Genomic DNA, 54,150 nt, shown 5'->3' with positions numbered 1-54,150 from the left:
CCGGGGCAACGAGGGCAGCGAAGAACAGAAGACCCCGGAGAAGACGCCCGAGGCGAAGCCCGCCCCGACCACGCCCGCACCGTCAACAACTCCGGCCTCTCCGGCGCACACCCCGTCTGCGCCCTCTCCGTCCGACCGTGAACCGGAGGCACCCGTGCCGCCCGCCAAGACCACCCCCGCCCCATCCCCTTCCTCTTCCTCTTCCTCGCCTGCCGTTCCGGGACAGAGTCCGAGCGAGACGCCCCCGGCGGCCGCCTCGTCGCTGGACCTTCAGACCGTGGCAGGCACCGGGGCGCTGCTGGCCGGGTCGGTGGTCAGCGCGCTCGCGCTGCGGCGCCTGCTGCAACGCCGGCGGCGCAAGCCCGGCCAGACCACCCCCACCGCCGAGACCGGACACGCGGAACAGTTCCTGGGCGCGGTCGCCGCGCAGGCCAGCCCCCAGCTCCTCGACCACGCGCTGCGGGCCCTCGCGCACCGGGCCCAGGCCGAGGGGCACGATGTGCCGGTACTGCGGGCTGCGTCGGTGACCGCCCGCACCGTCAGCGTCCTGCCGGATGACCTCTCGGCCGCACCGGCCTGGCCGTTCACCAAGAACGGTGAGGAGGACGGGGGATGGTGGCAGCTGCCCGCTTCCCGGGAACTGCCCGAGGAGACGCGAGAGGCTCGCCCGCCGCTGCCCGGACTGGTCACGGTGGGCTCCCGGCCGGACAGCAGCCTGCTCCTGCTGAACCTCCCGGCCGTGCGCCACCTGCTGCTCGACGGCACCCGGGAGAACGTGGAACAGGTCGCGCTCTCGCTCGCGCTGGAGCTCAGTCAGAGCCCGTGGGCCACCACGGCGGAAATCGTCACCGTCGGCTTCGGCAAGGAACTGTGCCAGCTGCTGCCCGCCGGCCAGATCATGTGCGTCGACACCCTCGCCCAGGCCACCCGCGATCTCGCCGAGCGGGCCATCGAGAACCACCTGGACGCGGAAGAGCACGACGGCGAGGAGCCCCTGCCCCAAAGGCCGTGGATCCTGCTGGCTCCCGGCCTGGTGGAGGACGAGGAGGTGTGGGCGCTGGCCGACGCGCTCGACAAGGCCCAGGGCGTGCCCGCCTGCGTCGTGCTTCCGGCGGCGGTTCGCTCGCACTTCCCCGACGCGGACATCCTCAACGCCGGCCTGGATGACAGCACCCTCCAAACCCTGCCCTGCATCGACGACCAGGTCCGCCTCCAGCACATGGACCCCGACGTGTACGCAGAGGTCCTGCACGCCCTCACCGCCGGGCTCCAGCCGCCGCAGGGACCGGAAGAGCCGTGGACGAACGTCCCGCAAGAGCCCGTGCCCCTGACACCACAGGCTCATGCCCGTCGCGCCGCCCAGCACCAGACGCCCCGCCCGGTCTCCCTCCTGGGGCCGGGGCTGGAGGAGGAGTCCCCTTCAGCCCCGGCCAGCTCGGGGGCTTTCCACGCATTGCTGGCCGCCGTCCACACCACCACCACGGCAACCGGGGCGGCCGCAGTACCCGCGCAGGCCTCTCCCACTCCGCCCGCCCCGGCCACCACAGACCCCGCCCCGGCCGGGGAGAAGAACCCGGTGCCGCCGATGCTGCGGGTGCTGGGCGACATCGAGGTGACCGGCATCAGTGACCGCGGGCACGGCCCGAAGCTGGCCCGGCTGACCGCGCTGCTGCACCTGCGCCCGAACCGGGACACCCTGAGCATCCGCGAGGCCATGGACCCGATGAGCCCCTGGAGCGCCGAAACCCTGCACACCCGCTGCTACGACCTGCGCACCCGCCTCGGCCAGGCCCCGGACGACACCCCCTACCTCCCCCGCCGCACGAAGGGCGGCACCTACACCCTGCACCCCGACCTCAGCTGCGACTGGCACGCCTTCCTGCGCCTGGCCCAGCGCGGACTCACCACCAAAACCGTCGAGCCACTCGACGAAGCCCTGGCCCTGGTGCGCGGCCGCCCCTTCGGTACGAACGCCCCGACCTGGGCCATAGGGCTGCGCCAGGACATGATCATCCGCATCATCGACGTCGCCCACACCAGCGCCTACCTCCACACCCACGCCCAGGACTGGGACAACGCCCGCCACGCCATCACCGTCGGGCTGGACGTCGATGAGAGCGCCGAGCTCCTCTACCGCGACCTGCTCCGCCTGGACGACGCCTGCAACAACCGCACCGGGATCCACACCACCGTCGAGACGATCCGGCGGATCAACGAGGAGCTGGACGTCAGCATGGAACCCGAAACCGAACACCTCATCACCCAACTCCTCGCCCCGGACACCGCCACGTCCTCTGCGTAGCGCGCCCAGCGTCCCAGCCCTGTCCGTGGCCATGGTGAGGAATCCCCGGCGGCCGCCCGTGGCCATGGTGAGGAAGAGGGGTGGGCACTCGCGGCCATGGTGAGGGATCCCCGACGGCCCCTCGTGGCCATGGTGAGGAAAGAAGGGGTGGCCATCAGCGGCCACATCGGGTGGCCACCGGCCAGTGACCGCGACCTCACCATGGCGGTCATCGCTGGCCACCGGTACCTCACCACGGCCAGTGGCCACCCATGCCGCCATTCGCGACCTGCCCGCAGCGGGACCCGATACCTCACCACAACACTCCCCGCTTCCTCACCATGGACCGAACTTGGCCTTGAGGGGCATCGGGGCGGCCCCCGTAAGCGGGCTGGACGCCGCCCGTGGTGAGGAACGGCCAAACGGTCATGGTGAGCAATCCCCGGCCACGGATCAACGGTCCCTCACCACGAGCGCGCACCTGTGACCGGACAACGATCACGGACGTTCCACGGCCGCATCCATGCGATCGGCCACCGGCCCGAGCGTGGGGAATGGCCGCGCTCGTGGCCATCGCGCGCCGTGCTCTGACCGCATCTGGCCGCCGGTCACTCACCCTGGCCACCGGCCAGTGGCCACTCGGAGCGCGCTGGCCACGAACACACATGCCCCTTCTGTGCGGACAGAAGGACGTCGCCGGTTTCGGCACGAACGGGCACCATCGGCACGCGGCGGCGGGGCGTGCGGCCGGTGGTCAGTCGGTGCTGCGGGTGCTCACGGTCAGGTGCCCGCCGACGAGCCGGCCGCGGCGGACGGCTTGGTGATAGGCGGTGAAGGGCGGGGTGTCGGCGTAGATCACCGCCCGGTCGAGGCGGCCGACCAGCACGGTCACCGCTCCTTCGTGCCACACGAGGTCCGACCAGGCGGCAGGTGCGGTCATCTGCCCGTCGCGCAGGAGCGGTTGGTGGGGGGTGTGGACGTCCAGGGCGGTGCCGGGGCCGAAGCCCACGTGCCAGCCGGGGCTGTCCGGTGCCTGCCGGCCCAGCCCGGACAGGCGGTGCAACCCCTGCCCCAGGAGCCACTCCACGACCGGGTCGATGTGGGGTGCGGCGGTGAGGTGGATGTCTTCTTCGTAGGCGAGCAGGAGCAGCGGCCGCATCCCGGTGCTGCTGGGGGCGGCGACGGCGCGCGGGATGAGGTCCGTGGTGGCGGCGATGTCGAGGGCGCCGGATGGGTAGGTGCGGATGTGGGAGGTGGCGCAGTGGTGGTGGGCGACGCCGAGGTGGGCGAGGCCGTGGTCGGTGCGCAGGACGGCGACGGCCTTGTCCTGGCGCGCATCTCCCGGGATGCCGCACTCGACGCAGTCGTACCCGGTGATCTGGTCCTGGAAGACCGCCGCTTTCTCCACGCCGATCGCGTCGATGATCTCCGGGCCGATGACCAGGTGGGTGACGGTCACGCAGTTCCTTCCCGTGTCTTCTGGCACTGTGGCCCCGAGCATAGGGGCAAGGCACGGCCGTCCGTCGCGGCAACCGACGTCAAGAGGCAGGTGCAGGCGGGGACTTGAGACGGCGTCGCGCAGGGCCGCCTCGGGCTGTCCAGACGACGGACAACAAGGTGATACGCCGGGTGACGGGGTTGCACACCACGGCCAAGGTGCTCCGCGTTCCGTCGGCCGCGGCCGCTTCGGTGTCGTGCTGGAACGCGGCGGGAGGGTCCTCGCCCGCGGCGGTCTTCGCTCTCCCCTTGGCGGCGCGATCACGAGGCGTAGCGCTGGCCTGTGTATTGCTTGTGCCGCCAAAGAATCATGACCCCACCCCCTTGCACGAACTTTCATGCAAGGGGTACTTTTCATTTGCACGAACTTTCGTGCAGCGGCTGAGGGGGAAACCCGTGCTCAGTACGATCATCGCCATCGCTGGAACACTGCTCGGGGCCATCGTGGCCGGGGTGATCCAGCGTGTGAACACCGCCAGGGCCCACCAGGAGTCGCAGGCCGTCCAGCTGCGGCGCGACAAGCTGACCGCTGTCACCGAATTCGCCGCCGCGCTCGACGCCCACCGCGCCGCGATGTTCAAGCGCGGCGAGGCAGCCCTGGCGGGGGCCGCCGAAGCGCGGGTCGAGGAGCTCGGGGCTCGGGTCCAGGAGACCCGGGCCGGGGTGAGCCGCCCGCTGGTGACCCTGCAGGTCCTCATCTCCGACCCGGCCGTCCGGGGCACCGCCGACGTCCTCGTCGAGGCGACGCTCCGCCTCCGCGAGGCAGAGACCGCCGAGGAACTGACCGCCTTCCGGCTCGGTGCCGCACGTGCCCACGAGCGCTTCGTGGCCGCCGCCGGCGCCTACTTCAAGACCGCCTGACCATCGCTTTCCGCGACCATCTCGAAGGAGACCGATCCGTATGACCGTCAGCTACCGCTCCGGAGACCAGCCCGGCGGCCTGGACATCGTCATCAGCCTCACCCCCGCGCAGGCCAAGGCCCTGGGCACCGACGCCGCCAAACTCTCGGACTGGACCGACACCGCCCTGTGGGCGATCGCCCTCATGCGCTCGCACCAGAAGCCCGACGGCACCCCCTACGTCCCCGGGCTGAACGACTACCGGGAGGCGATCAACGACCTGGCCCTCCACCTCATCCCCGCGCTGGAAGGTGTGCGGGACGCGGCGGTGCGCGCGCACACCGACCTCGGGGCCACCATCCAGGAGCTCGCCAACGCGATGGACGTCTCGCGCTCGACCGCGCAGTCGAGGCGCGAGGTGGTGGCCCGCAAGGTTCCCGACGGCTGGGAGAAGTGGGCCTCCAACCGGGAGCCCCACCCCGAGCCGGACGAGGCCGGGTCCGCCCCGGACGGCGCCAACTGACCCGGATCCCAAGCGGGGCGGCCGTCCACTTGCCGGCGTACGGCCGCCCCTTCCTCCCGCCCGACCCTGAAGTCCTGACAGGAGACCCCCATCATGACCGACACCACCCGCATTCCGACCCGGGCCGTCGTCGAACGCCTCGCCCTCTTCGCCACCCTCCTCGCCGCCTTCGGCGAGGTCCACCCCTTCTGCGACCACTGGGCGCAGGGGTCCACCACCGCGAAGTGCAAGCGCCTGTACGGCGACCACCTCGTCACCGCGGACGGCACCCCCGTCGACCCGGACGGCCTGCGCCCCACCGCCCGCACGATGACCGCCAGCGCGCGCGGCCGCCGTGCCGTCGCCGTGCACGTCGCCTCCTACGGAGCCATCCAGACCGGTACGACCGTCGCCCTCACCCGCGCCTTCGGATACCGCGTCCCGGCGGCCGCGGTCCTGGCCGGCGCGGCCATCAATCTCACGACCCACGCCGCCATCGACCGCGGCGCGTTCTTCCTCTGGCTCGCCGACAAGACCGGGCAGCGCGGCTACATCAACCACTGCCAGGCCGTACGCCTTGGCAAGAACGGCGAACCGAGCTCCGAGCTCAACGGGCCGGGCACGGCGTGGATCGAACTCGACGCCGCTCTCCACCGGATCATCGGCGTCGGCGCCGCAGCAGTGACCACCTGGCTCGCCACCCGCAGCCGCCGCTGCGAGTAAATCTCAGATCGGGGACCGAGCTGTCCCCCTGTACACGTCACCGACACACACCACCGGCCCCGGCAAGCTTCCGCAAGGGATCAGGAAGGCGGAGGTGCCGGGACCCGTCTTCCGCTGCTGCCGATGAGCCGCAGCGGAAGACGGTGGGCCGCAGCGGAAGACGGTGGGCCGCCCGCCGCAACGGGCGGCCCGGTTGGCTGCCGCACGCCCCATGCAGGCAGCCCTTGCTCCGGCCCCGGTCAGATGCGTAACTCGCAGACACCAGTGGCCGGTTCTCCCCCGCCGTACGGGAACCAGCGCACGGTGGGAGAGGGGCGGCCGTCGCCGTTGAGCAGCGGCCGCCGGATTCCTCGCCCGGAACCATGGGGCGGGGAATCCGTGGAGCAGGCCGCCCTCACCTGCCAGGGGGACGGCCCTGTGCGTACCGGCCCCGGCGCCCTGCACAGACGCCGGCTTACTGGCCGGTTCCCGCTGCGGCCCAGGAGGAGGGCTGCAGCGGGGACGCCGCCCGCCGGCCTGATGGAGAGGCCCGGCAGGCCAGACCGCCACCGGCTGCTTCCCCCTGAGTGCGCGACGGGGAGCCGGTCACGGCCACTCCCCGCGCGAACGGGGAGGTGGTGCCCCTCCCCGGGGCAGAGCGTGGTGGTGCACCTCGGGGAGGGAGTTGCGGGCGGGACGCCCTCCCGTCAGCCTCTGCAAACGCGGCCGAGAAGGGGTCCCTCTCTCCGCCCAGGAGCAGGCGCGCCCCTGCGGAAAGGGCTGGTGGGTTACGGGTCTTGCGGCACGGCGGCCGTGTAGGTGCGGATGACGTCGGCCCGGTACCCGTAGTGGAGGCCGCAGGCAGTGTCGTCGTCACCTGGCGGCGGCCGGTCTCCCCACTCGACGCTGTGGCAGGTGTCCGGGCTGTGGGACCAGCGCACGCGCACGTCGGGGAATCCGGGCTGCCCGAGGAGGGCGCGCACGGCGTCCAGGGCGTCGGCGACGGTGGCCACGGACAGGAATCCGCCCTGCCGGGGGCCGCCCGCAGGAACCGCCAGGAGCGGTACGCCGCGCAGGAGGACGGGACGGGCCCGGTTGAGGAGCTGGGGGGCGGCGATCCGGTCGCGATAGTACGCCCAGTCGACGGCCTCGGTCGGGTGCGTCATCTGTCCTCCCCTCGCTGGTGGAGATTGGCGGTCGCGGTCACGGCTCTTCCTCCCACGAGTCCAAATCGGTTTCTTCTCGCGCCTTTTGGCGCTCGGCTCGGCGCACTGGAATGCTCTCCCCGGCCAGGATGAGGAACGATGCCCCGAACGCGAGGCCCAGGGTGACGACCATCTGGGTCGCGCTCACAAGGGGGCTCCCTCGGTAGTCCATGTGCGGGTGCCGGTCACCTGATGCGATGCGGGCAGGCACCCGCGTCTGCACGACGCCCATCCGGGGGGGCTCCCCGGTCCTGAACGGCAACGGACGGAGGCGGCGCGCCTTTCGTACCGGCCCGCCGACGATGGGAGGCTCAGGGGGACGTGCCCGGGTCCGAGTCGTTCGGGTCCGGGTGACGCTGGGCATCGAGGATGTCCAGCAACATCAGCACGCGCCGGGCAAGGCGTTGAGCGTGCGCGAAATCCTGGCGGTGCTGGTGGCGCGCGAGATCCCCCTGGTTTCGGTAGGGCACCCGGCGCCCGTCGTCGAGCGGCCGGGTGTCGTCGATGGCCACACGGTGCTTGTCCACCCACCCGTCCGACACGGGCGAGGCGGCGATCTCCCCGACCATGATCCGGTGGGCGCTCTCCATGTCGGCGAGGTGGCTGTTGATCACCGGCCAGTCCGGCAGGATCCGCGCACCGGACACGAGGGCGGCCCGGACGCGGATCTCTACCAGGTCCGGTGTCCCGTCGACAGCGAGCGAGCTGGGGTCCTTCTCTTCGGTCTTCGTCACGACTCATCCTTCACAGCAGCAAGACTGTTTTCCAGGTAGGAGGATCAGGTCGGCATCCTGATCGGTCCGGGTCTCGGCGTTGTCGAGTTTCAGGATTCCCGTCAACGCCGTGCCGGGTCATCAGGTCCGCGAGCCGGGCGCGGGCGTCACTGCTCATGCGCCCAGCCTCCCCGGAGCAGCGTGCAGAGAGTCTTCCGCTGCCCGTACGGGCAGCAGCGCCCACACGCTCTTGCCGTCCGTGCCGAGCGGCATCCAGCCCCAGTCGGTGCTCAGCGCGTGGACCAGGTGCAGACCGCGTCCGCTCTCCGCGTCTCCGACGCTGCGTACGGGCGCGGGCGGGCAGCTGCTGGTGTCGCGGACCTCCACCAGGAGGAGACCGCTCCCGTGGGTGAGGACCAACTCGGCTGCCTGGCCGAAAGTGTGCTGTACGGCGTTGGTCATCAGCTCGGACACCACGAGCAGGGCCGTGTCGACGGCCCGGGGAATCCTCCATGCGGCCAGCATCCGTGCCGCCGCCTCCCGGGCCCTGCGCACGCTTTCGGGTACGGCAGGAAACGCCATCGCCGCCTGCCCGCGGGCCGCTACCCCAGGGCGCTCCCGGGGTTGTTCCGTGCACTCCGGGCTGCTTGCTCCGCACATCACTTCCGCGACCGTGTCCGGGGGCTGCTCCTCGATGCCGGTGACCGGCCCGTCGTCGCCGCAGGCTTCCCGCAGTGCGGCGTGCAGGACAGCGGCGTCGCTGTGCACACGGCCGGGGCGCGGGGAGTGCAGCCAGTACGGCCCGGGCCCGCTTTCCTTCCCCGCGTCCGGCAGCACGAGGGCGTGGGGTGCGTCCAGGACGGTGGTGTGCGGCAGCTCCCAGCCGGTGGCGGCGCCGGACGGTACGAGGAAGTACAGGTGACGTCGGGCGGAGTCGACGGCGATGCCGCCTTCCTTCCCGCGCAGGTGATGAAGAGCGCGTAAGCCGAGGTAGCGCGGGACCCGTACGGCATCCGAGAGGAGGCCGGAGGGCCCCGGACACGGCGAAGTGCCTGACGGGGAAGGAAAGTTGCTGGTCATAGGGTTTCCCGCTCGTGGGCGTCGTGGGTGCCCCGCACGCTACGGGGCAGGCCGGGACCCAACCCGAGCTGAGAGTCCGGGTTGCCGCACAGTGCGGGTGCTAGAGCAGGCTGAGACGTTCGGCGAGCGCGGTCGCCTTGCGCCGGTAGGCGGGCCGGGACCGCTCCACCAGGGAGAGGACGAGCTCGCGGGCCAGCGGGGAGCGTTCCAGGTCCTCGGGGGCAAGCTCTTCGAGCTCCAGGAGGTGGACCAGGACGGCCGCGTCCTCGCGACGCAGGTCGTAGCAGCGGGCGACTTCGAGAATGAACGTGAACTGCCGCTCCCTCGAAGGGAGCTGGGCGGTATCGACCTGGTCGGCCAGGCGCAGCGCCTCGGTGGCGTCCCCGGCGAGCATCTCCACCGACACCGCGTGGAGCTCCAGGTTGGTGGGCCCGAACACGGTCCACTGCACGTTGCCCTCCCCCACCTGTTCGGCCAGCGGCCGCACCCGGCGGTCGAGGTGTTCGCGGGCTGCCCAGGCCCGCCGTGTGCGGGCCTGCGCGACCACCGCGACCAGCTCCAGCGCCCCCTGGACGGCGAGGGCCTCGGGAGTGCTGAGCGCGTGGTGCAGGTCCTCGGCAGCGGACCGGGCGACATCGGCGGCAGCGTGCTCGTCACCGGCCGTGGAGAGCAGGACGTGCCCCAGGTTCCACTGGGCGGTGGCGATCCGCAGCGGATCGTCAGCGTCCTCCGCCGCGCGCAGCGCCCGGTCGGCGACCATCAGCGACAGGTCCAGGCGTCCGGCCCGCCTGCAGTAGGAGCGCAGCAGCCCGTACAGGTCCGCCGCGGTGCGCAGGGTGTCCCGGCGGGCGGCGGGGTCGGCGCTGCGGCGGTGGGCGCGGACGGCGTCTTCGACATCGCCGATGAGCGCGGGCAGGACGGCCTCGGTCGCGGTGAACCGCGTGGGCGAGGTCTGCCAGGTCCGCCACAGATCGTCCACCCGGGTCCGCAGCCCGACGTGCGGCGCCGTCCCGGAGGGGGCGGCGGGGTACTGGCCGAGCAGGGCCCGTACGACATGGTCGGCGGCGGTGTCCGGCGGCTGCGGCTGCGGGACGGCCGCCTCGTCCAGCAGCACCGCGACGGAGACCTCCAGTTCGGCGGCCAGCCGCAGCAGCACGTCGTACGACGGCTTCTTGAGACCGCGCTCGATCTGCGAGAGGTAGTCCTCGGTGATCCCGCACAGACCGGCCACCACCGCCTGGGTACGGCCACGGCGCTCACGGTGATGCCTCACGCGCGCCCCGAGGGGAGCTGCGGGCAGGTCCATCCCGACCTCCTCCAAAGAGGGTGCCTCCAGCGTATGCACCGCTAGGGAGCGGGCAGGCGGGAATACCCCAACGTGTGACACGGTGGCCCCCGTTGAGGGCGAGAGACGGGGAGGGGCAGTCATATGCAGGTGGTGCTGTGGGACATCGACCACACCCTGATCGCCACGAACGGCGTCGGCGGCGAGATCTTCGGCGAGTGCTTCCAGCAGATCACCGGGCACCCGATGCGCGAGCAGGCCACCGTCGACGGGATGACCGAACCGGTCATCTTCCGTAAGACCGCCACCCTGCACAACCTTCCCAGCACCCGGGCGATGTTCGAGGACTTCGCCGCCTGCTCCGCCGAACGCCACCGGCTGCGCGCCGACGAACTGCGCACCCGCGGCTGCGCGCTGCCCGGCGCGGCGGAAGCGCTCGCGCAGATCGCCGAGGTGGCAGGGGTGGTGCAGACCGTGGTCACCGGCAACATCCGGCCGGTCGCCGAAATCAAACTGGGCGTCTTCGGCCTCGACACCCACATCCGCTTCGCCCTGGGCGGGTACGGCGAGGACGACGACGACCGGGCCGCCCTCGTACGCACCGCGATGACCCGCACCAGCCAAGCCCTGCACACCACAGTCGTACCCGAGGACGTCCTGCTGATCGGCGACACACCCGCCGACGTCGCGGCCGGCCATGCCAACCACGTCCAGGTCCTGGCCGTCGCCTCGGGCCGCACAACCGCCGCCGACCTCGCCGAAGCCGGGGCCCACGCGGTGATCAACGACCTCACCGACCCCCTGCTCCTGGAACTCCTGACCAGGCGGAGGCATCCGTAGACTGCCCGTCCGGCAGCAACTGCCTTCTCCTTGAACGTGGTTGGGCGCGTCGCGCCTCTGCCAGAATGCACGGGTGCACTCCCCGGCCCCCGACCTCTGGCACCGCTACGGTCACGCCCAGGCAGCCACCAACCGGGCCGTCCCGGACGTCTTCTCCTGGACCTGGAGCCCGGGCAGCGGCCCCGGCGCTGAAGTCCTCGGCAGCCTCGCCGGGCTCCTGGCCGGCGACCTCGGAACCGGGCCCGCCCGGAACGCCGCACACCTCGCCGACCGCCACCCGGTGACCCGGGTCGACGCCATCGACGCCTCCCCCGCACAACACGCCCTCGCCACCGTCCTGTTCGCCCACCTGGCCCCCCGACTGCGCCTCGTGCACGCCGACGCCCAGGAACACCTGCGCGCCCATCCCCGCACCTACGACGTGCTCTACAGCGTCTTCGGCGCCCTCGACTTCACCGACCCACGCGCGCTGCTCCCGGCCGTCGCCTCTGCGCTCCGCCCCGGGGGACGGCTCTTCTTCTCCACCCTCGGCCACTACCTCGGCCTCGGAGCCGACCTCCAGGTCCCCGAGCTGTCCGTTGCTGACCCACGGCATCAGGAAGTAGATCCACGCGCCGTCGCCGGCCCCGGCGCAGGCGTCCGCGCCGAGGACTTCGGCCCACAGCTCGATCGCGAAGCCCGAGTTGCACTGGACCGAGCAGTCGTCGTAGCCGATGGGCTTGCCGTCGAAGCCGTAGACGACGGGGTTGCCCGTGGTGATCTCGATGAACTCAGGGCTCACGGAGAAGATGTTCAGCTCGACGTCGAAGCCGCGGAAGCTGGGGCAGCCGCGCCTGAATCCGCAGATGCGGCCGTTGGCTGCCTTGTACTCGACGTCCTCGCCATCGTCCGTGTTGGGGTTCATGCTGAGGCTGGCGAAGCAGTCGAAAACGAACCCGTTGTCCTCAACGCAGACGGGACGGCCGCAGCCGTCGACCCGGGTGACGCGGATGGTGTCGGCGTTCGCGATCAGGGGGCAGGGCATGGCGGGGACCTCCGTACGACTCAGGAGGCCCGGCCCACAACCAGCGGCGTCGCCATCAGCATAGCCGCGCGTGGATACCCCTGTCGGGAAGCGGAATCCACCCATCAATATCGTTCGAGCACCAGCTCAGATGCCTCTACGAGCCTGCCCTCCGGGGCATTAGCCCCGGAGGGCACCCGCACGCGCGGCTACGGAGCAGACGCTTCCGGGGAACCCAGCCCACGGCACGTCCCGCCTGCCGCGCGGAATCCTCTTAGGTGCAAATCTGCCAGTGGTTCGCGTACGTCAAGCAGGCAACCGCCCCTCTGTCTGGGACGTTGCCAGCCGAAATCCCTACCCCAGTCCCGCCGCGGACCCAGCCAGTCTCTTTGATGTCTATTTCCCCGTGCGAGTTCGGGATTGGGGCCTGGACTCGGACCATGTAGTCGACGTTGGCCGGTGTGTAGCCGTTCACCCAGCTGCCGTACGAGTAGGTCTGGTGCTTGGCAACCCACGGACCCTGATACCACTTGTTACCGGTGTAAACGATGGTGCACTCTGCGTCTCCTCCTTTCCACACTTCCGCAGGACAGGTCCCTCGTTTCTCCGCGGTGGCACCGGCGACACCGGTTTCAAATGCACTTGCCTCGCTCACCCCCAACGAGACCGAGGTCAGAACCGCCAGCCCGGCGACAAGCGCCCCAGCAGTACGTCTCAGCATGGCCATCCCCCACTTGCCCTTGGTTTCATGTGTTGATGCAGGGGGCATTGTGGTGCCGGATCTCGCCGCGTCTCTACACCGAGCACGGTTCTGTCTATTTCCCACACACGCTGGCTGGATTACATCGCAAGGCATCGCTCTTGCGCTCCCATGGAAGCTCACAACTACGCATGCGCTTGGCGGCCGTGAGCATCCCGCCCGCGCTCGGTCGCGAAGTCGCGCGTGCACTGGTCGCACGGGAACGTCGTCAGCTCGTCGGGTTCCGGTGCGGCGGTCAGGCCCGCCGGTGTTGCTACGCCCAGCAGCTCCTCCACCTGGCCATTGTCAGAGTCCTCCTGCGGGGAGACGTACAAGTGGCCGTCGACGAGGGAGCCGATCAGGATGTCCTCCGGGGCCTTGGTGAACAGCTCGGCCGGTACGGCGAAGGTGTTGGGGCCCACGGTGTCCAGCTTGGGGTTCTGGGCGACCGCCCAACGGGCGAAGGCCCTGCGCCGCTCGGGGGCGGGCTCAACTTGGATCAGGTCAGTCACAGCAATTCGCCACCTTGATCTGGACCGCGCACACCGTGCAGGTCGTGCCGACGACGTAGGTCCGCTCGACGAGCACGCGCCGGTCGTTCGTGCGGTAGTTGACGGACGCCCCGGCCCTGGTCGGGGATGGTCATCAGGGGGCCGCGCCGGATGACGAGCGGGCCGGTGATGTAGAGCCAGGCGGTACCGGGCTCAGCGTCGGCGCCATTCCTCTCCGGCGAATACGCGGTAGAGAAACTTCCGCTCGACTCCCAGGTTCTTCGCGATGGCAGTGACCTGCCGCCCTTTCTGGAGATGAGGCTGCGCGTCGCGCACGACGTCGCCCAGCTTGGCGAGCGCCACGGCGGACCGGATGTCTGCCGCCGCACGGTGCAGGTGGGCCTGGGCGATCTCGTCTTCGATGTTGCTGCCGGTGTAGACGGGGCTTTGGGCCATCTCATCGAGACGGTCGGCGAGCGCCAGGTGAGCGGCGTTCCAATCGTCATGCTCGCTGTAGTGCGGTTGGCCGGCCTGGATCCAAGCCGCGGTCCAGCAGCTACCGTCGTTGTTGACGGCAACGCCGGCCTGGTTGTGGTCGTTCCACAGGATCCGAGTCGTGGCGGCTTCGAGGATCGCCTCGGCGACGGCGAGGTGGAGTGAGAATCGGCCCTCCGCCATGAGGGGGTGCGCGGTGGCCACGGGCGGCTCGGACCAGGTGATGGCTAGCCAGTCGTCGACGTGGTCGCGCAGCTCGAAGGTGACGCCGTTCCACTTCAGGGATTCCACTACGCGGGTGTCGTCGAGGTCCGTGATCTTGTTCGGGTCCAGCACTTGCGCATCGGCGATGGGCACGGAGGGCTCCTCCAAGTCAGTGTGGGTACTACAGTACCCACAACCTCGTGAAGTGTCTACCTAGGTACCCATTCCGCTGCAAGTGGCAGGTTAAATGATCGGGGTTACTGCGTGATGCCCCCGAAGACGAGCGGCTCGGCGTAGGTGCCGCCGCTGATGCTGTTGCTGGTGTCGCCCGACCACGGGGTCGCTGGAGCTGGGAGTGGTGTTCTGATCGTTCTGCTGGCCTGATTGCTCTGCTGGTTGCTGGTGTTGTCCGGCACGGTGTGCCCCTCAGACTCCGCCGGGTCCAGCACCCGCAAGGCTGGCGGCGGTCACGATCCCCCGCATCGTCCTACCTGCGAACCTTCGCCGCCCCGATCCCGCCGACGGCTCCGCTCGCACCGCAAGCCGCCCAAAAGCTGCCGCTTCGCCCGGTGTCCGACGGCAATTCCGCCATCATCCGGCGCTACCACTTTGTGGTGTCTATTCTGGTGTCATGTCAATCACCACGATGACGCTCCGCGTCCCCGACGACCTGGCCCCCGCCATCAAGCAGGCCGCACGGGCCGCCGGACTGAGCGTGAACGCCTACGTCGTACGCGCCGCCCGCCGCGCCGCAACCCTGGACGCAGCCCAGCAGCTCGCCGACCTCGGTCTCGGCCAGGACCTCGCAGGCGAAGGCGACACCCTGTGACCTCGGAGATCAAACGCGGGGAAATCTGGGCCCTGCCCGACGGGCGCGACGTCCTGGTCGTCTCCCTCACCGGCCTGGACGAGGCGTACGGAGCGGTCCTTGCGATCGTCCTCCACCCGCCCGGCCGCTACCCCGACACCGCCATGTCCGTCGTCATCGACACCCCGCTCCCCTGCACAGCCGTCGCAGTGAACCTGCAACAGCTCCGCACCGCACGCTTCACCGGCGCCACCCGGCACGGCACCATCACCCCCGCCCTGATGTCCCGCGTCGACCAGGCACTCCGCGCCGTCCTCGACCTCTGAACCCCCACCACGCGTGTGCCTCGGACCTGTCGATACCTTCTGCGGATGGTAAGAGGCCACGGCGTACCTACCGTCGACGACGACTCGTGCAAGGTGTGTGACCGGATCATCGGTCTGGATGGTGCGGGATCAAGGAGCAAGGTCTGCGAGGAGTGCTATCCCGCATATCGGCAGTACCGGGCCAAGGGGCTGACCGTGCCTCAGGTCAACGCGATCCTGCGCGTCCAGAACGACCGCTGCCCCATTTGTGACGAGAACCCCGGGGACGACGCGCACTTCGGTCGGTCCTGGTGGCACATCGACCATGACCACGCTTGCCAGCTCTGCACGGCGGGCTGCCGGGCGTGCGTACGCGGCATGCTGTGCGCACCGTGCAACTCCTTCTTGGTCGCCCGGTACGAGAACCTCGACGAGGATCGGCGCACCTGGCCGGTCATGAACGACTACCTGGCCAACCCGCCCGCGCGCAGCGCCGATGCACGCCGCATCCGACCGCTTGAGGACACCGGCTTCATCCGGGCCAGGAACAACGGACCCAGCATCACCTTCAATCTCGTGAGCGAACGTCTCGATCAGTCCAGTGCGAGACCCATCAACCCAGTCGAAAGGAAAGGGCCTTGAGCACCGCTGCTGGGAAGGAGGGCATCGCGAATACCCGGGCGACGTGAACGGTGAGCTGCCCACCCTCTCCCTGACCGTCGACGCCGAAGGGTTTGCCCCGACGCGGCGCCGTCGCCCCCGCCCTGATGTCCCGCGTCGAGCAGGTACTCCGCGCCGTCCTCGACCTCTGATCCTCTACTCGTCTGCAGGACCGGCCCCGGGGCGCAGGTCCCACCACAGGCGCTCCAGTTCCGCGTCATGGAAAAGCCCGACCCAGCCTGAGTCGGGGGCGGCATAGCGGGCCAAGAACTTGTGCAGCAGAACCGGGTCACTCGACAGAGTGGTGTGCAGCACGATATTCGCCGACGGCTCCGCTGATCGGTCCCACCACGGAGGTGCGTCACCGTCGTCGGACATGGGCGTCGGATAGTGCTCCACGGCCCGTACCGGCAGGAACGGGCCGTGCCCGGTGAACTCGGGACCGACGTGGCGCTCGCGCGGTCCCACGCGCAGCGACGTGATGGCAAACAGCTCGCCCACGCTGGGTACGCCCGCCGCCTGGAACCCATGGTCCCGGTAGAGCACGCCGCGCATGTTCCGCGACAACTCGCCTACGTCGCCGACCTTTTCGTAGAACTCAATGCGTACGCCGAGAATCACCATGTGGACGATCGTGGCACGTCATCAGGTCCGTACGGGCTGAGACGAGAAGATCGGCCGACATCCACTGGTGCCCCTGGGCTCCAACCCGAAAGGCGTTCGAATTGCACCCGGACACGCCTCCTCCGGCGACGCCGCGGGGACCCACGAGAACGGCTCCGGGGCACGAAGATGCCGAAGGGCGCCACCTTCCCTTGGGTGGCTTGGGGTACGACGGGCCGCGGTGTTCTACGGCGGTTCTGTGGGACGTGCTGCGGGTGACGTGCGGAAGGCGGGGCCCCGGTGAAGGCGGGCTCCGAGGTGGGGGACACTCCAGAGGTGAGCAGCACCAGACCGCGTCGGCCCTTGGGAGCCGGACAGCAGATCCCCGACCCCGAACCGAAGGACCCCCGGGCGCGCACCGTCGCCGAACGCGCCGCCGACGAGGAATGGACAGTGAGCCCCGAGCGGTCCCGCCCCGCAACAAGGGGACGTCGCCCGCTGGGGACAGGCCCGGTCGGTGACGGCCGCTAGACGACCGGGGGCAGGATCGGGCTCAGACCTCGCGCAGGGCCCGGACCTCGACGGCCGCACCCAGGAGCAGCTGGTCAACGGGCTGAACACGGCGCAGGACCTCCGTGGGCAGTCCCTTGGCAGTCCGGCGTACCGATGTGACCTCATTGGCGATCCCCTCACACAGGTCGGCGAGGGAGACCAGCAGGATCGCCAGACGGCCGACGGAACGAAGGTCGGCGCGCGAGACGGCATGACGCAGACGGTCCTCCGCGTTGACGAGTCGGTCGGCACGCTCGAAGCCGGTGAAGTCGGTGATGCGGGCCCCGGGGGCCGGTAGGTCCGGTTCGGTCAGTCCGGAGACCAGCGCCACTTCCCGCTCGACGTCGCTGATCCGGTGGTGCTGCCCGTACCAACTGCGCACCCGGACGGTGAACTCCTGCACCCACATCTGCGTCTCGTCCCAGTCCAAAGGGCACCGTTCCCGTACGCGGTGCATGAGCGAATCGACGGCTTCGCGGTACCGGAGTCCGTCGGGGGAGTCGGCGACGGAGGGATGGCGCAGTGCTGCGGAGCTGTACATCAGCAGGCTGGCCAGCCTGTTGCGGCCGACCTCGGCGATGTCGGGACCGGCCGCTGAGACAGCCCCGTTATAGATCTCCTCGGCAGGCAGATCGGGGTCTGCGTCCAGGACCAGGCCCGCCACGATCCGCTCCAGGGCGTTCGGCCGCCAGTTCGCGAGGTCCAGGTCGGTGTCGAGCGAGACCAGTTCGTCGAGGGCAATGTCGGTAGCGGTGCGTGCCATGACGGCATGCTACGACCGGGAAGTCACCTACGGGACAAGGGACTTGGAGGCGTTACGTACGGGAAGGAAGACCCTTCCTATGACCAGGCGTGCCGTCGTCGGAAGGCGGCGCAAGCCGACACCGGGCGAGGACTTCCTGTGTTGACGGGGCGGTCCGAGCGTCAGCCACGCTCACGGCCCCGCCTCTTCTTCTCCCGTTTGCGGTCGGCCTTCGCGATCTTGTTGCGAGCTGGCGGGTCCTGGGGCCAGGGCTCGTCGAACACCCCGTCAACCGCCGCCGCCCCCTTGGGGTCGCGGACCAGGCGGACGGCCGGGTGCAGAGGGGAGACACAGGCCCGCAGATCACCGGAGAACTCGCGGAAGACGGCGGCCTGGTGCGCGGAGTCGAGGAAGGAGAGGGACTGGTCGGTCGGCCATTGGGGAGCCATCGTCCACGGGCTCGATGTCCGCGTCGTCCAGCGCGGACAGCTCCTCGTTGCGCCCGGCGACCGCGAACTTCAGCGAGTTGAGCGCCTTGTCGCGCAGCCGGGTCAGCTCCGAGATCACCAGGGGGCGCCCCTTCCCGGCACCCGGCTGGGGCGCCCGCTCGCGTGGTGCGTTCGCCATCTTCCGCAGGTCGGCCGGGGTGAGCGGGGAGGCCTTCCCACGGCCGCGCTTCTGCCGCTCCTTGTCCAGCTTCAGCGGCTTGAGGGCCTCGGTGGCCGCCGCCCGGGCCGTCTTGGGCACCTCGTAGCCGTACCGGCGGGCCTCGGAGGCCACCCCGGTCACCCGCCGCTCGATGCTGTTGGGGGCGGCCTTCTTGACCTCGTCCAGCCACCTCACGAACGCCACGTACGTGCCGACCGTGACAGAGCTGAGCGGCAGGCGGACACCGGTCTGCTCGGCGAGCCAGTCGTGGAACTCCTCCCACAGCTCCCAGTCCCGCGCGTACCCGGTCCTCGTTTTACGGGGACGCTTGTCGTACAGGTCCTCGGCCGCCTTCGTGTCCAGCGCGGCCAGCACAGCCGCCACCGGATCAAGTGCCGCGACCTCGCCGTTGCCGGGGGCGGTGGTGTCCACGAGCTCGGCGTCGTCTGCACGCGGTCCGGCTGTCCGGGCAGGACGAAGGCGACGTTCATCGGCATGAGGTGGTGGTCCTTTCGGTGACGATGGTGCGGGCGAGCTGAGCCAGGTTGTCGAAGTCGGCGTCGGTGAGGGGGCCGCCGTCGGGGCGGGCGCAGTCGGTCGCGATGACCGTCCGGGTCACTGTGATGCCGAACAGGGTGCCCTGGTCGGGGTGGATCTCCGTCGGCTCCGGTGCGGCGGGGGTGGTCGTCATCGGGTCCTGTCCTCCGGGTCGGTGGGGCGGGCGGTGCCCGCCGTACGGTTCTCCGCCCGGCTGCGCTGGGCGGGCTCGGTGCGCGGGGCGTGCTCGTACCAGGCGAAGGGCCGGATCGTGTCGGCGGCCGCCAGCACACGGGTGGCCGCACCGACGGCGGAGCCGGGCTCGACGGTGGCGCCTTCCAGGGAGGCCAGCATCCGGGCCCCGTGGGTCTCGCAGCCGGTGACGGCACTGCCGTGGTCGTCCACGAGGGTGACCGCGTCCTGCGCTCCCGCGCACTCCACCGGGTCCTCGGGGTGGGCGGCCGAACAGCGGTCGGCGGACGACTGCGGCTCCTCGGCACGGGAGGCGGGGGATTCCGCGGGCGTGGTGTCTGTCATGAGGGTCCGTGTCCTTCGGTGGGGTGGGAGCGGGACTGCACGACGGTCAGACAGACCGTGACGACCGCGACCAGTACCCTGGCGATAGCCAGTGGGGCGGCGACCATCTCGGCAAGCTGACCCACCCGGCCAGCGCCGCGAGGTCGGCGGTCGCCGTGAACACCCGGGCCTTCAACTTGGGCGGGACGCCGTCCTGGACGCGGCGGGCAACTTCGGCGAGCTGGGCGACGATCGCGGGGGAGGTGCCCAGGTGTCCCCACTGGTCGACGGCCCGGAACGCGGGACCCGTCTCCCCGAGCCCGCCCTCCTCGGCGGCGCCCTTGTAGGCGAGCCAGTTCAGCACCGGGCAGGTCTCGGGGTGCTCGCCGTAGGCGACTTCGACGTCGCGGGCCGGACGGCCCTTCACCTCCGGGACGTGGACCTCCAGCCCAGCATCGACGAGCACGATGTCGGGCAGGTCCAGGACACTGACCTCCGCAGCCCGTCCGGCGATGCTGAACGCGATAAGGCTCAGAGCCCGGTTGCGGTAGACCGCGAGGTCGGGCAGCACGTACGCCTTCCACCTGCGCTGAGGCCCTTCGGCGCGCGGCATCTCCGCGCTGGCGGTGACCATCGCACGCAGATGGGCGGGGGTGGCCGGGACGGCTTGTCCTCGCCCGCGGGCGAGGCGTTCACGGTCCGCCTTCAGCCGCTTCAGAGCCTCGCGGGCCGCCTTCGTCGCCTCCTTGGGTACCTCAATGCCGTACGGCGGACGGCGGGCCGTGACCGTCACCCCGGTGATCCGCCGGTCGAAGCTGGCGGGGGCGGCCTCCTTCACCTGGTCCAGCCACGTCACGAAGGAGACCAGCGTCCCCTTCGTGACGGCCGTCAACGGCAGCGTGGTGCCGGTGCGTTCGGCGAGCCAGCGTGGAACTCGGTCCACAGTGCCCAGTCGCGGGCGTAGGAGACCTGGTTCTTGCGCGGCCGCGCCTTCTCCAGATGTTCCTCCGCCCCCTGTTCCAGGGCGGCGAGCACGGCGGCCGCGGCGGGGGCGTACACCGTCACGTTCCCGCCGGCACCGGGTGCGGTCTCGACCAGCTCGGCGTTGACCACCTCCACGGCCTCCAGCGCGGTCCCGCACGTCTCGGCGCTCACTCGGACGTCTCCTCCACCCGGTTGGCGAGCTCGCCGACGAAGCCCTCTTCGCGTTCTTGTGCGGCAGAGATCATGTCCCTCCTGCCCCGTTCGTACATGGCGCTGGCCAGGTTCTCGACAGCTTCTAGGAGCCGTTCCCGGCCCTCCTCCGGACGCTCGGACTCAGACACGATGCACTGATAGGGCTGATAGTGCGGGATCTCCCGGCGGAAAAATTCTTCGCTGTCATCGGCAGGCGCGGGCGCATCCTCTGCCCGGCCGGTGGGCTTGCCAGCCCGCGCCGCGCGCTGCTCCTCCTCGCGGGCGGTCCTGAGCGCTTTCCGAAACACCTTCGGTGAGATGCCAAGAGATTCTCGGAACTCTGCCGCAGCGGCAGGTGTGGATGCATCCGCACCGAGGACCCGTACTCCCCTCCCCCGGATTTGGGTGAAGCGCTGGAGCTGCTTCCGGGCGCGGGCGACGTCCTGGGTCGCCTCCTCCAGGCGCTCCAGTGCTTGGTCGAGTGCCGCCTGAGCGGCCCACAGCTCCACGTCCTCGGGGCGCGCCGTCAGGTTCATGGCGACGCTTTCCGGCTCCGCGCTCTCCCTGGTCGCTTTGGACTCTTTGGGCTCCCAGCGGAGCCGTCGGCCCGGCTCCTCCGTAGCCCGCCTGGCCTCATGCGCTCGCTCAAGCCACTGCTGCTTCACCTCCCATCGCTCCTGGTCGGTCAGGGACGTGAGGGCCGCAACGGCGTCCGCCATGGCCGCCAGCGTCCGCGGGGTGGGAAAGCGCTCGCCGCCGAGCGCGTGCATGAGTGTGGACTTACCGATCCCTCCGTGCTCAGCCAGGCGGCTCATCGGAGTTCCCGGGTCCATGAGGCGCTGGAGCTCTAGACGGAGATAGGTGGCGAACTCGGCGGCGGCCGGATCGGCGGTTGAGGGGATGGGCTTCATCGGACGTCCGGCCATGGCGTCTCCTCCTGTTCCTTTGCCTGCACGCTTCTTAGTCTCGCATTGTCCATGCTATTTTCCACCTCTGCGAGACAATTGGGCTCGCATCTCCGTTCGGCCTCCGGGAGTTCACGTGTTCGCGCTCGCCGCCACCGCCCCACCTTCTGCTGTTCCCTGGGTGCTGACTGCCGTCCTGGCGGCCCTGGTTGTCTTCTTCATCGGCTTCTACGGCTCCCAGAAGCCCAAGCCGGTGGGGCTGGGCGTCGGGTTCTACCCGGCGCTGTTCTGCGGCGCCGGCGCGGCCGCCGTCACCCTCTTCGGCCTGGTCGAGCTGTTCAGCAAGCTGCACCTGCTCTGACGTTCCCTCACCGACCCGGACCGCCGTTCACGACGTCACCTCCGGGCCCTTGGCCGGACCGAGGGGGAAGGGAGTGCGCTGCCGGGTGAGCAGCTCTTCCTGCGGGGTGCATCTGGCGGCCGCCAGGTGCGCGGCCTCGTCGAGGGCGAGAACCGGGGGCAGCTCGGCGGCGGCTCCGTCCGCCTGGACGTGGCGGGCGAGGCGCTGGTGGGCGGCCTGCTTGCTGACACCGAGGGCGGTGCCGATGTCGGCCCAGGAGCGGTCGTCCTCCTGGGCCGCGCGGGCGGCGGAGCGGGCGGCCGCGGTGGCGATGCCCTCCAGCCGGGCGACGGCGCTCAGCGCGGCGAGCGGGCGGATCGCGGCGAGTTCGCGGAGCCGCTCGCGGACCTGGCCGAGGAGTTCGGTGACGTCGGCGGGGACGGTGGTGGCGGCGGCCGGGGCCGCGTGCGTGCGCTGCCACTCGGCGTAGGGACTGTCCCCGTCCTCGCCGGGCCCCTCGGTGGTCTCCTCGTCCTCGAAGAAGACGGGGAAGACGGTGGCGCCGCGCCACTCCTTCACGATGCGGCCCCGGCCGTCGTAGCAGTCGCATGCGGCGCGCACGCCGACCGCGAGGGGCTTGCCGTCGGTGCCGTCGAAGCACCGCCACGCGGAGTTCCCCCTGAGGTTGTCCTCGGCGGTGGCGTCGCGGCCGTCGGCGAGCACCGCGACCGCGTAGCCCTCGTGCAGTCCGTCGTCGGTGGCCCATCCCATGGGTGGGTGCCTCCCGTTCCGGTCGACAATCGTCAAGGGTCCTTGACGGTGAGCACCGTCCCACAGCCCCGCCCACCCGTCAAGGACCCTTGACTCGAAAGGGTGGCGAGGCGGGGTGTCTCGACTCGGATATCGCACATTATCCGAGCCGAGACGAAGCGTCTCGGTGTTAGTCAGGCGACCCCTGACAGTGTGCCGCGTCACGCTCCGACTGACGCCACAATGCGTCAGCTTCGCACTGACGAACTTCTTTGTCGTGAACTTCCTGACGAGAAGACGCGTCAGGACTAAGGTGACACGGTGACCACTTCAGCTGACGCCCCATCCGAGACCGACCGCAGCCTGCCGCCCCTGCTCTCCCCGCGCGACGAATCCCGCCTCCACCTCGCCGACACCGCCCTGCACACAGCCCACAGCGCAACCAACCTGGTCCCGGTCGATCCGGATGCACCCGCCGGTGCACTCCTGAGCCAGGCCCTCCTCCTGGCACAGGCCGCCTCCACCGCCGTCGCGGCGGCCGTGATCGCCGAGCGCGAGCGCGGCACCACCTGGGAGGAACTCGCCACCGCCGCCGGCACCACCAAACAGTCCGCCCACCAGCGCTGGAACCAGGCGGTCAAGTCCTGGTCCAGCCTGGGGCGCAGCGCCGCCATGGGGACGGAGAACTACTCCGCCAGCAACCTGGCCCGCTCCCTGGACGGCGCCTTCGCCCGCATCGACCCGGACGGCCGCACCGACGCGGTCTCCGCAGGACTCGACGCGGTACGCCACCCGCATTCCACGCAAGCGCAGGAGGCCCGCCGCGCCCGGGCCCGCGAACTCCACACCCGGCGCAAGGACCTAGAGCGCGACGTCACCCGCAACAAGGAGCACTGGATCAAGAAACCGGCCAACCGCCTGGAGCACCTCAAGCGCGCCGCCACGTCCACGGCCGCAGCCGACCTGTACGAGCAGCTTGCCGCCGTATACGACGCACTGGTCACCGCAGAGCCGGAGCTCGCCGACGAGCACCGGGAGAACGCCGACCAGCGGCGCAGCTGGGCCGAAATCAACCGCAAAGACACCGAGTACCGCCTGGAGGACGCGGCAACGGCACCGCCCGCCCCCGCCAAGTGGGCTGACGGGGACGTTCCCTCCGCGCTTTCACAGCCCCTTCCCGGCTCCGGCTGGCACCCCATGGACGATGCTCCCCGCGTGCTGGCCCTGGAGGAGGACAGCGAGTCCTGAGAGGCGGGACTTGCGCGGCTAAGTGCCGCCTCCCGCACAGTCGGCGCGGCCCGCCACCCTGGCGGCCGCGCCGACTTCTGTGAGGTCCCCGATGTCCCTGCTGTCCTTACTCTCCGACGCCCTGTCCGACACCACCGGCTCGCTCGCCGCTCTCCTGGCCCTCGACGGACTGCGCCGGGGCGGAGCGGCCGCACGCCGCCTGCTGTCCCGGGGCCCGCGCGCCACCGAAGGGGCGACCACTCCCCTGACGGAAGGAACGCCCGTGCCCCGCCTCTACACCCTGTACTCGACCACCGGCCCCGACGGCCACCCCCTCCAGCGCGTCAGCACCCAGCCGCCGGGAACGTACGCCGTCTTTTACGTCGACGGCAGCCCGCGACGCTTCCTGCTGACCGAGACCCTGCTGCGCGACGGGTCCTTCGGCGCCGAGCGGGCCGACTACCTGTAGCGCCACCGGGACAAGGGCGGGCGCGCACAACGCTTCCCTTGTCCCGGTCCGTCACCCACACGAGTGCAGAATTCAGCCCATTTCGCCCCGGTCTAGACGCGGAGGGTTGCCCGGAGCCAGGCTCTTCATGGAGACCCCGGAGGCACCGTCCCGATCCCCGACCTCCTCCCGCATCAAGGCCACGGTGTCGCCGCGATCGGCAGCCTCGCGGTAGAGGGCGGTCGCTCCCCGCACGTACGGACCGAACGACATCGGCCGCCAGCACAAGACCCAGCACAACGGTCGCTCCTCGCACGTACGGACCGAACATTCGGCCGCAGAGTCTCTGGAGGACTCGACGCGGTCGCTCCCCGCACGTACGGACCGAACGGAGTACACAACGGAGCGCCACCGCTCAGGGTCGGTCGCTCCCCGCGCGTACGGACCGAGCACTTCCTGACCAGCGGTTCTACAACCGCTTTGCCATGTCGTGATCTGTCTGGTTGGGGTGGGGGAGCGTCAGCGGGTTGCCCCGCTGAGGTGGCACCGGGCTGGGCGGCCTGGTGTCTTCCCGTTTCGTTGCGGCCTGCCTTCCACCCCGTGGGGTGGTGGGTCTTGTAGCTGCTCCGCGGGCGTTTTGCGCCTCCCCCCTACCGGGGGCGGCGGTGCCGGGTGGTGGCACGGGGACGGCGTGGGCGGCGATGTTCCGGGCAGCGTTGAGGTCCCGGTCGATCACGAGCGTGCACTGTCCGCAGGTGAATACGCGGTCGGCGAGGGTGAGGCGTGGGTTTTGCCACCCGCAGGCCGAGCACGTCTTGCTGGAGGGGAACCAGCGGTCGCATACCGCGAGCCGGGACCCGTACCAGGAAGTCTTGTAGGTGAGCTGTCGCCGGAACTCCGCCGGGGACACATCGAGGATCGACCGGTTCAGTCCGGCCTTCTGCCGCACCTTCTTCCCCGGCGCGGCAAGGGTGCCTCGGGCGGAGGCAGTCATGCCCGCGACGTTCAGGTCCTCGATGGCGACCGTCGCGAATCCGGTGGAGAGCTGCTTGGTGATGGTGTGCAGGTAGGTGGCGCGGCGTTCGCCGATCCGGTGGTGCACGACACCGACCCGGCGGGCGGCCTTCCGGCGTCGGGCGGAGCCCTTCGCCGTGCGGGACAGGGCCCGTTGCGCCTTCGCGAGGCGGCGGGTGTCGGCCCGGAGGTGGCGGGGATTGGGCACCAGCAGCAGATCGCGGTCGTGGCCGGGGAGTCGGATGGGTGCAGACAGCGCGGCGAGGACCTTCACCCCGAGGTCGACGCCGACGGTGCCGGCGGACTGCTGCCGTCGCGAGGAACGGTTGGGGATGTCCTGGGTGACCTTGGCGAGGACGCTGGCATACCACCGGTTCCCGGCCCGGGAGACGGTCACGGACTGTACGACTGCCTGGTTGCGTTGGACGAGGCGGGCGAGACGTTTTCCGGAGTCGTGCAGGCGCACGGATCCCAGGCGGGGCAGGTGCAGGCGCCGGTAGCCGTCGAGGCGGATCGTCGGCTTCGTGACGGTGTGGTGCAGCCGGAAGCTGTCCCGCGAGCGGCCCTTCTTCTTGAATCTCGGGTATCCGACCCTGCGCCCCGCACGTTTTCCGGACAGGGAGGACAGCCAGTTCGTCCAGGCCCGGTCCGCGTCGATGAACGCGGACTGGAACGCGTAGGTGGACACTTCGTGCCACCACGGGCACGGCCGCTGCGGACCCGCCACCCCCGGTGCCAGCGGTTCCTCGGTACGGGAGTCGCCTTTGACCCGGTTGAGTTCCTTCTGGATGCTCATCTTGTTGGGAACTGGCACCCGCACCTGCTTGCGCGCCACAGCCTCCGGCATCCCCGAGGTGATCAAGTTGTCGATCTGGGCACGCCACTGCTGATGCGCCGACACCTTTGCCGCGAGCGCGTGATTGAACGCCCACCGGGCAGCCCCGGCGTGCCGGGCAAGATCCTCCGCCTGGACAGGAGTGGGGTCCAACGCGAACCGGAATGCCTTCAGAATCTCCTGCTCCACGCAACCCACCCCCTTCCGTCAACCTCGCCCGCATGTAGCAGTGTTGAGCACGTTAGTCCCTGCCACTGACAATCCGCCTGACCTTGTCTGATCCTGGGTCTGATGACCGCCAGCGTCATCCGGCGCGGTGGCGCGGATGCTCTGCCGACGCCTTCCGTGCCATCTGCGGAAGGGCAGATGCGCTGGCCCGTTCTGCGCGGGCCCGGCGCAGGGCGGCGGCATGGATTTCCGCTGCCTGACGGCGCCGCTGCGCACGGGCCTGCTCGATCGGGGACGGCGCAGCGGCCGCGACCTCGGGGAAGGCGCGGCGGCTGAGTTCGCGCATCGCCCGGTTCTGCCGCTCGATCGCCTCGCTACTGCCCGAGTCGACACGCTGCGCGGGTTCGACGGCCTGGGCAGCGGCGAGGGCCCGGTGGAAGCCGGGAGAGGCCATATCCCGGGTCTTCACCGGCGCCTCCGGCCGGGCCGCCTTCCTTGGCGCGGTGACCGCCTCGCGGGGTGCTGGGGTCGTGGCACCCGGGGCCAGGACCCGGACGGTGCGGACCGCCTGCTTGCCAACGGCGTCATTCGCCGCGGTGACAATCCGGGAGCTGATCAGCCGCAGTTGGGTGGCGTACGCGGACGAGTCCGGGCGCAGGTCCAGCTGGCCGGACTCCGCGTGGAAAGCGACAGCAGCGACGTGAGCGGGCAAGTTCGGGGAGACGGCGGCCGCGATGGCCGGCCACTGATCCAGGATGCTGCCCCCGGCGGCCGGGACGTCCCAGGCGCGGTCGGCCACCAGGTCCCGGAGCACGGCGCCGAACCCGGTCGGCTTCCGGCCGTCCCGCTGGAGGGTCATGGAGCGGGCGGGGCGCTTGGTCTTGCGGATGCTGCCCTCGCCGCGGGCCTTGGCCGCCTCGCGCGCGTGGCGCAGCGCGACCCGGGCCAGGTCGACGCCGGACAGATCCGGCACCGACTGCTCGCCGCTACTGATGGTGGTGTTCACGGTTTCGGTCATCACGGTCCCCCTACCGGCGTCCGACGGTCATCAGCGAGGTGCTGCTCGTCAGCTTGTGGGCGCGCTGCACCAGGTCAGCGCCGAAGATGTGCACGGCGGCGGCAGAGCCGAGGGTGTCGGAGATCGTCATGACGAGCGTGGTCTCACCCACCATGAACTCGCCCCGTGCTGTTGCCCGCATGTCCGCGAGGTCGTCCGGGCTCAGGTCCTCGATGCCGCCCAGCTCGGGCAGCACCTGATCCTTCACGCACGGCTGCGTCTGGGGCGCGAACACCTCAGCAACCATGCGGCGTACCGCCATGCTGCTCGGGGCCTGCCACACGCCGTCCCACTCCTGGTGGCGGGCCGTCTCCGCGCGCCGGGAGTCCCGGTACGCCTGCACGGCGCGCACGCGGCCCTCCTCGGTCGGCCACAGCGCCACCGCGCCCTTCAGCCGCCCGGCGAGGAACCCCGACGGGCGGTGGACGATGCCCGGGGCGTCGCCGCAGTCCAGGAACGCGATCACCTGGTCGGCAGTCCAGCCCGCGTCCGCAACATCCTTGAGGATCCAGGCGATCCGGGGCACCGAAGCGCGGCCCATCCACGGCACCTGGCGGATCAGCTCCGAAGCCAGCTGGAAGCGGCGCCCGACTGCGTTCAGCTTCCGGCGGCCGCGCTTGCCCTTCTTCGGGGTGAGGGAATCACTCTGCCCGCTCGCGAGCTTCCTCTCAGGGGGGAAGTAGGTAGTACTAGCAGAAGAAGCACTGCGGGAACTACCCCCCATTGGGGTGCAACGGACCTCATCCGAAACAGGCGTCACAGCACCCTGTTCAGCAGCCGTCCGCGCACCCTTCGCCAGGGCCTTCGAGGACGACTTCGGCCGCCGCTTGCGGACCTTGCGGGACGACTTCTTCGCCAGCTGCGCCATCAGCTCCCGGCCGGCCTCCGCGATACCCGTCATCCGCCGCCCGGTACCCTCACCGGCCGTACGGACACCGAGCGCCCGGTCGAACTCCACCGGCACCATCCGCGCGAACTCCGACGCCTGCGCCGGACCGCCGGACACCCGGGTGCCCTTGACGATCCACGCGAGCAGCCCGGCCTCCCGCAGCATCCCCAGGTGGTACTCCACCGACCGCTCCGACAGCCCGGTACACCGCACCAGGTACGCGACCCCCGGACGGCACGGGAAGAGCTGCGCGAGCTCCTGGGCGACCCGCACGGTCGTAGGCCCGAACCTGCGCGGTCCGTGGGAGCGGTGACGGCGCGGCTCGTACAGCCCCGCCCCGACGACCCAGTGGACCGCCTGCAACCAGGAGTAGCCGTCCAGAGCGATCCGCCCCGTCGACGTCGCCAGCCACTGGCATGCCTCCGGCACGTACAGCGCGGGCAGTACGTCGACCGCCTCGTCATCGACCGACGGGCGCGGGGAAGGGAGCCGCATGGCGGCCGGTGCCGCCACGGCGGTCACCAGCCCACCGCCCTCACCAGCGCGGTGAAGCTGCGACCGAGCGGTCGAGCACAAGTTCGTGTCGGCGGAAGTGGAGGTGCAAACGGGGAAGCGTCCTGTGCATTCAGGAACATCACAGGGCGCATACATGGGCACACCTGGATGAAACAGGCATGCGTGGGCTGGCAAAAGCTCGGCAGGTAATGCAAACTGACACTCGCCGTCCTCACTCGTGGGGGCGGGTACAGCAAAGCCCCCTGGTGGGTGATGCAGGTTCGGGCAGAACCGAAGAAGTTGGACCGTTCGCAGCCGGCTGGCACCGGGGCGGACAACCCCTCCGCGGAGGCCCTGGCAGGCCAAAACGGAGACACGTAGGGCGCTGCATCCGGTGACTGCACATCACCGAGAGAGCCAGGCCCGGGCGGCTAGAAGTCCCGCAAAGCGGGCGCCGCCAAATTCGACTACCTCATCGCAACCCCCTCGGGGGAGAGGTGCGCCCGCGCTCCGTCGAAGCACGGAAACCCAAAAAGGCACCCAGCCGGAGCGACGAGCGCGTCGTCGCTGCTACAGCGGGTGCCTGAAGATCGAACGGCGAGGGTACGGGTACCCTTCAGCATGTCGAGACCCCCTATAGGTCGTCGGCCACGATCCCCGGAGCGCAACCTCGCGGGGATCAAGCATGTCTGCATATGGATCTTATCCGCTGACACACTACTCCCACCACGGTGCGTAACGACACTCCCAGAACAACCGTGTCGCCGCTCCCCCAAAGCACCCTGACGGAGCGTCAGCAGCGCCATGACCGGCCGCAGTACAGCACCAGCAGGGAGCACGGCATCATGAGCAGCATGAACGCGACCGGCGCCCCAGCAACACCCGACAGCTACGCCCCGCCCGCGCGCCGGCGCGGCTTCGTCCAGGCCATGCGGAAGATCGCCGCCACCCGCGGCCCCGGCGACCCCGTACGCGTCTACCTCAGCGCACCCCCGGTCTACCGCGAGCGCCCCAACTGGCAACACCGCGTCGACACGATCCGCCAGGCCCTGCCCGACGGTGTCGAACTCCTGGACTTCCACACCGTCTTCGCCGACCGCGCCGACTACACCGCCCGCTGGCCCGAGTTCGCCGCGTCCCTCGACGGCCTCGTCGTCACCGGTACCCGCGCGAAACCCGGCAAGACGCGGATGCACGCGCTCGGCAGCGCCGCCCGGCAGGAGCTCATCACCCTCGTCGCCGCAGGCAAGCCGGTCCTGCTGCACTCCATGGAGCTCGGGCTCGTCCCCGTCCTCGACTGCCGACCCAAGCGGCTGGGAACGCCGGACGACGCGCGGCTGCGGCTCCTCATCCCCCGCGGATGGGCAGGCGTACCACCCACGCTCGACGCCGCCCTCGACGCCCTCCGGCCGACAGGTACCGCCTAAGTCCTGATCACCTAACGAGCGCCACCTCGGCTTCGCCGTCATGCCCCGCCCTTGCCGGATCCCTGACCGCCCGCCACTGCCGGGGATTCGGCAGGCAGTCGGGGTTGGGGCAGGGGAGGAGAAGCCCAAGCGAGCCACGCAGCGTACCCGCGCTGGGAAGACGTCGATGCACATGGCGCCAGAGCGGTTGGAGAGCCTCCGCACCCATGCTGTGTGCGTCACGCAAGGTCCCCCAAATGCGCATTTACAGCCCTCGCGGCCGCAGCCAGCTCGGGCAGTTCCACCAGGATCACCCCTGCTTCTACTAGCTGTTCGTAGCCGACGCAGTCGTCGACGAACAGGCTGGGCTCGCGCCAGGCGATGACGACGCGAGGGATTCCTGCCTGGAGGATTCGCTGCGAGCACGGCGTACGGGAGGCGGAGCGTTGAGAACAGGGCTCCAGCGTGGTGTAGATCGTCGCTCCGGCAAGATCCGGATCATCCTGGATGAAATCGGCAAGGGCGACTTCTTCTGCGTGCTCGCGAGGGCCAGTCGCCCGGGAGTAGCCCGATGCGAGTTCATTGCCGTCCTCGCCGACGATGATCGCGCCGACCGAATAGGCTCCGGCAGTCGGAGGGCACAGAGCGGCGAGCGCGATCGCGCGCCGCATCCAGCTCACGTCCTGGTCCCGATCAGGGGCGTACATCATCCGCGCTCCTTCGGAGCGAAGCGGAGCAGTACGACGTCGCCGATCGCACGTGCCTCCAGCAGTCGCATCCGCGACGTTGACCCGCCCGGGTAATCGGCCGCATTCAAAAACTTCGGGGCCTCGGCCCGGCCTACCAGGAGTGGGGCGACAGCGAGGTGTACTTCGTCGGCGAGGTCAGCGGCCATGAGCTGGGTGTGTATCGTGCCGCCACCCTCCACCATCAGCCGTCGGACGCCACGGCGCCCGAGCTCGTCGAGGACCAGGCCCCAGTCGAGCTCCGGCCCGACGCTCACGACGTCGGCGAGCTCCCCCAACGTGGCCCGTACCTTCTCCACCGCGCCGTCGACGGTCACGACCAACTTCGCGCCGCCGTGATGCCAGAACCTCAAGTCGGCGGAAAGGTCGCCGGTGCGGGTCACCGTGACCTTCAAGGGGAACTCCGGCTTGCCGTCGGCGACGCGCTGAGCCCGGCGCTTGTCCGAGTTGACGAGGAGCCGCGGGTTGTCCTTCCGCATGGTCGTCGCACCGATGAGGATGGCGTCGGAATCCGCGCGGACCTGATCGACGCGGTCGAAATCGTCGGCGTTCGACAGCAACAACCGCTCCGGGCTGGTGTCGTCCAGGTAGCCGTCGACCGACATGGCGGCAGACAGCACGACGTACGGACGGGCAGACATCAGGCTTCCGTTTCTGTTTCGTGGACGAGGGTGGAGTCGAAGGCGGCGCGGAACTCGGAGACCGGGGCCTCGCGCTGCCAGGGGATCAGGGCCTTGTCGAGCCGGACGAGCTCGTTGGTGATCCGGCCGGAGCCGGTATCGGCAGCGACCGTCAACGCGTGCATGCCGACCGCTGCGGCACGCTCCGGATCGCGGGCGCCGGCCAGGGCCACGGCCTGCCGAGCCATGTAGACGCCGCGGTCGCGGTGATAGTCGCCGGGCATCAGCCGGATGGCCTCGGCGAAGGCGTCTCCGGCCTGGTCGTGCTTGCCGAGGGCTTCGAGGCCCTGCGCGCGGTGGACCTCTACATACGAGGCATTCAGCCACGCGGCCCACGGGGTGAGATCGGAACCGATGCCGTCCAGAGCGTTGCGCACGTAATCGATGGCGCGCTCGCTGTCGTCGGCGTTGCCGCGCAGAGCGTGTCCGTACGCCTCATAGGTGCGGGCCACGGCGGCAAGCCGACTACGGGGCCGGGCCATCCGCTGGGCGGCTTCGGCCAAGTCGACGACGTCGGCCAAGTCGGCCACGTCGCCCGCCAGCTGTGCCTTGCGAGCCATGACGTAGGTGGTCAGATCGGTGTCGCCGACCGTGTACGACCACTGCATTGCCCTATCGAGCCAGTACGACGCGGCGTCCGGGTTGCCCAGGTCCTGGTGGAGCCAGGACAGGAACTCCGCGTACTGGGTCTGGAGCTCCATCAGATCGCGCCGGTCGGCCCCCGTCGCGTCCCGCCGCAGTTCCTTTATGACGCCGATGTAGTCCCGCGTTGCCTTGAGGGCGTGACGTGGACCGAGCAGGTTGTCGCCGTCGATCAGCAGACGCCGGGTGCGGCGCAGATGCTCCACCGGTGTCGAGCCGTACGCCGATGAGGCCCGCGCGCTGCGGACCAGGCTCGAAACGCCGTCCGAGTCCGCAGCCGCCGGCGAACCAACGCCGACGGTCGCAGCAGCTCCCAACCCCACCCCCGCGCGCAGCAGCGCACGCCGTTCCAAAGCCACCCAGACCACCGACCCATCTCGTAGACGACACGGGACCGAGATCCCCTCACCGTCCGACGCTGCCTGGTCCGCCGTGGCCAAGACCAGATTGACCGAGGACTTGGCCACATCATGGGGTGGATTGGCCACATGGTCAGGCTCGTGACCGATCCGATCCCAGAGGCGCAGCAGCATCCCACCGGCGTCCAGGGCATCGTCCAGGAGCGCCGCCTGCATGCGGTCGGCCACGCGCTCCGCCCGTTCGAATCGTCCCAGGTGAGCATGGTCGATTCGGGTCCGCTTCGCGAGATCACGCAGGCTGAGACCGCGCGCGTTCCGTAGCTCGCGAAGCTGATAGCCCCAGTTGTGAAGGAGGGACACCCAAGGCGTCAACTCCCTTGGTTTCTGTGCCATCCCGCCCCAATCCTGTGGCTGATGTGGCCAGCTCACCCGGCCACATGGCAGATCTGGAACTAGCAGCTCCCCGGACTTAGAACCGAACTACAAACAGGCGAGTTCGGTCAGGGGAGGTGGTACTCAGTGCTCGTCTTCTTCGTCCCCCACACCCGCAGGACGCGCGCTGGAATGCCTTCGGATGCTGTAGCCGATCTCGAACTCTTCAGCGCTCATCCGGGTGTCGTTGAGTTCGAGGACCTCGCCGCTCGGGGCCATCGTGAGGCGTACGACACGCAACAGAGGAACACCGACGTCAGCAGGCAGGCCCAGCGCTTCGGCCTCCTCAGGGGAAGGCATACGAGCCGAGACCCCTTCGCTCCAGCGCAGGGGATGGTGACCCATCTCCTCCAGGCGGTCGTAGATTCCGCCAGCGCCTGTGTCGGGTTCCGCGAGTTGGGTGCCCCGGGCGAGATCCGCCGGCAGGTAACTGGTCGCCAGCTGCTTCGGCTTCCGAGATTCTGGATCACCCATCACGCGGTCGCGAACCAGGACTTCAGCCCCAGTGCTGAGCCCCATCAGCGCTGCAAGGTCGACGGGGACGATGCCCCAGCGCACGGTCGGAGGCTCCAACGCCGCCCAGGACTGCGCCGTCGGATCGAAGTAGTAACCGATCTCATCCCGGAACACCTGGCGCGAACGAGTAATCCGCTTCTTCTCCGGGCGCTCGCGGACGATCGTGCCTCTGCGGCGGATCGCCACCACGAGGCCCTCTTGCTCCAAGAGGGTGATAGCGCTTCGCACCGTTTGATACCCCGCTCCGTACTGCGCCTGGAGCTCCGTGAGCATCGGGAGCTTGTCGCCCGGCATGTATCGCCCCTCGCTGATCTGCTGTCGCAGGTCAGCGGCGATGTTGCGATACGAGACGGGCACCGGATCCACCTTTCAGAGTGCTATTGGGAACTGATTCTAGGGCTAGCTCTACCAGTCAGCCGCGTGCGTGCACAACTACGGGCGACGAGTAGAGCTATCGGTATTGACTCACCCGGTCGGCATGGTTTCTACTAGGCGATAGCGATAGCCCTAATGCTCTGTGGAGCAAAGGCGTCGTCTACGAACTACCGCAAAACACGCAGGAGTCACTGCCCTCCGGGCGGCGGCAGTGGGGTGAGCCGAGCTCCCCCGGTCGAGGCTCCTGTACCGAATAGCTCCACCTGATCCACCTCGAACGGCGCTGCTGCGCTGTCTGTCCGCCAGGACCAACCTGCCGAAAGGCGGGCCTGGCGTGGCGGAGAAGGCAGCACCCGTACCCGATCCCACGTCAGGAGGATTCGATGCCCCGCAAGCGTCCCGGCCGCGTCCGGACCAAGAACACGAACCGCCGTGAGGCGCTCAAGCTCAGCAGCATGGCCCCGGAGGACTACAACGTCCGGCCCGACGAAGTGAAGTCGATCGCCTGTCCCGACTGCCGCACCTGGCGTCGGATCATGGGCGACACGGTCCTCAAGATCCGCGAACACTGCGTCTCCGGCAAGGTCGCGGAGGGCGACAAGCACGCTCTCTGCCCCGGCAGCGACCAGCTCGTCATCGTCGACATCGACGTGCGGCGCTGGCAGGCCAGGCAGGACCGTCTGCTGCGGGAGGCGATGCCGCAGGACAACCGGCGTGCCGCGCAGCAGTTTTACAAGCCGCTCCCGGTCCCTGCCGCTCCGGTCTCCCGGATCCGGGCGGAGGCCACGCTGAACTCGACGCGCCAGCACTACCTTGCGCACCGTAAGGCGTGCACGACGTGCACGCGGTACGCCATGTGCCCGACCGGCGAAGTCCTCGTGCGGCGCCTGGCCCTGGCCTTCCACCAGGAGCCCGCCCGCCGCGAGGAAGAGCGCGTGGCCGCACAGGTGGCGTACCGGCAGGAGCGGGCGCGGCTGGCGTTCCGCGGTGCCCAGTGGGACCAGGTCGACGCGGCGGCGGAAGTGGCGAACAACCAGTGCCGGAAGCGGTCGGCGGGCGCTGTCTCCGAGTTCCGGGGCCCTGACGTACCGCTCAAGACGCTGCGCCCCGCGCACCGCACGCGCTGACCCGTCCTGGACCGGACTTCCCTGATCAAGGAGGCATCGTGTTCAACCTCTTCATCGACGACGTGCGCATGGTCCTGGCCGTGGATGACGCCTATGAGGCATCCGCGCTGGTCAACACCTTGGTCGACGCGGGCCACACGGTGTGTTCGGACCTGTGGTCGGCGTACGACGAGACGGCGATGCTGACGCCCGCCCTGTACGCGGCGTGCGGCGGTGACCTGGTGTCGCTGGCGCAGAGGTTCTGACCCCACCAGCGCCCACGGCCCTGGCCGACCCGAGAAGCTACTGGGTCGGCCGGGGCCGTGGCCGTTCGTAGAGATCAGCCACTCCCCCGAAACCGTGTACGGCCCCATGAGAGAGGCTCCACGATGAACGTCTCCGCCGCGTTCCCTCTGCGTTCCGTTCAGTCGACCACCGCTGAGGAGATCGGTCCGCGCCGTCCCGGCGCGATCTACCAGACCTCGCAGGGCCAGTTCGAGGTCCTGGTCCTCATCACCGACCCCGGCGAAGCGGCGCAGTTGCTGCGCCGGGACGCCGCCCGGTGGGCGTTGATCGTTCGTGACGTGCTGCGTCCGGACGGTCAGCCGTACGCGATCGGTGACGTCTGGACCACCTCGGACTACCTGATCCGCCCCTCCCCCGCGACCGCTGTGTACACGCCCGCCGCCTAGACCAGCCAGCCACAGAAGACGACGGCCCCGGGGATTGCGCCCCCGGGGCCGTTCCTGCAGGTCCCCTGAGAGAGGAACGACCCACATGCACAGGATGACAGGTGAACAGGCCCGGTCGCAGCGCCGGACGGTGCTCCAGCGCGTGGTCGACGCGGGCGCTCGGTGCCAGCAGCCGGGCGCTGGCGCCGTCGACTTCTTCCGTGGTGAGGAGGAGAGCCGTAAGTCCTGGAGCGAGCGCCGGGAGGATTTGGTGCTCTTCTGCCACGGCTGCCCGGTGATGGCTGCCTGCCGGGAGCTCGCCCTGCGCGAGGGTGACGGCTGGGACAGGGCGGACGGCATGGTCCGTGCCGGTCTCTCCGGCCAGGAGCTGTACGAGGTACGTCAGCGTGAGGACGAGCGGCTCCGCGCGGCTTGTCACGAGGATCTGGACCCGCAGTGGAAGCGGCTCACCACCGTCGCCCGCGCGTTGCAGGCTGCGGTCGCGGTGAACGTGGAGATGTCCAGCCGCAACGTGGGAGCCCAGGTGCGGCAGAACCTGCGCATCCGTCAGCTCGCCGGTGAGCTTCACGAGGTCAAGGCGGCCCGTCGGGCCTGCGCGGGATGGGGGCAGGCGGCATGAGCGGTGAGGACGCGCAGTCGAGGGAGATGGACGAGATGCTGCGGCGGGCCCGTGAGGCCGACGCCCGGCGTGCGACGTCGGGCAGTGTCCGGTGAGCGCCGACGGCACGGGCCGGGGTTCGGCACAGGTTGCTGCTGAGTTGGAGGAGGCCCGCCGCAGGGCGGCCGCCGACCTTCGCGCGGCGGACCAGGCCGCGGAGGATCTGAACCGGTGCCTCGCTCGTCTTCCGGCCGGCCAGCGTGGCTGACGACCTGCACACCCGTTACATGGCCGCCGCCCGCATCTGGCACAAGCACACCAGCGCCTGCGGGTCCTGCACCAAGCATGAGGGACCCCAGTGCTCCGCCGGAGCCCGGTTGTACGAGTCCTTCGCCCGTCTCCAGGACGCCTACCTCGGGCGGCAGCGGCGGGCCCGCTGAGCGGGACGCACACCCAACTCGCCGCCCGCTCCCCGCCTTTCCCTCATGGGCTGCCCACAGGACGGGCGGCCCGTTCTTCGATGCGCCCCCAGCCGGGGCACACCCAGCTCCATGCCCTCAACGAGGAGGACCACATGCCCACCACCGTCTTGGCCGCCAGCGTCCCCACGTCTGACGACCCCGCGGACTACGACCACTACGAGGACCTCGCCGCCGCCGCGCACCCGGCTTTCGTCGCCGCCCACACGGAGGGCCGGGTCGTCACCGCGGTCACCGCGCAGGGGGTCACCGTCTCGACGCTCGATGCGGTACGCGTGCACGCCGACCAGTGGGCGCGGCACCTGTCTCTGGCCTGACCGATCTGCCGGTTGCCTGATCCGCCCGCACCGACCGCCTGTGACTTCGGCGGTCGGTGCGGGCGGTGAGGGGGAGCCGGACAGCCCGGCCAACACCTCAGAACAGGAGGCGTCATGACGTTCCCCGCCTGGCTCACCAGCCAGATCACCACCGCGCAGGCCGAAACCGAGAACGACGGCACCACCTGGTCCGCCTACGTCACCACGAAGGACGGACTCGCGGCGATCGCCGGTGCTCACGACCGGGACCACGCTCAGCGCTGGCTCGACGAGTCCGGCCGCACCGGCATCGTCGCCCCCAGCCGACGCTCGCCCGGCCAGCGGACCTGAACGAAAACCCGTGAACGCCGCCCCGCCGGGGCGGCACCCCCTTCTGGAAGGAGGCGGCGTGGCCGCCACACGCACCCGCAACAAGAGGCCCACCGCCCGCAAGAAGCCCACGGCACCCCGCCCGGTTCCGCAGGCATCCGCTTCCCCCACCCCCGACGCTCCTGCGGCCCTGACGGGGACCACGGAGCCGGAGACGGAGGTTGCTGACTTCGAGGCACCGGCCCGTGTCGCGGACGCCCGGGACCGGGCCGCCGACGTCATCGACACCGCGCGCGAGCAGGCCGCCGTCCTCCAGGCGGAAGCCGAGAGTGCGGCCGAGCGCACCGTCGCCGACACGCACGAGCAGGTCACCGTGCTGATGGCGGCGGCGCAGACCCGCGCCGCGGGCATCACCGCCGACGCCGACCAGGAGGCCACAGCCCAGCGCGAGGCCGTCCAGGCCGACCTGGCAGCGGCACGCGGCGAGGCCGACCGGCTCCTGGCCCAGGCCCGCGAGCGTGCCGCCAACCTGGTGAGCGAGGCCCGCGCGCAGGTCACCGACCTCACCGAACTGGCCGCCACCGACCGCGCGGCGACGGCCACGGCCGTTGCCGGGCTGCGTCGCCTGGCGGAGGCCGACCTTACCGAGATCAACGTCCTGGTCGACCAGCGCCGCACCGAGGCTGGACAGATCCTCGCCCGCGCCCAGGAGCAGGCCGACGACCTGGTGGCCGTGGCGCAGCGCGAGGTCGAGAAGGCCCGCGAGCGGTTCGCTCAGCTCGCGACGACGGCGGCCGAGCAGTACGACGGCCGCCGGGCGGAGGCGGAGGCGCTGTACGCGGACGCGGTCAGGGCCGCCGATGAGCGGCGTCGCGAGGCCGACCAGGCGGTCGCCACCGTGCACCGTGAGGCGGAGAGTGCCCGCGCCAGGCTGCGGGAGGAACTGCGCCAGCTGGGCGAGGACTTCGACCGGGCGGCCGCCGCCAAGCGGGCCGGCCTCGACAAGGAACTCGCCGGTCTGAAGGAGGCGTGCGAGAAGCAGCGCGAGCGGCTGCGGGAGGAGGCCAAGACCGTCGCGGTGCAGCTGCGCGAGGCCGCGCGGAAGGAAGCGAGCCGCATCACCACGGAGGCGGAGCGCAAGGCGAAAGCCGTCACCGAGCGGGCGACGGCCGATGAGGCCCGTGCCCGCCGGCTGCTCGATGAGGCCCGCGAGGCGAAGAAGTCCGCCTCGCGCTGGAACGGCTGGCAGCAGAACATCAGCCGCAAGGCGTGGAAGACGGCGCCGTGGATCGCGCTCGCCGCTGGCGTCGGGCTCGCCGCCTCCGGCGAGTACGAGCTGGCCCGCATGGTCGGCATCAACAGTTACGTCGCCCCGCTGCTGCCGGTCTCCATCGACGTCTACTGCGTCACCGCGTTCCGGGCCAAGAAGGACATCCCGTACGCGCTGCTGCTGATGGCGTCGGCGAACGTGACCTACCACCTGTCCGAGCAGGCCCATCTCGTCCAGGACGGCCAGTCGGCACCGTGGCAGCTGACGACGTTCGTCGTGCTGATCTTCGTGGCCGTCATCTGGCGTGTCCACACGCTCATGCACGACGACAGTACGGACGGACACGGCAGCAAGACCGCTGCGGGCGTCCGTACCGGTACGGACAGCGGAAGCGGAATGCCCGGCCGTACAGGAACGCACCGGCGTGCCGACGGAACGGACGCCGCGTCCTCCCCCCGTACAGAGGCCGTGAACCACGACCTGTACGCCGGGCCCCACACGGTCCGGTCGGGGGCCACGGGCACCGGAGGGGACAGTACGGACCCTGTACGCCCCGCCATGCACCCGCCGCACGACGGCAGGAGCGAAGGGGCGGTGACCAGGGCGTACAGCGACCGTACAGGCGGCGTACACACCCCTTCCGAGGGGGCGGCGTGTCCAGGTGCGGCGGCTGTCGGGCGTACCGGTACGGCCAGCGCGGCCGCCCAGGGACGTACCAAGGCGGTCAACGTCCGTACACAGCCCGGCGGCGAGGGCGTTCCGGGGGCCCGTACAGGTACGGACATCGCGTCTCCTCCTGCAACCGGAACCACCGGTACGGCGGGTGCGGAGCGTCCCGGCACACCGGTACGGACGGATGAGGAGCTTCTGCCGCTCGTCCGGGATCTCCCCCGCGGTGAGGACGGGTTCGTGACCCTGTACCGGGTCCGTACCGACCTCAGCGTCAACAGCGTCCGTGCGGTGCGCCTGCTCTCCAAGGCCGGTCTGCTGCGTCCCGAGGACGCGGACAAGCACCTGACGTGATCCGAGTCCGGCACACACCAGTGAGGGCCAGCCCGAAGGAAGCGGGCTGGCCCTCGCTGCGACTGCCGGAAGCAGTCCACAGCCCGCCCAGTACAGCAGATCCGACCCCCACGGAGGACCCCGTGAGCACCGAAAACAGCGGCCAGCCCTTCTTTGATGATCCGCATGCGGCGTTGCGCGAGATCGCGCAGAACCCCGCCGCCTACGCGCACTACCTCGCGGACTTCAACCGGGTCTTGCTGGACATGCAGGCCAAGCTGGAGATCCTCCAGCGCGAGACCCGTCTGCACTGCCGCACGACCCGTGTGGAGGGCGATAAGTGGGGCCAGGCTTTCCTGCGCTCCTTCCCGGTGGAAAAGTCCCTGAACAACGTTCTGAATAACCTCAGGAGCATGAGTTCCGGGCTGGAAAAGAGTGCCCATAAGCGCCACGCCCACGACGAAAAGGTGCAGGAGGTAAAGAAAAACCGAAAGGAAAAGACGCAGCTCAAAGCGCGCAAGAACAACCCGCCGCTCCAGGCCGCCCCGGGAAACCCGGGCCAGCAGGGTGTGCAGCCCCCGAATCATGACTATGGTGGTCCCACGTCGATTTACGACCTGAACCGCAGGGAGTCGGCGTGAGTGCAGGTCGCCCGCTCACGAAAGCCGAGCGGAAGAAAATGAACCGTGCCGAACACGAGCGCAAAATCAAACAGGATCTGATTGCGCAGCACGGCAACGATCTCGGCACCTTCTACGCCTGGCTCCGGATTGTGAATATCCGAGGGACCCAGGCCTTCCGCGACGGGGACACGGAGTTCATCCGTGAGGCCGCGCGCGCCCTGCACAACGTCTACAGCCGCCACGTCGGCTAGCTTCCCGCGCCCCGTAGGAGGGGCCGCTCCCGATTCTCCGGGGCGGCCCTTCGGTGATCCCAACGCGTGCCGCGCGTGACGCGTGCCGCGCGTGGCGTGCGCGCGTGTACGCGAGGCCGATGCCGACTGTCAAGCCCAGGAGGAGGGGTTGCGTGTCCGACGACACCGACAACAACGTGATCAGCCTGCCCGCTCGGGGCGGCGATTCCGGCGGAATACCGGATGCCCCCGACGGCGGGGATCTCTTTTATTCCGAACCGTCCGGCAATAGTGCGGACAGCGGTGCCCCTCCGGACTTCCAGGAAGGGGCGACAAGGGGAATCGCGTCGATTCGCGGCCCCATTTCCCCGGAAATCGCATTGCGGGAAACGAGAATGCCTGACGCCCCCGAAGTAGACGATGAGGAATACGAGGAAGGTGAATACGAGCAGCCTCGTTCTCTCGCCGATCGCCTCGGTGACTGGCTGGAACTCCGTTTGGACGTGGCGCGGGACCGGCATGCCAGTGAAGCGCCGTTCCGTGAGGCGGAAATAGCGCGCAAGGCCGCGCTTCTGGAGGCCCGCACCGCTCAGGAAACCGCGCTGATGGAACAGAACGCGAAGTTCCACGCCGCGCAGATGAAAGCGAAAGCCGACAGGGCGGCGGCGCGCGGCAAGGCGGATGCAGTGCGCTCCTCGGGTTCCGGCCTGGGTGCCGACAAGGGCGGCCGCTCGAAGGCCGGCGGCGGGGGCAGTCCCGGCGCCTCTGGCCGCGGTGGCGGGCGGGGTTCGGGCACGAACGGCTCCGGCGGGTTCGGGCGCGGTTCCGGGGGCGGCAACTCCCCCAGGAGCACCGGGAAAGGTGCTGGCCGCTCCACTGGCGGCGGCAAGGGCACTTCGAAGGGCAATCAGTCGTCCGGCGTCCCGAAAGGCCGCCAGAACGGCTCTGGAGGCTCCGGGGCGGGCAAGTCCGGTACGGGTAAGGGCAGTTCGGGCGGCTCCGGCGGCAAGAACGGCTCGGGCAGCACCGGGACCGGCAAGGGCGGCTCGAAGGGCGACAGCGGCAAGGCGAAGGACTCGCCGCCGGTCAGTCCCCGGGCCGAGCGGGCCCGCGGCCGCCAGGAGCGCGCCGCCGCCCGCCAGGCGGCACGCCACCAGCGGCGCAGCGCCGACCAGGCCGCCAGCCTCGCCGACCGCAGCAAGGACCGCGACCAGGACCGCGCCGCCGTCCAGGCGGCGCGCGAGGAACGCCGCAAGGTGAAAGCCGGGCGGAAGGCCGCAGGACGGGCGAAGCGGGAGGCGGCCAAGGCCGCCGACGACCGCACCACCCTGGGTGCGGCCATCGGGGAGGAGGCGCAGCGCCGCTGGGACAAGCGCCGCGCGGCAGCGCAGGACAAGGCCGCGAAGGACGACAAGGCCAAGGACGACGCCGGTGACACCAAGGACACCAAGGACGCCACCGGCGACAAGGACGCCGAGGCCACGACGAAGAAGATGACCAAGGACGCCCCGGAGAAGCCCTCCGACAGCCCGAAGGACGACTCTGCGACCAAGGAGGCGGACGACGGGAAGAAGAGCCGCGCGAAGCCCTCCGACGGATCCGCCACGAAGAACGGCACGAGGACCGATCCCACCGCTGGAGATGTTCCCAAGACCGCAGATGCCGCTTCAGGGAAGAAGCCGGCCGACGGCGACGCCCCCGGCGAGGCGAAGGCGGACGATCCCAGCCCCGCCTCAGGAGACGCCTCCACGGATCCCAAGGACTCCAAGGAAGAAGCGGCAACCCCTGACCCAGAAGAGCCGGATCCGGAGCCGGAAGAGCCGGAGGGCGATGACCCGTACGGGCTCCGGGGCTGGCGGAAACGGCGCGAGGAGGCCCAGCGCGAGGAGGCGGAGCGGCGCAGGAAGGAAAAGGAGGAGGACAAGCGCTATGCCCGGGACTACTACACGCGGCAGGACCAGCGCAAGCGAGAACAGCGCGAGCGGCAGGGGCACGCGGCGCAATGCCGCTGCAAGCCGTGCAAACAGGCCCGGAAGAACGCCACGGCGTCGGAGCCGCGGTCCGGCCCGCGCCCGGCCGCCGATTTCGGCTTCCGGATGGACCGTGCGGACCGCCCCTCCGAGCCGCAGCCAGACCCCGGCCCGGCCCGGGAGGAGTACGTGGACGCGGAGATCGTGCCGCCGCCCGCACTGCCCCGGGCCCCGGAACCGCACACCCAGCGTCCCGGCACCACCCGACCCCCCGTACAGGAGGACCCCGTGGCATCGGAGGTCAACAGGCCCTCGGGCCAGGCCCGGATGGCGGCCAAGCACCGCACCGACATCACCTTCGGCGAGTACCTGACGGAGATCACGAACATCGCGATCGCCGCCGACCTCGACAAAGACCGCGCCCAGGAACTCGCTCAGGCGCTCGGCAAGGTCGCCGACGCCCTGCGCGACATGGCCACCGACCTGGTCGGCGACCACAACATCGCCACCGCGGTCGTCAACAAGATCACCGACCTGGCGGACGCCGCGGACCGCATGAAGCAGGTGGCCGAACGGTGCGCCACCCAGTGCGACATCGCCTCGGAGGCCGCCCGGCTCGCCGCCACGGCCGTCGGCCGCGTCTACGGCCAGGACATCCAGGCCATGGACGACGCCGGGCTGGCCAACGCCTCCTCCGCCGCCCACCACGACTAGCCAGAAGGAAAGGTTTGACGATGAGCGACCTCGTACCCGCCACCGGCGGGGGTGCTGCCGCCCGGACGGACGGCGACAACCGCTACAAGGCTGTCCAGCAGAAACTCAAGGCACTCGGTCACGCCATGGACCGGGCCAGCAACGAACTCCAGACGCTGCAGCGCGACATGGAGACCAACGCCCGGCGCTCCGAGGGCCTGGCCGTCGACATCGCCAACGCCGGACTGGACGGCACGTTCGTGGAGATGACCAACCAGGTGTCCGTTGCCCTGGGCGGCGCCGCCATCGAGGTGAGGAAGCTGCACGAGACGGCCCAGGAGGTCTCCGGCCAGGCCCACGACACGCGGCGCACCCACGCGCGGCTGTACGAGGGCCTGGACCACATCCGTTCCGGCAGAAGGGAGCGCACCCCCAAGCCGGGCTTCTTCGCCCGCTGAACCGCCCCGCCCCACATCCCTGATGGGCGGCCCGCCACCAGCGGCGGGCCGCCCATCAGCGCATCCGAAGGAGAACCCCCGGTGTCCGTGCCGCGCAGCGTCGCTCTGGAGCGCACCTTCTACACCCTGAGTGCCCCGATCCTCGCCGCGGCCCCGAACCTGTTCGCCGACAGCCCCGTCAACACGGTCGTGCAGCTGGCCGGGGCTGCCGGTGTCGGCGGCTGGGTCCTGGCCGCCAAGAGCAACGAGTCCGGTGCGGGACGCAAAATCCTGCGCTGGTCGCCGCTCGTGGCCGCCGCCGCGATCGACATCGCCGCCCGGCACACGATCGGCTGGGGGCCGTGGTGCCTGGACGGCCTCCTCGCCGCCGGCTGGGCGGCGGCCGGGCTGGTGGTGATGCCCTTCTCCCGGCACGCCCGCCGCCGCCACCGCCCGGCGCTGGCCACCCCGGCCCGCACGCCGCAGCTGCAGGAAGCCCCCGAGCCGTCGCCTGCGCAGCCGGACGACGGCGCCGACAACTTCACCCGCCAGGTCCGCTGGCTGTGGGAGGCCCGCGGTCTGCCCGGCCGCACCATCGTGGTGACGGCCACTCCGCACGCGGGCCTGCCCAACGACCTGTCGCTGCTGCTGCGCGCCTCCGAGGCCGGACGGCCGATCTCCAGCCTCACCGAGGAAGTTGTCGCCGCCGCGTTCGGTGTCGAGACCACCGACGTCCGGATCGAGAACGTACCCCGGCAGTACGGGCGCGAAGGTGGCCCCGGGTGGAAGGAAGTCCACGTCACCCCCGATGCGAACGAACGCCGCCGCAAGGCCCCCACCACCCACGAGTGGTGGGCCGACCGGATCGGCGGCGACCGCGGGCCGGTGCCCGGCTCACAGTTCATCAAAAAAGTCCGCGACCACGACCGCAAGGTCACCCACTACATCGCCCAGGTCCCCGACGAACTGGGCGAGCCACGCCTCAACCAGGACACGCTGGCCACCGTGCTCAAGACCAAGTACGACGAAGGGCGGCTGTTCGTCACCGTCGACGGCAACCAGATCCTGGTCTCCCTGTGGGACAGCTCGCCGCTGGCGCAGGTCTTCCCCGCCACCCGCGAGCTGCTGACGCCGGACAAGGACGGCCGGTGGGTGACCGGTTACCTCGGCAACGGCCAGCCCGCCCGCAACCGCGTCTACACCGACCGGGGTGCGGCTCACGGCCTGTTCGTCGCCCCGTCCGGCGGCGGAAAAACCCAGCTGATGGGGCTGCACGTCGCCGCCGACGCCCTGTTCGGCGCGGTCGTGTGGCTGGCGGCCGAAGCACCGGACGAGAAGGCCGCCAAGCTCGGTGAGTACACCGACCGCTACGGCGTCGGCGCGCTCTACATGATCCGGCTGCTGCGCACCCTGGACGCGCTGATGGAGATCCGCGGCGTCATGGTGTGGGACGACGGCCGGGTCTACGACTGGGACCCCAAGCTGGCGGGCTGCCCCTACCGGATGCTGTCCGCCTACCTGGACGAGTTCCTCTCCGCCGCCCGCCACGGCGACTACGGCGGAGAGATCATGGACCTGGCCGAGAAGGTGTCGGTCAAGGGCCGCAAGTACGCCATCGGCCTCAAGGTGGCCGGCCAGTCCATCTACGTGCAGGACGGCTTCACCCAGCTGTTGTGCGAGAACCTGCGCGAGAACTGCATCCCGGTCGTCCTGAAGGTCGCGCCAAAGAAGGTCGCTGACATGTTCAAGGCCCTCGGTATTTCCTCCGAGAACACCCCCGATCCGCTCCCCCGCTCCTTCTCCCCTGCCGAGGCGGGCCGGATCGAGCGGGTGATGGCCGGTCAGCCCGAGCCGCCCACCGACTCCAACACCGGCGGCGCCGGGTGGATCGTCGAAGCCAAGCACCCCGAGGTCCTGCGCACGCTGTTCATGGACTTCAAGGCCGGCCTCGACAGCTACTTCCCCGACATGATCGCCTCCCTCACCGACTACGAGATCCGCGAACTCGAAGCACGGGAGTTGTGGTTCGACTGGACCGAGCCGCCCCGGCCCGGCGAATTCGGCCCCGAACCCGACGACGAGGACGAGGACGACGCCTGGGACGGGAAGGACAAGCCGAGCGGCGGCACGCCCCGCCGCCCAGCGAAGTCCGCCACGCGCCGCGACGCGGTCACCTCACCCCGCCAGGCGCTGGAAGCCATCAAGAACCTCTCCAGGTTCTGACCCCGCCCCCGCACACCCCCGCAGGGCCCGGCCGCACCCCTGGCCGGGCCCTGCGCCCACCTGACAAGGACACACCGTGGCCGTATCGATCTCCATCGTCCTCCTGCTCACGATCGTCGTGATCGTCCTCATCCGGGGCGAATCCGTACGCCTCTGGCACGCCCTGGCCTGCGCCGCCTTCGGCTTCTTCGTCGCCTCCTCCAGTGCCGGGCCCTACATCACCGGCGCGATCAGCGGCATCACCGGCTGGATCTCCAGCTTCTGACCCCGCCCGGCCGCCGGCGTCGTCGGACCGCCGCCCCCTGCACCTTCGACGCCTTCCGAGGAGCCTCCATGTCCCACCCCACCCACGCCCCGCCCCTACCCGCCCGCACAGGCACGCCGCCCGCCGGACTGTCGTGGGAGGCCCGCATGGCCGCCACGGACGCGGCGATGACCGTCCGCCTGGAGGAGGCCGCCGTCGCCTACGAGGTCAACACCGCGCACATCGACACCGTGCCAGTCGACCTGGCCGACGTCGTCACCCTCCCGCTCACCCCAACCCTGAAACCCCCCACCCCGTACGCGACACCCGTAGCAGCGCTCCTGCAGCGCGCGCACCACCGGCTGCTCGCCGACGGCTGGTGCACCGGCACCCAGGTCGACGCCGACGGGGCCCGCTGCCTGTACGGAGCGATCCACCACGAATCCCGCGGCGACCAGAGCCTCGCATCAAGCGGCTTGGAGGTCCTGATGGACGCGATCCACCGCCAGTTCGACGGCGACATCGACTCCGTGCCGTCCTTCAACGACGGCTTCACCACCGGCCACATCCCGCTGCGCACGCTCGACCAGGCAGCCGCCCTCGCCGACGCCCGCCTCCTCTGACTCCTGCCCCACATGAGATCCGGCCCGAGATCCACCTCCCCACCCCGCGTCCACGCCCGACGACGACACCCCGGCAACGATCACTACCGCCAGCACTGATCCGGCCGCTCCGCCTGGCCCTCGCCCCTCCCCGCAGCAGCCGCGGGGCCGGGCGAGGGCCGGACAGGCCGACCGGCCTACACCCCCGACACGAAGGAACCTGTGATGCCCGAGCAGACCCCCGAAGAGGTCATGAAGCAACTCCAGGAGAACGCAGAGCGGTTGGCGGAGGAGACGCGCAAACAGGCCGAGGCGATCGCCGCAGCAGCCCAGCGTGACGGCGGCTGCTGAACCGACCCCCGCCGCGCCTTCCCCACCCGCTCGTGCCCGCCGCCCCGTCCCGGGGCGGCGGGCACCACGCATTCCGCAGGAGGACCCGCCCGTGCTCGTGCCCCGGCCCCGCCGCAGAATCGGACGCCCCCGCCCCGCCCGACCCGTCCCCCGCTACCCCGTACCGCCCCGCCGCCTTCCCGGTACCTGGGATCCCGTGGCCGGTGAGCCGTGAGCGTGTGACGGCCTTCACGGCGGCGTTGAGGAGCTGGAGCTCCTCCAGGAGGTCGAGGCTGGAGCGGACTGGGCTGTCGGCCTCCTGCTGGATCTCCGGGTGCTCCTCCCAGACCCGGATGGCGATCGGCGCGGAGGGGTCGGGGTCGACCGTGTCGCCGGGGATTTCGACGGGGAGGCCGTCGATCTGCGCGACGAGCTTGCCGCTCTGCTGCTGGATCTCGCGGACGGACAGGACGCGCCAGTCCTCGCCGAGTGCCTCGTTGTTGCTGCCGACGCGGGGGCGGACGATGATCCAGCCCTCGCCCGCGACAACGAGGTGGGCGCCGAAGTTGCCGAGGAGCTGCGCCTGTCCGTCGGGGCCGCCTGCGACCCGGGCGACGATCTCCGATGCCCGGTGTCCCTTCGGGGGCGCGCTCGATGATGCCGTCGTCGTTGCGGTACCCGGCGTACAGGAGGGCGCCGGACATGGCGTTGGAGGTCCACTGTGCGGCGAACCGGACTTCGGGGACGGTCTTGTAGAAGCCCCAGGCGCCTACCTGCCAGGACTGGTCGATGGCCTTGATGCGGAGTCTGCTGGAGGTGAACCTCGACGCCGCGGCGACGAGCTCTCGGCGGGTCATGTGAGGCGTCCGAGCGTGTCGTCCACGCGGTTGATGAGCACGGCGGCCCCGGCGACCGACAGCCACTCAAGGCCGTGGACGACGAGGGGCGTGCCGGCGAACTGACCGGCGGCAAGCAGTTACGCGGCGAGGACGGCGCCGCTGATCCACCAGCCCATGCAGTAGACGCAGGCGATGAGGGAGACGACGGCGTTGCGTACGGGGGCTTCGGGCCGCTTCTCGTGCCACGCGTGGATGCGGTCGCGGAGCGGGTCGAGGATGGTGTCGTGGACGGCGAGCTGTGTTCCTCGGTACCCGGCGAAGGCCAGAAGGACGAGCTCCCAGGCTGTGATCATGTCCGCCCCTTGCGACGATCTTCACGGTGATGGGCGGAGCACTATAGGGCAACGCCGAGAGATCACGCCGTGGATGCCAAGGCTGGAAGCCGCATTTAGATCAAGGGCGTTGGGTCGCCCTGGGTAATTTCGATCAATCCGAAGGTCGTGCGGCCGTGTACCCTCCTCGCCGCAGGGATGCCGGCAGCGGTGCCGACGCAGCGCCCGGACGGCGAAGGGCTGTACGCCCTGCCGCTGCCGGCACCTCTCGGGTCCGGAGTGCGGCCGGACCCCCGCAGGCCCCCCGGGGGGGCGCTCGCCCCCGACCCCGGGGGGGGCCTGCCCATACGAAGCCCCGGTCAGCCGCGGGACTCCAGGGCGGCCATGTCGTCAGGCTCTGCCTCGTAGAACTCGTTGAATTCGTTGATCCGTTCACAGATACAGCGCGGCTCGCCGTTCGGTCCTGCGGGCTGTGCCTCCAGGCACTCCTCGTAGCACTCCCCCGGGATCGGCTGCTCGTACCGGTGCTTGCTCGTCATCTGGACTGCTCCTTCGTCTTGTCGCCCCGGACGGAGCCGGGTCTCTTACCTGCCTCCGCCCGGAACGGCAGAGTCAGCTAACGCATCAATTCGTGACGGGTGTGACACGTGATGCAGCAGCCGATCGCGGTCGGGCTTCGTGAGGTGCGGGGAGATCCGCCAACTCGGGTGCGGCTAGCGGAGTTCAGGTGCTACTCGTTGCTGGACAGGTCGTCTGCCGAAAGCACTGACATGATCATTCTGGATACGAACATCCTGTGGGGACTGGACTTCGACGGCAGTGACGTGGAAGTCCTCCGAGCGATCGTGGCGACAGGGACGGATCGCGTCGCCGCGCCGGAAACAGCTGTTGAAGAGCGTGCCGCGCAGAAGGCCTTGGAGTACCTCGACGCGCACAAGGCCGCAGCGAGCGCCCTGCACAAGCTCCAGAGGGCGAGTCACCGGAGCGAGCCGCGTCTCGACCCGCCGGACCCGGAGGGCATGCGCGAGAAGTGGCGCAGGAAGTTCGCCGGCATCTTGGAGGTGCTGCCCCCGAGCCGCAACGCCCTCAGTGAGGGCATGTTCCGCGAGGCCAACATCCTGCCCCCTGCTGGCACAAAGAGCGCCGGGGGTAAGCAGGTGAAGGTGGGCGCCCGGGACGTCACGATCTGGCTCACGGCTATCGAGTACGCCCGAGAGCACCCCGATGAGACCGTGTACTTCGTCAGCAACAATCACAAGGACTTCACCAAAGGGGACGCCAACTACCCGCCTCCGATGGACGCGGACGTCGCAGGTCTCGGTGAACGCTTCATCCACTTGACCAACCTTGGCGAGGTACTGGAGACAGTCGCCCCCCACATTCAGGTACAGGAGGCGGATATCCACGGCCTGCTGGAAAAGCAGACCGGCTACATCACCGACATTGCCCGCACCCGGTGGGCCAAGGAGCCATCTGACTACACCCGTCCCTCCTGGGTTATGACCCGAAGCGGTGCCGTCGAAGCGTGGCGCGTGTTCTTCGACGATGCCCATGTGCGCCTGGTCGATGTGCGTGATGTCGTGGGATACCGCCTCGGTGCGCAGAGCTGGTATGTGGCCACTGCTCGTTGGCAGTTCGTGGGTATGGCTTTCACCGCTTCTGGTATTGAGGCGGGTGCAAGCATCTGGGAGGCCCGAATCCTGGCCCCTGCCCAATCCGGAGACGATCACGTATTCCGTATCCTCAGTTCCTCCGGATTCCAGCCAGCGGAGAATGCCAGCAGTATCGACGGCCTCCAAATGAAGGAGGACGCGGCGTATACGGATCGTCTCCTCTCGCTTCTTGAACAGGAGGAGGGCCGCAAACCCACCTGGGTCGAAGTCATGTGGTCCCTGCTCCGGGACTCCCCTCCCGGAGCCGTGCAAAGAAAACTGGCGGAGTTGCAGCAGTGGGGTTCGCCGACCCGACGCAGTCCGGCGGTGGAGTATAGGTACCGCGAGTCACCTCACCACGCTCTCCAGGGCAACGAATCCAGCGCCGACGACGACGTTTGAGGCTGTTACGGCCGACACCTCTACCTCGGTCAGTGGCCCATCAGGCGTTTCACCGGCTGTGCCGTGACACACCCTTCCCGCCACCGATGGCACGTCCGTAGCGGGCCGCTGCGGCCGGGCTACCCACCCCAGCCTTCACCGGGCTGAGGACCGTCGAGGAGGCGAGCAGCTCGGCGTACAGGCCCATCACGACGGCGTCGCCCCGGTCCGGGGAGCGGCCGAGCCTGCGTACGAGGTCCTCCTTGGGTTCGATCTGGATCTTCGGCGGTACACCGGTCGTCACGCTCCAGGTGGGCGCGGTGAGGTAGGCGAGCAGCAGGTCGTCCGGCGGGAGCCTGAGCGTCGGGTTGAACGCGGGGTCGAGGAGTTCCCGGGTTCGCCAGTAGGCGGCGGAGCGGGTGTTGTTGAAACCCCACTCGCCGTCGCGGGTCCGCATCTTGGTCTTGGCCGCTCCGGTGTACGCGAGCACGGGGGCGCCGACTTCGCGGAGGCGGTCGACGACGCCGCCGCCGACGCCCATGGAGTCGACGACCGGCACCAGGCCGGGGACGTGCTCGATCGCGGCCTGTACGCGGGCGGTCGTCTGCATGGTGTCTTCGCGGTCGTGGGTCTCAAGTTCCGTGAAGGTGAAGCCGGTTCGGTGGGCGAGGACGGTGCTGTCTCCTCCGGCGCGGGCGACGTCGACGCCGACCACGAGGCGGCCATCGAGTGCCGGCCTGCCCGCGTCGGTCCGGGCGTGCCAGCGCTCGACGGCGGCCTCGACCCAGGAGAGCGGGATGACGCTGTCCTCGTCGGAGGCGTGGAACTCGCCGAGGAAGCGGTTCGTGTACATGGCGGAGTCGCGGCCCCACTGCCGGGCACACTGCTCCGCCCAGTCCGGGGAGATCCGGCCCGCGGCGACGACCTCGGCGAGGGTGACGTGTCGTACGAACCAGTCCTCGAACCCGGGCTTCCTGCTGTGGATGTCGTAGAAGCGCCCTGACGGGGACCCAGGCGTCGAGATGGCGAGGGCGAACGCTTCGGGTGGTCCGGAGGTCTGTCCGCCGGAGAAGGCGCCTTCGATGGCGTCCCAGGTGCCGGCGGGGACGACCTTCGCCTCGTCGATCAGGTACAGCAGGCTGTCGGCGTGGGCGCCCTCGATAAGCTCCGGCTTCGTTGAGGCGACTGCGGACGCGGCGCCGTACCGGAGCTTGATGTTGTGGACGAGGAGCTCGCTGTTCTCCGAGAAGGGTGAGCGGCCGAGGACGTCCCACTTGATGCGCCGGGCCCACTTGTGGATCTGCGGGAAGAGGTACAGGGAGAGGTACCGCCAGGCGGAGGCGGTCGTCAGGACCTTCCAGTCGATGCCGGCAGCGTCCCGGGTCGTCGCGAACCAGAGGACAGCGATCGCGGCCATGCCGGTCTTACCGAGACCATGGGGGCCGCGCACGGCGACGCAACGCTTCTTCGGCAGGAGGTCGAGGACGTCGTCCTGGTAGACCGCGAGGCCCTCGTCTCCCCTCCAGTCGATGACGTCGCGCCCCCAGCCGACCGGGTCGTACATGTAGCGCACGGCCTTCTACGTGGCCGCATGGCTGTGCCTCGCCGCCAGCCGGTCGCGCACGGCGCGGAGCGTGGCGACGTCGCCAGCCCGTACGAGCGCGAGTAACTGGCGCTCGATCTCCTCCGCGGTCTGCACCTCGCCGCCTCTCCCTCAGCTACCGGAGCGCGCGCCGGTCACGGCGCTGCTCCTTGCTCGTCGTCACCGAGCAGGGCGAGGATGTCGTCGCCGAGCTGCTGCGCCTCGATGTTGAGCCGCTTCGGGGCCGCGAGGCCCTGAAGTCGCTCCCTGCCGGCCATGCACTTCAGCACGACCTCGGAGGCCTTCGGGTCGCCCTTGATGGCTTTGCCCCAGTGGGCGGCCTGGAGCCGGTCGTACCGCACGACCTCCCGGCTGCGGATGTCGTCGATGTCCTCTTCGCCGCGGGCGATGCTGTCGGCGATCGCGCGGTCGATGGCCTTCTTCGTGGCGGAGGCGTCGGCGTACCCGATCTGTTTCGCGACCGTCCGGAGGTCGACCCCGGCCAGGTGCATCTGGAGGGCCTGGATGCGTCGCTCCACTGCGGACAGCCGCTGTCGGGGGGAGGCGCCCATGGGTTTCTCCTCGTCTCGCCGGAGGGATTGTGTTCAGGTTTGAGTGGTGATGCCCGGTACGAGGAAACGCCGCCGCAAAACTGTCGTCCGGGTGCCGCGCGACACCACCACGCTGGTGGAGTATGACCGCGCCGACTGCCCCGAAGGACTCGCTACCCGCCGCCAGCTGCGGGAACGGGAGCTGCGCCCTGGAGGGCAGACACCCGTCGCGGTTCTGTGCTGCAGGGTGTGTGCTAACCGCCCGCAGTGGTCCTGCCGCCACCCCACCCGCGGCTTCCTGCTCCGCGTCGACCTGGCAAAGCCCAAGCGGATCCCGTCGCTCGCGCAGGAATGGGCACTGGACCGGGCCATGGCCGCACGATCCACCTGCCCCCAAAGCAAGCGCAGGTACTGGTTCTGCCTCCCCCTGCGCACCCAGGGCAGCTGCGACCCCTGTGCCCGGGGGCTACGAGCCCAGCTCCGACACCTACGTCACTCCTGCGGCCACCCCGGGACACCGGCTGGCCGTGTAACACCCCCTGATTCCCGGGTCGGCCGCAGGCGACAAGCCCAGCCGCCCCGGTGACACCGGCGGGGCCCGGTCAACGAGGCCGGGCCCCGCTGCCACTTCCACCTGCCTCAACCTCCACAAACGAAGGAGCACCCCACCATGCAGCGAACCCTTCACCTCGTCGCCCTGGACGTGGCTGGCGCCGTGACCGAGGGCCTGGACACCGTCACCGCCGTGATCGGCGGCGCCGCCGGTGCCTGGGCGGCCTACACCCATACGCCCGCCGCCTGGCCGGTCGACGGGCGCCTGGCCCTGGCCGGCGGCGTCGCGGTCGTGGCCCCCGTTGCTGTCAACTCGCTGGCCGACGTGTTCCTGACCCCGATGCGCCGCCGCGTGGCCAAGGCGCACCGCACGGCCCGCCCGGCGACCGACCGGCGTCCCGGGATGCCGGTGCGGGTGCCGGTGCCGGACACCCTGGCCGGAGCAGTGGCGCAGGTCGCCGCCGCCACGGGGACGGACGCCGCCGTCCGGGCCGCGGCCGACGCGTGGAACCTGGACCGCAGCGAGGGTTTCCTGCGCAACGAGGACCGGTGGCGGGGGTACGAGGACGGCACCGCGTCCTTCTTCCTCGCTCCCGGTGTCTGGCTGGTCTACCGCGCCGTGCAGGGCAGGTTCGGCCGGAACAGCGAGTACGTCCTGCTGACCGGGGATGGCGAGGAGCCGGTGCCGGTCACGTACGTGGAGGAGATCCGTCACCAGCTCGCCGCCCGCGCCGCCGGACTCCCGGCCGCCGCGCTCACCGACAGCAGCGACCGCACACCGGCTGACCCCCGGGACGAGGACCTGGTCGCCACCATCGCGGCCGCCACGCGGTGACCGGCGGCCCCCGCACCCGTCTGGGCCGCGTGCGCGCCTCCGTGGGGATCGCCGCGCTCGCCGTCCAGCAGATCGAGGACGACCTGAGCGCCGACGGCATCTCCCCGGTGGAGCTCGCGGCGATCCTGCGCGAGCTCCAGGAGGACACCGACTCCCCCGGCGGCCCCGACGGCCTCTTCCCCGCGCTCGCGCGGATGGTCGCCGCCGCCGCACGCAGGGCGGAGCAGATCGAGCCCGACCGCGACGGCGATGCCTCCTGCCCCCTGCACGAGGCCGCCGCCCTGCTCACCGACAACGCCGGGCAGCGCCTGACCTGGGCTGCCCGCTCCCTTCACCCGCAAGGAGATCCCACATGACCTCGCTGTCTTCGGAGTTGCCCGAGAACGGGCTGATCGTGCTGATCGGTGCTTCCGGTGCGGGCAAGTCCACGCTGGCCCGCACCTGGCCGGCCTCGCAGGTCCTCTCGCTCGATGCTCTGCGCGGCGCCGTCAGCGACTACTTCTCTGTCAAGTAGAGCGTGTTGAGCGCGAACTGCTCTCTCTGACCTGATCCACCAACTAGAGCGTGTCTCTTCGGTCGGACGGACCAGGGAC

At 70.1% G+C, this 54,150-nt stretch carries 62 protein-coding genes, 2 pseudogenes and 1 CRISPR repeat array (1 of these 65 only partly in view); of the genes and pseudogenes, 36 read left to right on the top strand and 28 right to left on the bottom strand.

Features of this window, described 5'->3' with window-relative positions; all coding sequences use genetic code 11:
* Positions 1-2,302 carry the 3' portion of a LysM peptidoglycan-binding domain-containing protein gene (locus tag ACIO3O_RS37810; protein WP_401753850.1) on the top strand. 977 nt of this gene lie to the left of the window's left edge, so the window shows 2,302 of its 3,279 coding nt (coding positions 978-3,279); the start codon falls outside the window, past its left edge; its stop codon occupies positions 2,300-2,302.
* A gap of 733 nt (positions 2,303-3,035) precedes the next feature.
* Here ACIO3O_RS37810 and ACIO3O_RS37805 read toward each other — a convergent pair.
* The gene (locus ACIO3O_RS37805) at positions 3,036-3,740 is read right to left on the bottom strand and encodes a hypothetical protein (RefSeq protein WP_401753848.1); all 705 of its coding nucleotides are present in this window, start codon (positions 3,738-3,740) and stop codon (positions 3,036-3,038) included.
* Positions 3,741-4,174: 434 nt separating this feature from the next.
* Between ACIO3O_RS37805 and ACIO3O_RS37800 the strand changes: the two genes are divergently transcribed.
* From ACIO3O_RS37800 to ACIO3O_RS37790, 3 genes are all read left to right on the top strand, one after another.
* Positions 4,175-4,639: a hypothetical protein gene (locus ACIO3O_RS37800; protein ID WP_401753846.1), complete on the top strand. Its 465-nt coding sequence runs from the start codon at positions 4,175-4,177 to the stop codon at positions 4,637-4,639.
* Between the two features lie 40 nt (positions 4,640-4,679).
* Positions 4,680-5,141, top strand: coding sequence for a hypothetical protein (locus ACIO3O_RS37795; RefSeq protein ID WP_401753844.1), 462 nt, complete (start codon positions 4,680-4,682; stop codon positions 5,139-5,141).
* A 93-nt stretch (positions 5,142-5,234) separates the two neighbouring features.
* On the top strand, positions 5,235-5,843 hold the full coding sequence (locus ACIO3O_RS37790; protein WP_401753842.1) for a hypothetical protein: 609 nt from the start codon (positions 5,235-5,237) through the stop codon (positions 5,841-5,843).
* Positions 5,844-6,610: 767 nt separating this feature from the next.
* Here the strand turns inward: ACIO3O_RS37790 and ACIO3O_RS37785 are convergent.
* From ACIO3O_RS37785 to ACIO3O_RS37765, 5 genes are all read right to left on the bottom strand, one after another.
* Positions 6,611-6,988 carry a DUF6302 family protein gene (locus ACIO3O_RS37785; RefSeq protein ID WP_401753840.1) on the bottom strand — a complete coding sequence of 126 codons (378 nt, stop codon included), beginning with the start codon at positions 6,986-6,988 and terminating at the stop codon, positions 6,611-6,613.
* Positions 6,989-7,025: 37 nt separating this feature from the next.
* Complete coding sequence (locus tag ACIO3O_RS37780) at positions 7,026-7,175, bottom strand: hypothetical protein (protein ID WP_401753838.1); 150 nt, start codon at positions 7,173-7,175, stop codon at positions 7,026-7,028.
* A 163-nt stretch (positions 7,176-7,338) separates the two neighbouring features.
* Complete coding sequence (locus ACIO3O_RS37775; RefSeq protein WP_401753836.1) at positions 7,339-7,761, bottom strand: hypothetical protein; 423 nt, start codon at positions 7,759-7,761, stop codon at positions 7,339-7,341.
* A gap of 153 nt (positions 7,762-7,914) precedes the next feature.
* Positions 7,915-8,820 carry an ATP-binding protein gene (locus ACIO3O_RS37770; RefSeq protein WP_401753834.1) on the bottom strand — a complete coding sequence of 302 codons (906 nt, stop codon included), beginning with the start codon at positions 8,818-8,820 and terminating at the stop codon, positions 7,915-7,917.
* Positions 8,821-8,920: 100 nt separating this feature from the next.
* Entirely contained in the window at positions 8,921-10,126 is a 1,206-nt protein-coding gene (locus ACIO3O_RS37765; protein ID WP_401753832.1) for a helix-turn-helix domain-containing protein, read from the bottom strand.
* 123 nt (positions 10,127-10,249) lie between these two features.
* On the opposite strand from ACIO3O_RS37765, the gene ACIO3O_RS37760 reads away from it, so the two are divergent.
* Entirely contained in the window at positions 10,250-10,945 is a 696-nt protein-coding gene (locus ACIO3O_RS37760) for an HAD family hydrolase (protein WP_401753830.1), read from the top strand.
* 73 nt (positions 10,946-11,018) lie between these two features.
* Positions 11,019-11,531 (top strand): annotated as a pseudogene (locus ACIO3O_RS37755) (class I SAM-dependent methyltransferase); the annotation flags it as partial.
* A gap of 1,302 nt (positions 11,532-12,833) precedes the next feature.
* On the opposite strand, the gene ACIO3O_RS37750 reads toward ACIO3O_RS37755, so the two are convergent.
* Positions 12,834-13,199 (bottom strand): hypothetical protein, encoded by a 366-nt coding sequence (locus ACIO3O_RS37750; RefSeq protein ID WP_401753828.1) that lies wholly within the window; start codon positions 13,197-13,199, stop codon positions 12,834-12,836.
* 192 nt (positions 13,200-13,391) lie between these two features.
* The gene (locus ACIO3O_RS37745; RefSeq protein WP_401753826.1) at positions 13,392-14,030 is read right to left on the bottom strand and encodes a hypothetical protein; all 639 of its coding nucleotides are present in this window, start codon (positions 14,028-14,030) and stop codon (positions 13,392-13,394) included.
* Positions 14,031-14,508: 478 nt separating this feature from the next.
* On the opposite strand from ACIO3O_RS37745, the gene ACIO3O_RS37740 reads away from it, so the two are divergent.
* Genes ACIO3O_RS37740 through ACIO3O_RS37730 form a run of 3 tightly spaced genes read left to right on the top strand, consistent with a single transcriptional unit; the run spans position 14,509 to position 15,632 of the window.
* Positions 14,509-14,706 carry a DUF1778 domain-containing protein gene (locus ACIO3O_RS37740; RefSeq protein ID WP_401753824.1) on the top strand — a complete coding sequence of 66 codons (198 nt, stop codon included), beginning with the start codon at positions 14,509-14,511 and terminating at the stop codon, positions 14,704-14,706.
* On the top strand, positions 14,703-15,011 hold the full coding sequence (locus tag ACIO3O_RS37735) for a hypothetical protein (RefSeq protein WP_401753822.1): 309 nt from the start codon (positions 14,703-14,705) through the stop codon (positions 15,009-15,011). The genes ACIO3O_RS37740 and ACIO3O_RS37735 overlap by 4 nt, the downstream gene beginning before the upstream one ends.
* Positions 15,012-15,056: 45 nt before the next feature.
* Positions 15,057-15,632 (top strand): endonuclease domain-containing protein, encoded by a 576-nt coding sequence (locus ACIO3O_RS37730; protein WP_401753820.1) that lies wholly within the window; start codon positions 15,057-15,059, stop codon positions 15,630-15,632.
* Between the two features lie 174 nt (positions 15,633-15,806).
* On the opposite strand, the gene ACIO3O_RS37725 is transcribed toward ACIO3O_RS37730, so the two are convergent.
* The gene (locus ACIO3O_RS37725; RefSeq protein WP_401753818.1) at positions 15,807-16,274 is read right to left on the bottom strand and encodes a hypothetical protein; all 468 of its coding nucleotides are present in this window, start codon (positions 16,272-16,274) and stop codon (positions 15,807-15,809) included.
* 315 nt (positions 16,275-16,589) lie between these two features.
* Here ACIO3O_RS37725 and ACIO3O_RS37720 point away from each other — a divergent pair, with 315 nt between their 5' ends.
* Positions 16,590-16,784, top strand: coding sequence for a hypothetical protein (locus ACIO3O_RS37720; RefSeq protein ID WP_401753816.1), 195 nt, complete (start codon positions 16,590-16,592; stop codon positions 16,782-16,784).
* Between the two features lie 22 nt (positions 16,785-16,806).
* On the opposite strand, the gene ACIO3O_RS37715 is transcribed toward ACIO3O_RS37720, so the two are convergent.
* The 7 genes from ACIO3O_RS37715 to ACIO3O_RS37685 all read right to left on the bottom strand — a co-directional run bounded on the left by ACIO3O_RS37715 (position 16,807) and on the right by ACIO3O_RS37685 (position 21,350).
* Complete coding sequence (locus tag ACIO3O_RS37715) at positions 16,807-17,568, bottom strand: hypothetical protein (protein WP_401753814.1); 762 nt, start codon at positions 17,566-17,568, stop codon at positions 16,807-16,809.
* A gap of 342 nt (positions 17,569-17,910) precedes the next feature.
* Positions 17,911-18,627 carry a hypothetical protein gene (locus ACIO3O_RS37710; protein WP_401753812.1) on the bottom strand — a complete coding sequence of 239 codons (717 nt, stop codon included), beginning with the start codon at positions 18,625-18,627 and terminating at the stop codon, positions 17,911-17,913.
* A gap of 55 nt (positions 18,628-18,682) precedes the next feature.
* Positions 18,683-18,886 carry a hypothetical protein gene (locus ACIO3O_RS37705; protein WP_401753810.1) on the bottom strand — a complete coding sequence of 68 codons (204 nt, stop codon included), beginning with the start codon at positions 18,884-18,886 and terminating at the stop codon, positions 18,683-18,685.
* The gene (locus tag ACIO3O_RS37700; protein WP_401753808.1) at positions 18,883-19,269 is read right to left on the bottom strand and encodes a hypothetical protein; all 387 of its coding nucleotides are present in this window, start codon (positions 19,267-19,269) and stop codon (positions 18,883-18,885) included. Before ACIO3O_RS37700 ends, ACIO3O_RS37705 begins: the two co-directional genes overlap by 4 nt.
* Before the next feature lie 46 nt (positions 19,270-19,315).
* Positions 19,316-20,191 carry a hypothetical protein gene (locus ACIO3O_RS37695; protein ID WP_401753806.1) on the bottom strand — a complete coding sequence of 292 codons (876 nt, stop codon included), beginning with the start codon at positions 20,189-20,191 and terminating at the stop codon, positions 19,316-19,318.
* Positions 20,137-20,403, bottom strand: coding sequence for a hypothetical protein (locus ACIO3O_RS37690; RefSeq protein ID WP_401753804.1), 267 nt, complete (start codon positions 20,401-20,403; stop codon positions 20,137-20,139). The genes ACIO3O_RS37695 and ACIO3O_RS37690 overlap by 55 nt, the downstream gene beginning before the upstream one ends.
* On the bottom strand, positions 20,400-21,350 hold the full coding sequence (locus ACIO3O_RS37685) for a hypothetical protein (protein ID WP_401753802.1): 951 nt from the start codon (positions 21,348-21,350) through the stop codon (positions 20,400-20,402). Before ACIO3O_RS37685 ends, ACIO3O_RS37690 begins: the two co-directional genes overlap by 4 nt.
* 115 nt (positions 21,351-21,465) lie before the next feature.
* Between ACIO3O_RS37685 and ACIO3O_RS37680 the strand changes: the two genes are divergently transcribed.
* Complete coding sequence (locus tag ACIO3O_RS37680) at positions 21,466-21,690, top strand: hypothetical protein (protein WP_401753800.1); 225 nt, start codon at positions 21,466-21,468, stop codon at positions 21,688-21,690.
* A gap of 27 nt (positions 21,691-21,717) precedes the next feature.
* On the opposite strand, the gene ACIO3O_RS37675 is transcribed toward ACIO3O_RS37680, so the two are convergent.
* Positions 21,718-22,440 carry a hypothetical protein gene (locus ACIO3O_RS37675; protein WP_401753798.1) on the bottom strand — a complete coding sequence of 241 codons (723 nt, stop codon included), beginning with the start codon at positions 22,438-22,440 and terminating at the stop codon, positions 21,718-21,720.
* A gap of 300 nt (positions 22,441-22,740) precedes the next feature.
* Here ACIO3O_RS37675 and ACIO3O_RS37670 point away from each other — a divergent pair, with 300 nt between their 5' ends.
* Together ACIO3O_RS37670 and ACIO3O_RS37665 are read left to right on the top strand one after the other, a co-directional pair.
* Entirely contained in the window at positions 22,741-23,667 is a 927-nt protein-coding gene (locus ACIO3O_RS37670) for a hypothetical protein (RefSeq protein WP_401753796.1), read from the top strand.
* Positions 23,668-23,758: 91 nt separating this feature from the next.
* Entirely contained in the window at positions 23,759-24,115 is a 357-nt protein-coding gene (locus ACIO3O_RS37665; RefSeq protein WP_401753794.1) for a hypothetical protein, read from the top strand.
* A gap of 218 nt (positions 24,116-24,333) precedes the next feature.
* Positions 24,334-24,545: a CRISPR direct-repeat array (repeat unit 29 nt; unit sequence CGGTCGCTCCCCGCACGTACGGACCGAAC).
* 18 nt (positions 24,546-24,563) lie between these two features.
* Here the strand turns inward: ACIO3O_RS37665 and ACIO3O_RS37660 are convergent.
* The 3 genes from ACIO3O_RS37660 to ACIO3O_RS37650 form a co-directional block, all read right to left on the bottom strand.
* On the bottom strand, positions 24,564-26,132 hold the full coding sequence (locus ACIO3O_RS37660) for an RNA-guided endonuclease TnpB family protein (RefSeq protein ID WP_401753792.1): 1,569 nt from the start codon (positions 26,130-26,132) through the stop codon (positions 24,564-24,566).
* 115 nt (positions 26,133-26,247) lie between these two features.
* Positions 26,248-27,129, bottom strand: a complete 882-nt coding sequence (locus ACIO3O_RS37655; RefSeq protein ID WP_401753791.1) for a DciA family protein — start codon at positions 27,127-27,129, stop codon at positions 26,248-26,250.
* Positions 27,130-27,139: 10 nt separating this feature from the next.
* Positions 27,140-28,579 carry a transcriptional regulator gene (locus ACIO3O_RS37650; RefSeq protein WP_401753789.1) on the bottom strand — a complete coding sequence of 480 codons (1,440 nt, stop codon included), beginning with the start codon at positions 28,577-28,579 and terminating at the stop codon, positions 27,140-27,142.
* Positions 28,580-29,397: 818 nt separating this feature from the next.
* On the opposite strand from ACIO3O_RS37650, the gene ACIO3O_RS37645 reads away from it, so the two are divergent.
* On the top strand, positions 29,398-29,979 hold the full coding sequence (locus ACIO3O_RS37645; RefSeq protein WP_401753787.1) for a hypothetical protein: 582 nt from the start codon (positions 29,398-29,400) through the stop codon (positions 29,977-29,979).
* A 218-nt stretch (positions 29,980-30,197) separates the two neighbouring features.
* On the opposite strand, the gene ACIO3O_RS37640 is transcribed toward ACIO3O_RS37645, so the two are convergent.
* From ACIO3O_RS37640 to ACIO3O_RS37625, 4 genes are all read right to left on the bottom strand, one after another.
* Positions 30,198-30,668, bottom strand: a complete 471-nt coding sequence (locus tag ACIO3O_RS37640) for a deaminase (protein WP_401753785.1) — start codon at positions 30,666-30,668, stop codon at positions 30,198-30,200.
* On the bottom strand, positions 30,665-31,345 hold the full coding sequence (locus ACIO3O_RS37635) for a RibD family protein (protein ID WP_401753783.1): 681 nt from the start codon (positions 31,343-31,345) through the stop codon (positions 30,665-30,667). Before ACIO3O_RS37635 ends, ACIO3O_RS37640 begins: the two co-directional genes overlap by 4 nt.
* Positions 31,345-32,745, bottom strand: a complete 1,401-nt coding sequence (locus tag ACIO3O_RS37630; RefSeq protein ID WP_401753781.1) for a helix-turn-helix domain-containing protein — start codon at positions 32,743-32,745, stop codon at positions 31,345-31,347. The genes ACIO3O_RS37635 and ACIO3O_RS37630 overlap by 1 nt, the downstream gene beginning before the upstream one ends.
* A 156-nt stretch (positions 32,746-32,901) precedes the next feature.
* Complete coding sequence (locus ACIO3O_RS37625; protein WP_401753779.1) at positions 32,902-33,690, bottom strand: GntR family transcriptional regulator; 789 nt, start codon at positions 33,688-33,690, stop codon at positions 32,902-32,904.
* Positions 33,691-34,091: 401 nt separating this feature from the next.
* Between ACIO3O_RS37625 and ACIO3O_RS37620 the strand changes: the two genes are divergently transcribed.
* The 17 genes from ACIO3O_RS37620 (at position 34,092) to ACIO3O_RS37540 (ending at position 47,491) form a co-directional block, all read left to right on the top strand.
* A complete protein-coding gene (locus tag ACIO3O_RS37620) occupies positions 34,092-34,835 on the top strand; it encodes a hypothetical protein (RefSeq protein WP_401753777.1) in 744 nt (247 codons plus the stop codon).
* Positions 34,836-34,873: 38 nt separating this feature from the next.
* Positions 34,874-35,080, top strand: coding sequence for a hypothetical protein (locus ACIO3O_RS37615; protein ID WP_401753775.1), 207 nt, complete (start codon positions 34,874-34,876; stop codon positions 35,078-35,080).
* Positions 35,081-35,203: 123 nt separating this feature from the next.
* A complete protein-coding gene (locus ACIO3O_RS37610) occupies positions 35,204-35,506 on the top strand; it encodes a hypothetical protein (RefSeq protein WP_401753773.1) in 303 nt (100 codons plus the stop codon).
* A gap of 85 nt (positions 35,507-35,591) precedes the next feature.
* Positions 35,592-36,125 (top strand): transcription factor WhiB, encoded by a 534-nt coding sequence (locus tag ACIO3O_RS37605; protein WP_401753771.1) that lies wholly within the window; start codon positions 35,592-35,594, stop codon positions 36,123-36,125.
* Positions 36,126-36,364: 239 nt separating this feature from the next.
* The gene (locus ACIO3O_RS37600) at positions 36,365-36,544 is read left to right on the top strand and encodes a hypothetical protein (RefSeq protein WP_401753769.1); all 180 of its coding nucleotides are present in this window, start codon (positions 36,365-36,367) and stop codon (positions 36,542-36,544) included.
* Between the two features lie 134 nt (positions 36,545-36,678).
* The gene (locus tag ACIO3O_RS37595; protein WP_401753768.1) at positions 36,679-36,900 is read left to right on the top strand and encodes a hypothetical protein; all 222 of its coding nucleotides are present in this window, start codon (positions 36,679-36,681) and stop codon (positions 36,898-36,900) included.
* A gap of 114 nt (positions 36,901-37,014) precedes the next feature.
* Positions 37,015-37,230, top strand: a complete 216-nt coding sequence (locus tag ACIO3O_RS37590) for a hypothetical protein (protein WP_401753767.1) — start codon at positions 37,015-37,017, stop codon at positions 37,228-37,230.
* A gap of 58 nt (positions 37,231-37,288) precedes the next feature.
* Positions 37,289-39,502 (top strand): hypothetical protein, encoded by a 2,214-nt coding sequence (locus ACIO3O_RS37585; protein WP_401753765.1) that lies wholly within the window; start codon positions 37,289-37,291, stop codon positions 39,500-39,502.
* A 122-nt stretch (positions 39,503-39,624) separates the two neighbouring features.
* Positions 39,625-40,122, top strand: a complete 498-nt coding sequence (locus ACIO3O_RS37580; protein ID WP_401753764.1) for a hypothetical protein — start codon at positions 39,625-39,627, stop codon at positions 40,120-40,122.
* Positions 40,119-40,355 (top strand): hypothetical protein, encoded by a 237-nt coding sequence (locus tag ACIO3O_RS37575; RefSeq protein ID WP_401753762.1) that lies wholly within the window; start codon positions 40,119-40,121, stop codon positions 40,353-40,355. Before ACIO3O_RS37580 ends, ACIO3O_RS37575 begins: the two co-directional genes overlap by 4 nt.
* 152 nt (positions 40,356-40,507) lie before the next feature.
* Positions 40,508-43,018: an ATP/GTP-binding protein gene (locus ACIO3O_RS37570; RefSeq protein WP_401753760.1), complete on the top strand. Its 2,511-nt coding sequence runs from the start codon at positions 40,508-40,510 to the stop codon at positions 43,016-43,018.
* 20 nt (positions 43,019-43,038) lie between these two features.
* Positions 43,039-43,455, top strand: coding sequence for a conjugal transfer protein TraB (locus ACIO3O_RS37565; RefSeq protein WP_401753758.1), 417 nt, complete (start codon positions 43,039-43,041; stop codon positions 43,453-43,455).
* A gap of 81 nt (positions 43,456-43,536) precedes the next feature.
* A complete protein-coding gene (locus ACIO3O_RS37560) occupies positions 43,537-45,657 on the top strand; it encodes a chromosome segregation protein ParM (RefSeq protein ID WP_401753756.1) in 2,121 nt (706 codons plus the stop codon).
* Between the two features lie 76 nt (positions 45,658-45,733).
* Positions 45,734-45,922, top strand: coding sequence for a hypothetical protein (locus tag ACIO3O_RS37555; RefSeq protein ID WP_401753754.1), 189 nt, complete (start codon positions 45,734-45,736; stop codon positions 45,920-45,922).
* Positions 45,923-45,990: 68 nt separating this feature from the next.
* Positions 45,991-46,524, top strand: a complete 534-nt coding sequence (locus ACIO3O_RS37550; RefSeq protein ID WP_401753752.1) for a hypothetical protein — start codon at positions 45,991-45,993, stop codon at positions 46,522-46,524.
* Between the two features lie 204 nt (positions 46,525-46,728).
* Complete coding sequence (locus ACIO3O_RS37545) at positions 46,729-46,854, top strand: hypothetical protein (RefSeq protein WP_401753750.1); 126 nt, start codon at positions 46,729-46,731, stop codon at positions 46,852-46,854.
* Positions 46,855-47,167: 313 nt separating this feature from the next.
* The gene (locus ACIO3O_RS37540; protein WP_401753748.1) at positions 47,168-47,491 is read left to right on the top strand and encodes a hypothetical protein; all 324 of its coding nucleotides are present in this window, start codon (positions 47,168-47,170) and stop codon (positions 47,489-47,491) included.
* Between the two features lie 318 nt (positions 47,492-47,809).
* Here ACIO3O_RS37540 and ACIO3O_RS37535 read toward each other — a convergent pair whose 3' ends face one another.
* Positions 47,810-48,025, bottom strand: a complete 216-nt coding sequence (locus ACIO3O_RS37535; RefSeq protein ID WP_401753746.1) for a DUF1360 domain-containing protein — start codon at positions 48,023-48,025, stop codon at positions 47,810-47,812.
* 338 nt (positions 48,026-48,363) lie between these two features.
* Positions 48,364-48,543 (bottom strand): hypothetical protein, encoded by a 180-nt coding sequence (locus ACIO3O_RS37530; RefSeq protein WP_401753744.1) that lies wholly within the window; start codon positions 48,541-48,543, stop codon positions 48,364-48,366.
* Between the two features lie 231 nt (positions 48,544-48,774).
* Between ACIO3O_RS37530 and ACIO3O_RS37525 the strand changes: the two genes are divergently transcribed.
* Positions 48,775-50,058: a PIN domain-containing protein gene (locus ACIO3O_RS37525; RefSeq protein WP_401753742.1), complete on the top strand. Its 1,284-nt coding sequence runs from the start codon at positions 48,775-48,777 to the stop codon at positions 50,056-50,058.
* A gap of 49 nt (positions 50,059-50,107) precedes the next feature.
* Here ACIO3O_RS37525 and ACIO3O_RS37520 read toward each other — a convergent pair whose 3' ends face one another.
* On the bottom strand, positions 50,108-51,610 hold the full coding sequence (locus tag ACIO3O_RS37520; RefSeq protein WP_401753740.1) for a hypothetical protein: 1,503 nt from the start codon (positions 51,608-51,610) through the stop codon (positions 50,108-50,110).
* Between the two features lie 164 nt (positions 51,611-51,774).
* On the bottom strand, positions 51,775-52,191 hold the full coding sequence (locus ACIO3O_RS37515) for a hypothetical protein (RefSeq protein WP_401753738.1): 417 nt from the start codon (positions 52,189-52,191) through the stop codon (positions 51,775-51,777).
* 49 nt (positions 52,192-52,240) lie between these two features.
* Here ACIO3O_RS37515 and ACIO3O_RS37510 point away from each other — a divergent pair, with 49 nt between their 5' ends.
* From ACIO3O_RS37510 to ACIO3O_RS37495, 4 genes and pseudogenes are all read left to right on the top strand, one after another.
* Positions 52,241-52,756, top strand: a complete 516-nt coding sequence (locus ACIO3O_RS37510) for an RRQRL motif-containing zinc-binding protein (protein WP_401753736.1) — start codon at positions 52,241-52,243, stop codon at positions 52,754-52,756.
* 84 nt (positions 52,757-52,840) lie between these two features.
* Positions 52,841-53,557: a hypothetical protein gene (locus ACIO3O_RS37505; RefSeq protein ID WP_401753734.1), complete on the top strand. Its 717-nt coding sequence runs from the start codon at positions 52,841-52,843 to the stop codon at positions 53,555-53,557.
* Entirely contained in the window at positions 53,554-53,913 is a 360-nt protein-coding gene (locus tag ACIO3O_RS37500; protein WP_401753733.1) for a hypothetical protein, read from the top strand. Before ACIO3O_RS37505 ends, ACIO3O_RS37500 begins: the two co-directional genes overlap by 4 nt.
* A pseudogene (locus ACIO3O_RS37495) lies at positions 53,910-54,053 on the top strand (AAA family ATPase); the annotation flags it as partial. The gene ACIO3O_RS37500 and the pseudogene ACIO3O_RS37495, both read left to right, overlap by 4 nt.
* Positions 54,054-54,150: the final 97 nt, after the last annotated feature.

The organism is Streptomyces sp. NPDC087440 (assembly GCF_044744005.1).
Taxonomy (GTDB): domain Bacteria; phylum Actinomycetota; class Actinomycetes; order Streptomycetales; family Streptomycetaceae; genus Streptomyces.
Note: the sequence above shows the minus strand (reverse complement) of the source record. Positions and strands in the feature narration are given on the sequence as shown.

Bases quoted from the DNA above. Each gene is read 5' to 3' on its own strand.
- ACIO3O_RS37795 (WP_401753844.1), top strand. From the start codon at position 4,680: ATGACCGTCAGCTACCGCTCCGGAGACCAGCCCGGCGGCCTGGACATC.
- ACIO3O_RS37790 (WP_401753842.1), top strand. From the start codon at position 5,235: ATGACCGACACCACCCGCATTCCGACCCGGGCCGTCGTCGAACGCCTC.
- ACIO3O_RS37785 (WP_401753840.1), bottom strand. From the start codon at position 6,988: ATGACGCACCCGACCGAGGCCGTCGACTGGGCGTACTATCGCGACCGG.
- ACIO3O_RS37770 (WP_401753834.1), bottom strand. From the start codon at position 8,820: ATGACCAGCAACTTTCCTTCCCCGTCAGGCACTTCGCCGTGTCCGGGG.
- ACIO3O_RS37765 (WP_401753832.1), bottom strand. From the start codon at position 10,126: ATGGACCTGCCCGCAGCTCCCCTCGGGGCGCGCGTGAGGCATCACCGT.
- ACIO3O_RS37760 (WP_401753830.1), top strand. From the start codon at position 10,250: ATGCAGGTGGTGCTGTGGGACATCGACCACACCCTGATCGCCACGAAC.
- ACIO3O_RS37740 (WP_401753824.1), top strand. From the start codon at position 14,509: ATGTCAATCACCACGATGACGCTCCGCGTCCCCGACGACCTGGCCCCC.
- ACIO3O_RS37730 (WP_401753820.1), top strand. From the start codon at position 15,057: ATGGTAAGAGGCCACGGCGTACCTACCGTCGACGACGACTCGTGCAAG.
- ACIO3O_RS37725 (WP_401753818.1), bottom strand. From the start codon at position 16,274: ATGGTGATTCTCGGCGTACGCATTGAGTTCTACGAAAAGGTCGGCGAC.
- ACIO3O_RS37715 (WP_401753814.1), bottom strand. From the start codon at position 17,568: ATGGCACGCACCGCTACCGACATTGCCCTCGACGAACTGGTCTCGCTC.
- ACIO3O_RS37705 (WP_401753810.1), bottom strand. From the start codon at position 18,886: ATGACGACCACCCCCGCCGCACCGGAGCCGACGGAGATCCACCCCGAC.
- ACIO3O_RS37700 (WP_401753808.1), bottom strand. From the start codon at position 19,269: ATGACAGACACCACGCCCGCGGAATCCCCCGCCTCCCGTGCCGAGGAG.
- ACIO3O_RS37685 (WP_401753802.1), bottom strand. From the start codon at position 21,350: ATGGCCGGACGTCCGATGAAGCCCATCCCCTCAACCGCCGATCCGGCC.
- ACIO3O_RS37675 (WP_401753798.1), bottom strand. From the start codon at position 22,440: ATGGGATGGGCCACCGACGACGGACTGCACGAGGGCTACGCGGTCGCG.
- ACIO3O_RS37665 (WP_401753794.1), top strand. From the start codon at position 23,759: ATGTCCCTGCTGTCCTTACTCTCCGACGCCCTGTCCGACACCACCGGC.
- ACIO3O_RS37655 (WP_401753791.1), bottom strand. From the start codon at position 27,129: ATGACCGAAACCGTGAACACCACCATCAGTAGCGGCGAGCAGTCGGTG.
- ACIO3O_RS37645 (WP_401753787.1), top strand. From the start codon at position 29,398: ATGAGCAGCATGAACGCGACCGGCGCCCCAGCAACACCCGACAGCTAC.
- ACIO3O_RS37640 (WP_401753785.1), bottom strand. From the start codon at position 30,668: ATGATGTACGCCCCTGATCGGGACCAGGACGTGAGCTGGATGCGGCGC.
- ACIO3O_RS37635 (WP_401753783.1), bottom strand. From the start codon at position 31,345: ATGTCTGCCCGTCCGTACGTCGTGCTGTCTGCCGCCATGTCGGTCGAC.
- ACIO3O_RS37620 (WP_401753777.1), top strand. From the start codon at position 34,092: ATGCCCCGCAAGCGTCCCGGCCGCGTCCGGACCAAGAACACGAACCGC.
- ACIO3O_RS37610 (WP_401753773.1), top strand. From the start codon at position 35,204: ATGAACGTCTCCGCCGCGTTCCCTCTGCGTTCCGTTCAGTCGACCACC.
- ACIO3O_RS37605 (WP_401753771.1), top strand. From the start codon at position 35,592: ATGCACAGGATGACAGGTGAACAGGCCCGGTCGCAGCGCCGGACGGTG.
- ACIO3O_RS37595 (WP_401753768.1), top strand. From the start codon at position 36,679: ATGCCCACCACCGTCTTGGCCGCCAGCGTCCCCACGTCTGACGACCCC.
- ACIO3O_RS37590 (WP_401753767.1), top strand. From the start codon at position 37,015: ATGACGTTCCCCGCCTGGCTCACCAGCCAGATCACCACCGCGCAGGCC.
- ACIO3O_RS37565 (WP_401753758.1), top strand. From the start codon at position 43,039: ATGAGCGACCTCGTACCCGCCACCGGCGGGGGTGCTGCCGCCCGGACG.
- ACIO3O_RS37550 (WP_401753752.1), top strand. From the start codon at position 45,991: ATGTCCCACCCCACCCACGCCCCGCCCCTACCCGCCCGCACAGGCACG.
- ACIO3O_RS37545 (WP_401753750.1), top strand. From the start codon at position 46,729: ATGCCCGAGCAGACCCCCGAAGAGGTCATGAAGCAACTCCAGGAGAAC.
- ACIO3O_RS37535 (WP_401753746.1), bottom strand. From the start codon at position 48,025: ATGATCACAGCCTGGGAGCTCGTCCTTCTGGCCTTCGCCGGGTACCGA.
- ACIO3O_RS37530 (WP_401753744.1), bottom strand. From the start codon at position 48,543: ATGACGAGCAAGCACCGGTACGAGCAGCCGATCCCGGGGGAGTGCTAC.
- ACIO3O_RS37525 (WP_401753742.1), top strand. From the start codon at position 48,775: ATGATCATTCTGGATACGAACATCCTGTGGGGACTGGACTTCGACGGC.
- ACIO3O_RS37515 (WP_401753738.1), bottom strand. From the start codon at position 52,191: ATGGGCGCCTCCCCCCGACAGCGGCTGTCCGCAGTGGAGCGACGCATC.
- ACIO3O_RS37510 (WP_401753736.1), top strand. From the start codon at position 52,241: ATGCCCGGTACGAGGAAACGCCGCCGCAAAACTGTCGTCCGGGTGCCG.
- ACIO3O_RS37505 (WP_401753734.1), top strand. From the start codon at position 52,841: ATGCAGCGAACCCTTCACCTCGTCGCCCTGGACGTGGCTGGCGCCGTG.